Annotated in this window: 43 protein-coding genes and 6 pseudogenes; 18 read left to right on the top strand and 31 right to left on the bottom strand. The window is 43.0% G+C overall.

From position 1 onward, the window contains the following. The 12 genes and pseudogenes from ACU6U9_RS22800 to dksA all read right to left on the bottom strand — a co-directional run. Positions 1-187 (bottom strand): annotated as a pseudogene (locus ACU6U9_RS22800) (HAMP domain-containing methyl-accepting chemotaxis protein); the annotation flags it as partial. Between the two features lie 24 nt (positions 188-211). Continuing rightward, positions 212-395, bottom strand: a pseudogene (locus ACU6U9_RS22795) (methyl-accepting chemotaxis protein); the annotation flags it as partial. A 330-nt stretch (positions 396-725) separates the two neighbouring features. Continuing rightward, positions 726-818: pseudogene (locus tag ACU6U9_RS22790) on the bottom strand (HAMP domain-containing protein); the annotation flags it as partial. Between the two features lie 833 nt (positions 819-1651). Continuing rightward, positions 1652-2032, bottom strand: a complete 381-nt coding sequence (gene panD, locus ACU6U9_RS22785) for an aspartate 1-decarboxylase (protein WP_446733670.1) — start codon at positions 2030-2032, stop codon at positions 1652-1654. Between the two features lie 138 nt (positions 2033-2170). Beyond that, positions 2171-3025 (bottom strand): pantoate--beta-alanine ligase, encoded by an 855-nt coding sequence (gene panC, locus ACU6U9_RS22780; protein WP_446733669.1) that lies wholly within the window; start codon positions 3023-3025, stop codon positions 2171-2173. Further along, positions 3022-3820 (bottom strand): annotated as a pseudogene (panB, locus tag ACU6U9_RS22775) (3-methyl-2-oxobutanoate hydroxymethyltransferase). The gene panC and the pseudogene panB overlap by 4 nt, the downstream one beginning before the upstream one ends. A gap of 55 nt (positions 3821-3875) precedes the next feature. After that, a complete protein-coding gene (gene folK / locus ACU6U9_RS22770; RefSeq protein WP_446733667.1) occupies positions 3876-4370 on the bottom strand; it encodes a 2-amino-4-hydroxy-6-hydroxymethyldihydropteridine diphosphokinase in 495 nt (164 codons plus the stop codon). A gap of 8 nt (positions 4371-4378) precedes the next feature. Continuing rightward, on the bottom strand, positions 4379-5740 hold the full coding sequence (pcnB, locus tag ACU6U9_RS22765; RefSeq protein ID WP_446733666.1) for a polynucleotide adenylyltransferase PcnB: 1362 nt from the start codon (positions 5738-5740) through the stop codon (positions 4379-4381). A gap of 1231 nt (positions 5741-6971) precedes the next feature. Further along, a complete protein-coding gene (locus ACU6U9_RS22760) occupies positions 6972-8357 on the bottom strand; it encodes a sigma-54-dependent transcriptional regulator (protein WP_446733665.1) in 1386 nt (461 codons plus the stop codon). A 13-nt stretch (positions 8358-8370) separates the two neighbouring features. Further along, complete coding sequence (locus tag ACU6U9_RS22755; protein ID WP_446733664.1) at positions 8371-11310, bottom strand: ATP-binding protein; 2940 nt, start codon at positions 11308-11310, stop codon at positions 8371-8373. Positions 11311-11569: 259 nt separating this feature from the next. Beyond that, entirely contained in the window at positions 11570-12448 is an 879-nt protein-coding gene (gene gluQRS, locus ACU6U9_RS22750; protein WP_446733663.1) for a tRNA glutamyl-Q(34) synthetase GluQRS, read from the bottom strand. Positions 12449-12505: 57 nt separating this feature from the next. After that, positions 12506-12943 (bottom strand): RNA polymerase-binding protein DksA, encoded by a 438-nt coding sequence (gene dksA / locus ACU6U9_RS22745; protein ID WP_446733662.1) that lies wholly within the window; start codon positions 12941-12943, stop codon positions 12506-12508. A gap of 265 nt (positions 12944-13208) precedes the next feature. Here dksA and ACU6U9_RS22740 point away from each other — a divergent pair. Beyond that, positions 13209-13559: pseudogene (locus ACU6U9_RS22740) on the top strand (aminotransferase class I/II-fold pyridoxal phosphate-dependent enzyme); the annotation flags it as partial. A 23-nt stretch (positions 13560-13582) separates the two neighbouring features. Here ACU6U9_RS22740 and ACU6U9_RS22735 read toward each other — a convergent pair. Together ACU6U9_RS22735 and ACU6U9_RS22730 are read right to left on the bottom strand one after the other, a co-directional pair. Beyond that, the gene (locus ACU6U9_RS22735) at positions 13583-15658 is read right to left on the bottom strand and encodes a molybdopterin cofactor-binding domain-containing protein (protein WP_446737221.1); all 2076 of its coding nucleotides are present in this window, start codon (positions 15656-15658) and stop codon (positions 13583-13585) included. Between the two features lie 30 nt (positions 15659-15688). Further along, on the bottom strand, positions 15689-16183 hold the full coding sequence (locus tag ACU6U9_RS22730; RefSeq protein WP_446737220.1) for a (2Fe-2S)-binding protein: 495 nt from the start codon (positions 16181-16183) through the stop codon (positions 15689-15691). 169 nt (positions 16184-16352) lie between these two features. Between ACU6U9_RS22730 and ACU6U9_RS22725 the strand changes: the two genes are divergently transcribed. Further along, positions 16353-16847: an asparaginase domain-containing protein gene (locus ACU6U9_RS22725; protein WP_446736724.1), complete on the top strand. Its 495-nt coding sequence runs from the start codon at positions 16353-16355 to the stop codon at positions 16845-16847. Between the two features lie 95 nt (positions 16848-16942). Here ACU6U9_RS22725 and ACU6U9_RS22720 read toward each other — a convergent pair whose 3' ends face one another. The 4 genes from ACU6U9_RS22720 to ACU6U9_RS22705 form a co-directional block, all read right to left on the bottom strand. Next, positions 16943-17977 carry a fatty acid desaturase gene (locus ACU6U9_RS22720; protein ID WP_446736723.1) on the bottom strand — a complete coding sequence of 345 codons (1035 nt, stop codon included), beginning with the start codon at positions 17975-17977 and terminating at the stop codon, positions 16943-16945. Between the two features lie 221 nt (positions 17978-18198). Further along, positions 18199-18789, bottom strand: coding sequence for a Crp/Fnr family transcriptional regulator (locus ACU6U9_RS22715; RefSeq protein WP_446736722.1), 591 nt, complete (start codon positions 18787-18789; stop codon positions 18199-18201). Next, entirely contained in the window at positions 18786-19700 is a 915-nt protein-coding gene (locus tag ACU6U9_RS22710) for a DMT family transporter (RefSeq protein WP_446737208.1), read from the bottom strand. The genes ACU6U9_RS22715 and ACU6U9_RS22710 overlap by 4 nt, the downstream gene beginning before the upstream one ends. 12 nt (positions 19701-19712) lie before the next feature. Then, positions 19713-20537 carry an arylamine N-acetyltransferase family protein gene (locus tag ACU6U9_RS22705; protein ID WP_446736721.1) on the bottom strand — a complete coding sequence of 275 codons (825 nt, stop codon included), beginning with the start codon at positions 20535-20537 and terminating at the stop codon, positions 19713-19715. Between the two features lie 184 nt (positions 20538-20721). Here ACU6U9_RS22705 and ACU6U9_RS22700 point away from each other — a divergent pair, with 184 nt between their 5' ends. From ACU6U9_RS22700 to ACU6U9_RS22675, 6 genes are all read left to right on the top strand, one after another. Continuing rightward, positions 20722-21363, top strand: coding sequence for an NAD(P)-dependent oxidoreductase (locus tag ACU6U9_RS22700; RefSeq protein WP_446736720.1), 642 nt, complete (start codon positions 20722-20724; stop codon positions 21361-21363). A gap of 27 nt (positions 21364-21390) precedes the next feature. Continuing rightward, positions 21391-22152, top strand: coding sequence for a type 1 glutamine amidotransferase domain-containing protein (locus ACU6U9_RS22695; protein WP_446736719.1), 762 nt, complete (start codon positions 21391-21393; stop codon positions 22150-22152). Between the two features lie 202 nt (positions 22153-22354). Beyond that, positions 22355-23485 carry a DUF5610 domain-containing protein gene (locus tag ACU6U9_RS22690; protein ID WP_446736718.1) on the top strand — a complete coding sequence of 377 codons (1131 nt, stop codon included), beginning with the start codon at positions 22355-22357 and terminating at the stop codon, positions 23483-23485. A 122-nt stretch (positions 23486-23607) separates the two neighbouring features. Beyond that, positions 23608-23850: a glutaredoxin family protein gene (locus tag ACU6U9_RS22685; protein WP_446736717.1), complete on the top strand. Its 243-nt coding sequence runs from the start codon at positions 23608-23610 to the stop codon at positions 23848-23850. A 46-nt stretch (positions 23851-23896) separates the two neighbouring features. Continuing rightward, positions 23897-24604 (top strand): hypothetical protein, encoded by a 708-nt coding sequence (locus ACU6U9_RS22680; RefSeq protein ID WP_446736716.1) that lies wholly within the window; start codon positions 23897-23899, stop codon positions 24602-24604. A gap of 117 nt (positions 24605-24721) precedes the next feature. After that, positions 24722-25759: an NADP(H)-dependent aldo-keto reductase gene (locus ACU6U9_RS22675; RefSeq protein ID WP_446736715.1), complete on the top strand. Its 1038-nt coding sequence runs from the start codon at positions 24722-24724 to the stop codon at positions 25757-25759. Between the two features lie 107 nt (positions 25760-25866). On the opposite strand, the gene ACU6U9_RS22670 is transcribed toward ACU6U9_RS22675, so the two are convergent. After that, entirely contained in the window at positions 25867-27075 is a 1209-nt protein-coding gene (locus tag ACU6U9_RS22670) for a cation:proton antiporter (protein WP_446736714.1), read from the bottom strand. 136 nt (positions 27076-27211) lie between these two features. Further along, positions 27212-27715: a MarR family winged helix-turn-helix transcriptional regulator gene (locus ACU6U9_RS22665; protein WP_446736713.1), complete on the bottom strand. Its 504-nt coding sequence runs from the start codon at positions 27713-27715 to the stop codon at positions 27212-27214. A 311-nt stretch (positions 27716-28026) separates the two neighbouring features. On the opposite strand from ACU6U9_RS22665, the gene ACU6U9_RS22660 reads away from it, so the two are divergent. The 3 genes from ACU6U9_RS22660 to ACU6U9_RS22650 all read left to right on the top strand — a co-directional run bounded on the left by ACU6U9_RS22660 (position 28027) and on the right by ACU6U9_RS22650 (position 30963). Beyond that, complete coding sequence (locus ACU6U9_RS22660; RefSeq protein WP_446736712.1) at positions 28027-28914, top strand: hypothetical protein; 888 nt, start codon at positions 28027-28029, stop codon at positions 28912-28914. Positions 28915-29013: 99 nt separating this feature from the next. Next, on the top strand, positions 29014-29859 hold the full coding sequence (locus ACU6U9_RS22655; protein WP_446736711.1) for a hypothetical protein: 846 nt from the start codon (positions 29014-29016) through the stop codon (positions 29857-29859). 168 nt (positions 29860-30027) lie between these two features. Further along, positions 30028-30963: a DUF5692 family protein gene (locus ACU6U9_RS22650; RefSeq protein ID WP_446736710.1), complete on the top strand. Its 936-nt coding sequence runs from the start codon at positions 30028-30030 to the stop codon at positions 30961-30963. Between the two features lie 66 nt (positions 30964-31029). On the opposite strand, the gene ACU6U9_RS22645 is transcribed toward ACU6U9_RS22650, so the two are convergent. The 4 genes from ACU6U9_RS22645 to ACU6U9_RS22630 all read right to left on the bottom strand — a co-directional run bounded on the left by ACU6U9_RS22645 (position 31030) and on the right by ACU6U9_RS22630 (position 34849). Continuing rightward, on the bottom strand, positions 31030-31857 hold the full coding sequence (locus ACU6U9_RS22645) for a tetratricopeptide repeat protein (RefSeq protein ID WP_446736709.1): 828 nt from the start codon (positions 31855-31857) through the stop codon (positions 31030-31032). Between the two features lie 102 nt (positions 31858-31959). Beyond that, on the bottom strand, positions 31960-32811 hold the full coding sequence (locus tag ACU6U9_RS22640) for a transglycosylase domain-containing protein (protein ID WP_446736708.1): 852 nt from the start codon (positions 32809-32811) through the stop codon (positions 31960-31962). Positions 32812-32862: 51 nt separating this feature from the next. Next, positions 32863-33531: a hypothetical protein gene (locus tag ACU6U9_RS22635; RefSeq protein WP_446736707.1), complete on the bottom strand. Its 669-nt coding sequence runs from the start codon at positions 33529-33531 to the stop codon at positions 32863-32865. A gap of 76 nt (positions 33532-33607) precedes the next feature. After that, complete coding sequence (locus tag ACU6U9_RS22630; RefSeq protein ID WP_446737222.1) at positions 33608-34849, bottom strand: MATE family efflux transporter; 1242 nt, start codon at positions 34847-34849, stop codon at positions 33608-33610. A gap of 6 nt (positions 34850-34855) precedes the next feature. Here ACU6U9_RS22630 and ACU6U9_RS22625 point away from each other — a divergent pair. The 4 genes and pseudogenes from ACU6U9_RS22625 to ACU6U9_RS22610 all read left to right on the top strand — a co-directional run. Further along, a pseudogene (locus ACU6U9_RS22625) lies at positions 34856-35068 on the top strand (ATP-dependent Clp protease ATP-binding subunit ClpX); the annotation flags it as partial. 112 nt (positions 35069-35180) lie between these two features. Then, entirely contained in the window at positions 35181-37571 is a 2391-nt protein-coding gene (lon, locus tag ACU6U9_RS22620; protein ID WP_446736086.1) for an endopeptidase La, read from the top strand. 136 nt (positions 37572-37707) lie between these two features. Then, complete coding sequence (locus tag ACU6U9_RS22615; protein WP_446736087.1) at positions 37708-37980, top strand: HU family DNA-binding protein; 273 nt, start codon at positions 37708-37710, stop codon at positions 37978-37980. Positions 37981-38090: 110 nt separating this feature from the next. Then, positions 38091-39929, top strand: coding sequence for a SurA N-terminal domain-containing protein (locus tag ACU6U9_RS22610; RefSeq protein WP_446736088.1), 1839 nt, complete (start codon positions 38091-38093; stop codon positions 39927-39929). A gap of 63 nt (positions 39930-39992) precedes the next feature. On the opposite strand, the gene ACU6U9_RS22605 is transcribed toward ACU6U9_RS22610, so the two are convergent. The 7 genes from ACU6U9_RS22605 to ACU6U9_RS22575 all read right to left on the bottom strand — a co-directional run bounded on the left by ACU6U9_RS22605 (position 39993) and on the right by ACU6U9_RS22575 (position 48320). Continuing rightward, positions 39993-40790, bottom strand: coding sequence for an enoyl-ACP reductase FabI (locus ACU6U9_RS22605; RefSeq protein ID WP_446736089.1), 798 nt, complete (start codon positions 40788-40790; stop codon positions 39993-39995). Beyond that, positions 40778-41788 (bottom strand): ABC transporter ATP-binding protein, encoded by a 1011-nt coding sequence (locus tag ACU6U9_RS22600; protein ID WP_446736090.1) that lies wholly within the window; start codon positions 41786-41788, stop codon positions 40778-40780. Before ACU6U9_RS22600 ends, ACU6U9_RS22605 begins: the two co-directional genes overlap by 13 nt. Before the next feature lies 1 nt (position 41789). Then, positions 41790-42770 (bottom strand): ABC transporter ATP-binding protein, encoded by a 981-nt coding sequence (locus ACU6U9_RS22595; RefSeq protein WP_446736091.1) that lies wholly within the window; start codon positions 42768-42770, stop codon positions 41790-41792. Next, positions 42767-44572, bottom strand: a complete 1806-nt coding sequence (locus ACU6U9_RS22590) for an extracellular solute-binding protein (RefSeq protein ID WP_446737219.1) — start codon at positions 44570-44572, stop codon at positions 42767-42769. Before ACU6U9_RS22590 ends, ACU6U9_RS22595 begins: the two co-directional genes overlap by 4 nt. 10 nt (positions 44573-44582) lie before the next feature. Further along, on the bottom strand, positions 44583-45626 hold the full coding sequence (locus tag ACU6U9_RS22585; RefSeq protein ID WP_446736094.1) for an ABC transporter permease: 1044 nt from the start codon (positions 45624-45626) through the stop codon (positions 44583-44585). Further along, complete coding sequence (locus tag ACU6U9_RS22580) at positions 45626-46654, bottom strand: ABC transporter permease subunit (protein WP_446736095.1); 1029 nt, start codon at positions 46652-46654, stop codon at positions 45626-45628. The genes ACU6U9_RS22585 and ACU6U9_RS22580 overlap by 1 nt, the downstream gene beginning before the upstream one ends. A gap of 67 nt (positions 46655-46721) precedes the next feature. Further along, entirely contained in the window at positions 46722-48320 is a 1599-nt protein-coding gene (locus ACU6U9_RS22575; protein ID WP_446736096.1) for a LysM peptidoglycan-binding domain-containing protein, read from the bottom strand. A 103-nt stretch (positions 48321-48423) separates the two neighbouring features. Between ACU6U9_RS22575 and ACU6U9_RS22570 the strand changes: the two genes are divergently transcribed. The 3 genes from ACU6U9_RS22570 to dnaQ all read left to right on the top strand — a co-directional run. Next, positions 48424-49131, top strand: a complete 708-nt coding sequence (locus ACU6U9_RS22570; protein ID WP_446736097.1) for a class I SAM-dependent methyltransferase — start codon at positions 48424-48426, stop codon at positions 49129-49131. Further along, the gene (rnhA, locus tag ACU6U9_RS22565) at positions 49115-49573 is read left to right on the top strand and encodes a ribonuclease HI (protein ID WP_446736098.1); all 459 of its coding nucleotides are present in this window, start codon (positions 49115-49117) and stop codon (positions 49571-49573) included. Before ACU6U9_RS22570 ends, rnhA begins: the two co-directional genes overlap by 17 nt. Beyond that, positions 49561-50201 (top strand): DNA polymerase III subunit epsilon (dnaQ, locus tag ACU6U9_RS22560; protein WP_446737218.1); only part of this gene is annotated, 641 nt, incomplete at its 3' end. The genes rnhA and dnaQ, both read left to right, overlap by 13 nt.

The following is a 50201-nucleotide window of genomic DNA, read 5'->3' as shown; positions in this document are numbered from 1 at the left end:
TGACTTCTTCTGCTACGCTGCTTTGCTCTTCTGCCGATATAGAAACCAATTCATTCATTTGGTTAATGGTGGCGATGGATTGCAGAATACTATTGAGTGATTCACCTGTATTTTTAGATTGATTAACGGCTTCTTCGGCTTGGTTTTTAGATTGCTCCATCACTTCTACCGCTTGTGATGCATTCACTAATAGACTTCTGAACAATATTACCAATTTCGGAGGTGCTTTCGGCGGTACGTCCCGCCAGTGTTCTGACTTCATCGGCAACGACAGCAAAGCCTCGGCCTTGCTCTCCTGCGCGAGCGGCTTCAATCGCGGCGTTAAGTGCCAATAAATTTGTTTGTTCGGCAATGTTGCCAATGTCTTGAGAGGCAGACGCAATTTTTTCTACCTCATTCGACAATGCTTGAATAACGGTCTGCGCATTATCAATGTTACTGGCAAGTGTACTAATGCCTTCAATATTGTGTTGCACAATTTGCTGGCTAGATTGGGACTCGGCATTGGCTTGCTGTGTGGCTTCGGATGCTTGACCGGCATTGCTGGATACCTCGATTGAGGTTTGTGCCATTTCTGTAATGGCCGTGGCCACTTGGTGGATTTTACCTTGTTGATTTTCGATGCCTTCGCGCGTGTGCTGTGCAATTCTTTGTACGTCTTCAGTACCTTTAGTGACGCCTAATGCTAGATTGGCGAGCACCTTGATCATGAGTTGCAAGTGAGTTGCAAAGGCATTAAAACGATTAACAAGCATACCGATTTCATCTTGTGCAGATGTTTCAAGGCGAACAGTTAAATCCCCTTTACCAGTCGACATACCTTCGAGTTCTTTAATGATTTTATAAAGATTACTGGTGATGCTATTGGCAATAATTAATGAGGCTGTAAGGATAATGCAAAGAATGACAAATGCGATGATCATGCCGGTAGTAAGGGACAACCGGCCTTCTTCTTTCGCATGACCGAGGCGTTCAGCAAAGTCCTTATGAGCTTCAGTACGAAACTCTTTGAGTGAGTTGCTAAAAGCATCATAATCGCGGTTCATATTCTTAGCTTGAGCGCGAATGTCACTTAATGGCATTTCGCCATTAATAATGCCCACCGTCAGGCTGGTGGCTGTTGTCATATAATCAGACAGCTGCTGCTTCAGTGATTGTGCTTTGCTTTTGTATTGAGGTGCGAAGGTTTCAATTTTTTTAAGTAACTCTTCGATTGTTTGTTGATGCTGATTGGCTTTTTTAATGGAGCCCAGTTCACCTTCAGAAATGGCTTCTTGCATGGAGGAGCGTGCCGCAAATAGTTCTAACCAAATAACCCCCACAGTCTCTAGGGCAGGGTAGTTAATTTTTTGAATGCGCTCCAAGCGTTGGTCATTGGTTTGTATGGCCTTGAAGTGATAGGCGATATAACTGGCAAAGCCTAATGCACTAATTAAGGTGATGCTGAGGATTTTATATTTGAGTGAAAATTTAGAGAAGATTGCCATGTGCATCCTTGGCGAAAAATAGTGTGAGATACCTATTTGGTTTAGCCAAAGATGTGACAAGGGGCAAGCGGATGGCCCAATTAAACTAATATTTGATATACGAAAAAGCCCAGTACTCATACAAAAGTCTGGGCTTTAAAGTTTTGGCAATACTTTTTGTTACTTTATGCCACCTGGATAGGGATGGCATTGGATGTGTGGCTAACTTCGTTACCGTCAGCTAAGTATATTAGGCGAGGCTTGTAGGCGTTTAGCTCTTCATCGCTATAGCCTGAGTAAGCGCAAATAATCACACGCTGGCCTACTTCGGCTAGGTGTGCGGCTGCGCCATTTACCGAGATGATACCGCTGCCTTCTTCGCCGCGTATGGCATAAGTGGTGAAGCGCTGGCCATTCTCAATATTATAAATTTGAATTTGTTCGTTTTCGAAAATACCGGCCATATCCAGTAGGTTACCATCAACGGCACACGAACCTTCGTATTCCAAAACGGCGTGAGTAACACGGGCTTGGTGCAGTTTGGCTTTAAGCATAGTGGATTGCATGTGTACAACCTTATTCAAAACGGGTGTGTCTTGACGGGTAAGGTCACTTGTCCTTACCCCCAACAGCCTAGATGGCGGGGCGCAGTATGCCCGAAGCGTTTTTAGGATTCAATCACGCTTAGGGCATGCAAAGGGGTCTTATTTATTTAAGCTGATGCGCAAATTATCGATTAAGCGTGCCTTGCCTAAAATGGCAGCGACCAACACGACCAGTTCAGCATCATCTGATGTGGCTGGGCGTAAACTGTTGGCGTCACGTACTTCGATATAGTCGGGTTTAAAGCCGAGCTTGGTCAATTCTTTTTTTGCAGCCTCACCGAGGGCTTTGAAATTAGAGGCGCCGTCTTGAATCTTATGAGAGATTTCATTAAGAACACGATAAATATGGCCAGCGGTTTTTTTTTCTTGCGCGCTTAAGTAATTATTACGAGAACTCATGGCTAGGCCATTTTCCTCGCGACAAGTAGGGACACCCACCACGTCAAATGGAAGATTCAAATCATTGACCATTTTACGAATAACGGCTAATTGCTGGAAATCTTTTTCACCAAAGAATGCGGCGTCTGGCTGTACCATATGAAACAGTTTACTAACCACTGTTGCAACACCATCAAAGTGACCTGGGCGTGATTTACCACATAAACCTTCGCTCACAACCGGTACGCTGACCGTGGTTTGTGCGTCTTGGCCGTGCGGGTACATCTCATCAACACTTGGGAAGAACAGAAGGTCACAGTCACGGTCACGTAAGTGTTCTTGGTCTGCGGCCAAAGTACGTGGGTAACGACCAAGGTCATCAATGTCATTAAATTGCAGTGGGTTAATAAAAATACTGGCGACAATGAAATCGCATTCTTCAGATGCTTGATCCACTAAAATCATGTGGCCTTCATGCAAGTTACCCATGGTCGGCACAAAACCAATACGCTTGCCCGCATCGCGAGCCGCTTTTACTTCGGCTTGTAACTGTGCAATGGTTTCAACGGTTTTCATGATTTAAATCCATGTTCAGGTGCAGGGAAAACACCTTGCTTAACTTCTTCGTTGTAGGCGGCAAATGCTTCAGAAATTGTGCGCCCTTCAACCATATAATTTTTTACAAACTTAGGGATGTGTCCTGGATTCATACCCAGCATGTCATAACATACCAGTACCTGAGCATCGGTATCACTGCCAGCGCCAATACCAATAACGGGAACGCCAACGCTTTCTGTTAGACGTTTAGCAAGCTCGCTTGGGACACATTCAAGCAGCAATACATCGGCTCCTGCGGCTTCCATGGCTTTGGCATCAAGAATCATTTGCTCGGCGACCGCTTCTTCGCGGCCTTGTACTTTATAACCGCCAAACTTGTGAACGTATTGAGGCGTCAGGCCTAGATGAGCACAGACAGGAATGCCGCGTTCGCTCATGGCTGAAACGGTATCCACAAGCCAAGCACCGCCCTCAAGCTTCACCATTTCGGCACCTGCTTGCATGAGCGCAGCAGCACTGTCGATGGCTTGCTCTGTTGTGGCGTATGTCATGTAAGGCATGTCAGCCATCAGTAATGCGCCCTGATTGCCTTGTTTTACCGCGGCAGTGTGATAACACATGTGCTCTAAGGTAACGGGAACGGTACTGTCTTGGCCTTGTAGTACCATGCCCAGAGAATCACCAACCAGTAACGACATCAATGCCTGCGGCACTGGCCAAGTGTGCAAAGGTTGCATCGTAGGCGGTGACCACGGTGAATTTTTCCTTGTTACGCTTACACTGGTGCAGGGTGTTAATGGTGGTTTTACTCATAAGCAGGCTCACTGTTTTAATATGGTGCGTATAGTCCAGATCTAGACGGAGTAAGTCAAATGCCTTTTTTCACTGGCTCAAGATCAAAGGCGAGTGCTGTTAAGAAATCACTGAAATCTAAGCCACCCTCAAAGCGTAAACTTGGGGATAAATCGGCCAACGGATACAGTACAAAGCCTCTTTCATGCATATGAGCATGAGGGACGATTAGCCGCGGTGTGCGTATTTGAGCGGACCCATACAGTAACAAGTCGAGATCAAGGCTGCGCTCTCCCCAGTGACGAAGGCGTTTGCGTCCATGGCTGTTTTCAATGGATTGTAAAAGGTCTAGCACATCGTGTGGGCCCAGCTGGGTTTGAACGTGTGCCACCGCATTGATAAAGTCAGGCTGATCTTGAGGGCCTACGGGCTTGCTTTGATAAAGGGGGCTAATGCGTGCGTGACGTAGGTGTCGATGCTGAGCAAGTTCATTAAATGCTTGCTCAACATGCTGTAATGGCTGGTCTAGATTGCTGCCTAGACCTATGAAAATATCGACCCAGGCTCTCATGGCGTAACCTATTCAGTTGGGCCGTTGCGACGTCTAGGTCGGCGATCTGATCGAGGTTTACGTTCTCTATCGCGATCACGGCTTCGGTCTAGGTGTTCTTGCTTAGCTTGCGCCATGATGTGAGCATTATCTTTTTGATACTGCGTCCACCACTTGCCAGCCCCCGCTAGTTCCTCGCCTGCTTGCTCTCGCAATAACAAGAAATCATAAGCGGCACGAAACTTCGGATGAACCAAAATACTTTCTAAATGTTTTTTAACGCGACGTTCTAAGCGACGCTGCATATCCCAAATATTACGCACCATATCGGTAAAGCGTCTTGGTATCGCGGTGTGGGATTGCTGATTGCTGAGCACTTGGCTAGTAGCCTGATGATAAGCGGCCGCTGGCGGCATACCTTGTTTCTCAAATGTTTTTTGTGATTCTAAAACACACGGCCACAGGAACACAGACACTAAAAAAGCAGGGGTTAGGGTCTTGCCTTGGGCAACACGTTCATCACTATTGGCTAACGCTTGAATCACTAGACGACGATAAAAGTCGTTTTCTGCGATGCACTGTTGAGAGTGAGGGAATAACTCGGCGAATAAACCGTATTGCTCCAGTAACTCAAAGGTACGCTCGGCGTAGCCAGCCATAAACAACTTGAGAACCTCGTCAAATAAACGAGCGGCAGGCACGTCGGCCATGAGTGGCGCGAGCTCATTAATAGGCGCAGCGGTTGCTGGCTCTATATTGAAGTCGAGCTTGGCGGCAAAACGCACGGCCCGTAACATACGAACCGGGTCTTCGCGGTAGCGTGTTTCAGGGTCACCAATTAAGCGAATGTTTCGACGTTTAAGGTCTTGCATGCCGCCTTCATAGCTGCGCACAGAGAAATCTTTGATGTCGTAATAAAGAGCATTGATTGTAAAGTCACGACGCACCGCATCTTCATCGATGGTGCCATAAACGTTATCGCGCAATAACATGCCGGAATCGCTGGTTTTAGACTGCTGTTTGCCTTGTGCGTTTTCATGATGACCACGCAGGGTCGCCACTTCAATCACATCACGACCATACACCACGTGTACTAAGCGAAAGCGTCGACCGATTAAACGTGAATTACGAAACAGTTTATTAACTTGTTCTGGGCTGGCGTTAGTGGCCACATCGAAATCTTTAGGGTGCATGTCGAGTAATAAGTCGCGCACGCCACCGCCCACCAAGTAGGCTTCAAATCCGGCTTTTTTAAGCCGGTAAAGAACTTTTAATGCATTCTCGCTAATGTTGTCACGGCTAATGTCGTGATCATTGCGTGAGATGACCTGTACTTTCCCATTGGAACGGGTAGCGGATTTCTTTAGTTTTGAAATAAGACGTTTAAGCATGGTCAGATAGGGAGCGTAATTTGTGGAAATGGGATAGCGAAATAATGATAATTTTAAGCCATAAGCTGATTTTAAAGGAGTTGGCAGTGTACAGAAGTTAAACACAAACGCAACCAAAGTAGGGCATTTAGCCTATAGACGGTCGTTTCTTTATAATAGGGTTGAGATAAGGGGAGTAAAAAAATGTCGAGGGCAGCTTTATTATTGTTATTTGTGCTGCCCAGATTCGATTCGAGTGTTTTATTATTTTTATTATTATTGAGTGTCGAATTGTGTTTTGAGTATCTGGTGCGCCCTTGTTGTTATTTTAATAATGGGTCACTACACACTCAGAACACGAATTCTGCTGGCCTGTTATTTTAATTATTTTGGCCCATAACGTTAAAATGACTTTTTTATTTTTATTGATGTCTATTTAACATTACGTGCGAACCCACTTTATTATTTTTGTTTGTGTGGATGTCGCTAGTGATATTAATAAAGCATTTGCCGTGCCAATTTTCTAAAACCCTTTGTATTCAATGGCTTACAGGTATTTTTTGGTTTTCTATTCGCAACCTGCCAGAGGTTTGTTACCTAAGGTCACCTTTTTTAGGCGCAAAATGGGCACTTGGGTAACGCAGGTAACAACTTGTCGCACATTTACTAAACAATATGGGAATTTTTTGCTAGTAGGATTGTCTGGCACAAGGAGCTTATACATTTATTGTTAATATAATCAGTAATTTAGCGATAACTAATGTAATAGATGAAAAATGAGTCAGGGTGTTGTCGATAACTTGGAGTGTTAAAGCAATAAGCGGTGTTATGGCTTAAATAAATCAAGCAAATTGCTTTAGGTTCGTCCCGCTTGTGGCGCTAAAACCCAAAGCAATCAGCTTCAGATGCCTATTATTATTTTTATTAATGGCCCGATGCCTAGGTGACGATTGTTATTTTTATTATGACCACTTAAACACCAATCATAGCTGCTTTGTTATTTTTATCCGTGCAGCAATGTGACTTGTTGTGTCTATTGCACGGGATGTGCCAGTTGTAATAAGTTTAAATAAAACAATAGGTTACGATTATTTTTTGATTGCAATGCCTGTTGCGACAACATAACTGTTACTTTATTTGACGCTTTAGGGCTTAGTCTTGGGGCGACAGGTAACATTTTGACGCTAGGTAACACGCCCACAAAAAAGCCGCGCGGATGGCGGCTTGCTGTTTGGTTTAATGGTATTGACGATTATTTGGCTTTTTTACGTGGAATCCCTAAGCGCTGGCGACGCTCCCACAAACTCTTGCGGCTAATGCCGAGTTTTTGCGCCAGTTCGGTCTCGGTCATTTTGTCTTCATTTTCGAGTACAAAGTGTTGGAAGTAATCATCAAGGGAAAGCTCGGATGGGTTCACATCAAACGTCTCTGCTGCCGTGTTGTTCCTTTGCAATGATGCCATCATAGAGGCGGGCACTTTGTCGTCATTGGTGATTTCAATGGCCATGGCTTCAGCGGTAATGGCTTCACCGTCGTTTAATATGACGGAACGCTCTACTGCGTTCTCTAGTTCTCGCACATTACCAGGCCAAGAATACGAGCCGATGTCACGTTTACATTGATTAGAAAATTCCAGTAGCGGGCGATTTAATTTTGTACAGGCTCGTTCCAGTAGTTTGTGTGCCAGTTCGAGCACATCGTCACCACGATCACGTAATGGCGGCAGTTTTAGCTCGACGACATTAAGGCGGTAATATAAATCTTCACGGAACTCGCCTTTTTTGGCCAGCTCTTTTAGGTTGCGGTGTGTGGCGGCCACAAGACGGACATTTACTTTTTTGCTTTGCACACTGCCGACGCGGCGAATCTCACTTTCTTGCAATACGCGTAACAAACGAGCTTGTGCTTCAAGTGGCAGTTCTCCAATTTCATCTAAAAATAAGGTACCGCCATCCGCCGCCTCTACTAAGCCTTGACGCACAGATGTGGCACCAGTAAACGCGCCTTTTTCATGACCAAATAATTCAGATTCAATTAATGTTTCAGGGATAGCTGCGCAGTTCACACTAATCAGGGGGGCGTCACAGCGTGGGCTTTGGTCGTGAATAGCACGGGCTACGAGTTCTTTACCGGTACCCGATTCGCCTAAAATTAAGACGGTTGCATCGGTTGGGCTGACTTTGCCGATTTTTTTAAACAGGTCCAACATAGGCGGGCAGCTGCCAATGATGCCGTTGGTTGGGTGCACTTTTTGAATTTCTTGTTTAAGCACATGATTTTGCCGAGCGAGGCTGCGTTCTTTTAGTATGCGCTGTACGGCGATGAGCATTTCATCGTGATCAAAGGGTTTTGCGATGTAATCAACGGCCCCCATTTTCATCGCATCAACCGCGCTTTTTAGGCTGGCATAGCTGGTCATAATGAGTACCGGTGTGTTTTTGGCAAGCTCGATCAACTCTGTGCCGTGGCCACCAGGTAAACGTAGATCACTGATGATTAAGTCAAATTGGTCTAGGTCAAACTCTTTTGCGTCGGTGAGCGTCGGGGCTTCTTCAACGCTGTATTCGTTGCGTTCTAACAAGCGACGCAAGGCGCTACGAATGACTTTTTCGTCTTCTACAATGAGAATTTGGGTCATTGAATTTCCTTGTTTATACGTTCGATTCGCCTTGGAATCGAGGTAAGCTAATCACCACACACGTCCCCGAGCCTTTAATTTCATCGGCAGGGCTGTGTATGTTTATGTGTCCGTAATGCTCTTCAATAATGCTGTACACCAAAGAAAGGCCGAGGCCGGTGCCTTTGCCAACTTCTTTGGTGGTGAAGAACGGTTCAAAAATTTGTTCGATGGTGTCGGCATCAATGCCTGAGCCTTGGTCGATGACTTTGATGGTAATGGAGTGTTTTTCTATTTCGCTTTCGATGCGGATGACGGTACCAGCTGGGCTTGCGTCCCGCGCGTTGCTCAATAAGTTGACGAACACTTGCTGTAAGCGTTGTTCGTCGCCCAGCACGATGCAGTGATCGTCACAGTTATTTTCAAAGCGGATGTCATGGGTGCGGTCACTTAGTAGCAATAAGTCGATGGCATCTTGACTGCATTCTTTCATGTCCACTGGGCCTTGCTCTTTGTGCTGCAAGTGATTGCCTGTGTGAGAAAAATTGACCAGAGATTGCACGATGCGTGTCACCCGATGGGTCTGCTCTAGAATTTGCTCGCCAATTTCGAGTAAGTGCGGGTTGTTTGTTTCGTATTTTATATCTTGCGCAAGACAGGCGATTCCCGTGATTGGGTTGCCGATTTCATGGGCAACACCTGCGGCCAATCGGCCGATTGATGCGAGGCGCTCGCTGTGGATAAGTTCTTCTTCTAGCAACTGTGTATCGGTTTGATCTTCTAGCAAGATAACTAGGCCACCGTATTCGTGATTTTCTGGATTTTCTAAAATCCCTTTGTGTAGGTTGATCCAGCGTGGGCGACCGCTCACTTCGATGGTCTTTTTATGTAGATGACTGTTGGAATCATTAATAAAATCTAATAACAAGCTACGTAAAGGCTCTCTTAAATTGCTGAGCTTGCTGCCTACTACATCATCGGCTGGGATTTGAGTTTGCTCAACAAGGGCGCTGTTCCACATCAGTATTTCGCCGTCACTGCCTAGGCTACACGCTCCCATTGGTAATGATTCTAGAGTTTGGCGGTGGAAACGGCGCAAGCTATCAAGCTCAGCCGCTAAGCCGGTTAGACGTGAGTGGTAGGCCTCTAAGCCTTTTTCAATAAAATGAATATCATGGCTGGCTTGCAGTTCACTTGAATATTTATAGGGCAACCATTGATTGACCAGACTATGGGCAACGGATGGACCCATTAGGCCCGATAGGTTGACTTCAATTCGCCCGCGCAATCGACGTAATTGATAGGGGCGATTTTCTGAAAGTTTGAGGCTTAAATCTTCCAGCGCTTGCTGAACTTCGCGTTTGGCAGCTTGTTCACCTAAAGGCTCACTTAGGGAGGCAATAAATTCGTCAGCGTTGTTATGAACTAATTCTTTACGCTGAGGTGCACTGAGCGTGTCAATTGAGCACGCCTCTGCAGCGCTGGATTCAATTGGGCGTGTTGGGCTAATTAATGAGACAAATACAAAAACAACTGCGTTGACCAGTACCGAAGAGGTGGCCGCCAAATACCAATTCTCATGAGACGTTGGCGGTAAAAACGGCTGTAACCAGTCTAGCGTTTGATAGTTCAGTAGCGGCAGTAGCATGGACCAAAGCCATACCAGCATGCCGCACACTAAGCCACTTACAAAGCCTTGGCGATTAGCAGAGGGCCAATACAATACGGCCAGCACGCCAGGCAAGAACTGCAATGTGGCCACAAACGCAATAATTCCCAGCTCGGCTAAATCTTTGCCCTGAGCAAAAAAACGGTAAAAGCCATAACTGGCTGCAAATAGCGCCACAATGAGCCAGCGGCGTACCCATAGCAGCCAAGCGTACATGTCTTTTTTGGGGTTAGGTTGAAAGGCGGGCAAGACAATATGGTTTAACGTCATGGCGGCCATCGCAATGGTCGTCACAATCATGATGCCAGATGCAGCAGCCAAACCACCGGTGAACGCGATAGCCGCTAGCCACGGGTTTTCGAGTTTTAAGCCGATGCCCACTGCGAAGTATTCGGCTGGCGTGTCCACCTCTAAATAAATACCGGCCCACAAAATAGGCGGCACCATAATGGCCATGACCAATAAAAATAATGGTAAGCCCCAGCTTGCAAAACCTAAGGCGCGCGTTGATGAGTTTTCAGTAAACGCCATGTGAAACATGTGCGGCATTACTAATGCCGCAGCAAAGAACACCAACAACAGTGTGCGCCACGGGCCTTCTTGAATCGAATGTTGCATGTTTGTTAGCTTGTTATGATTGCTTTGCAGCCATGTGTCCATGCCGCCAGGGCCATCAAATACAAAATACATGGCTGCTATGCCCAGTATGCAAATGGCCACAAGCTTAATTAATGACTCGATAGCGATAGCGAATACCAAGCTTTCATGTTTTTCTCTGGGGCTAACGTGCCGTGCGCCAAATAAAATGGCAAAGGCGGTCATGACTGCGCAGTAGCCTAGGGCAATATCGATGCGGCCAAATTCGTTGTTGAGCAAGCTAAAGGTGTCGGTAACGGCTGTGATTTGCAGAGTAATGAGCGGCAGTACCGCTGCGAGCATAACCAGTGTGCTGATGGTGCCTGCCGCACGTGAGCGAAAGCGAAACGCGAATAAATCGGCAAGGGATGTCAGCTGATAATCTTTGGTAATGCGCAGTATGGGTTTTAGTAAAACAGGCGCGAGGACAAATGCGCCACTGATGCCCAAATAGTAAGTGAGGTAACCATAGCCATAATCTTGTGCCAAGCCGACACTGCCATAAAAGGCCCAAGCGCTGGCATAAACCCCCAGCGAAAGCACATAGATGGCAGGATGGCGGACCCATTTCATGGGTATCCAATTTTTTTCCACCATGTAAGCGGTAAAGAATAGGGTAAACAAATACGCCAAGATCATGCTGATCAAAGCGCCCACGCTAAAGATCATAGCTTGTCCTTCTCTTGCCAGTATTGAAGCCAAACAGAAAAGCCAATTAAGATCAGCCAGAGGGCAAATGGACGATACCAAGCGCCTTTAGGTTCTAGCCACCAGTCAATCACAACGGGTGAAAATAAAAACGCGGCAAAGACGAAAATTAAGATCAGTCTATGTACGTACATGGCTGACTCAGTATGAAAATAGGTCAGTGATGTTACTGGGGGTAACAGTTTCAGGCAAGCTTTAAGGTCGAAATGGCCATTAAGGGCTAAATTAAGCCAGCATGGTTAGGTTGAATGCGACTGGGTTGCCAGTTCTCAATGGCTTGTTTGAGCGCATCATCAATAGAATAAGTGCGCATAGCGGATGTGACATCTTGCTGTAAAAAGCTCAGCGCAGTCAGTACATTGTTTTTTGCGTCCTTGCCTTCAATTGCCGTTGCATGGTTTTGTTTGCTCAGCTTTTGGCCTTGATTGTTTATGGCTAAAGGCACATGCAGGTACTGGGGCACCTCATAATCAAGGCATTGCATGAGATAGAGCTGACGCGGGGTATTATCTAAAAGATCAACCCCCCGGACCACATGGGTAATGTTCGATGTATGGTCATCGGCTACGACGGCCAACTGGTAGGCGTAAAGTCCGTCTTTGCGTTTGAGTACTTGATCGCCTACATCGTGTCTAAGAGATTGTTGGTAATGGCCAAATACACGGTCATGTATGCCAAATACGGTATCAGGAACCTGTAAACGAGTGGCGCTGGGCGTATCGAGGCGTTGTGCTGAGCAGATACCTTGGTGTAGACCTTGGTTATGAAATAATTGCTTACGAGAGCACTGGCAGGGGAACGTAAACCCAGACCGTGAAAGCTGTGCTAATACGTGCTCATAGTGCTCATAGTGCTGGCTTTGGAATTGAATATCGTCATCCCAGTGTAAACCGTGTTGACTTAACTGTTCTGGGATACGGCTACTGGCAGCAGGGTCTTCCCGTGGAGGGTCGAGGTCCTCAATACGAAGCAACCAAGTGCCTTGGTGGGCTTTAGCGTCTAAATAACTGGCTAAGGCTGTCACAAGAGAGCCAAAGTGCAGTGGACCGGTAGGGGTCGGCGCAAAGCGACCAATGTAAGGCGTTTGAATGTTATTCATATGAAAACAAATAAGCACCTCGTAAGGTGCTTATTATCGTGGCCATGTCCTCTAGCATTAACCGCCGATTTGACGCTCTTTAATTTCGGCAAGGGTTTTACAGTCGATGCATAGATCTGCAGTTGGGCGTGCTTCTAAACGACGAACACCGATTTCGATACCACAGGTATCACAATAGCCGTAGTCATCTTTTTCGATTAATTCGACGGTTTTCTCAATCTTTTTGATTAACTTACGCTCACGGTCACGTGTGCGCAGCTCAAGACTGAATTCTTCTTCTTGGCTAGCGCGGTCGTTAGGGTCAGCGTAATTCTCCGCGTCAGTCTGCATGTGCATTTTGGTGCGGTCTGCTTCTTCCATTAACTCCTGTTTCCAGTTGTTAAGGATCATTTTGAAGTGGGTCTTCATTTCAGAACCCATGTACTCTTCGCCCTTCTTCTCTTTGTAGGGTTCGAAGTTAGACAATGCAAATGATTTATCTTCTGTTACTGGCATAAGTTTCTGCCTCACCTTGTCAGGCCAAAGGCCAATCTTGTTTCCATTTCAGGTTCATATCAAGCATGAACCGTGTCTTTTTGGCGGCGAAAAGCTATCAGATAACGATACAGTGCGCCACTTTATTATTTAAAAATGCAGATCTTTGCTCAAAAATCAGGAGAATACTGCAAAAAGCTAACGGAAAGTACCATGAAAATAGCCAATCGGCTTAATCAAATTGAGCCATTTCACGTAATGGACCTCTTAGCCAAAGGCTAAATCCATGCAAAATGACGGCAAAGATGTCATCCATTTGGAGGTGGGAGAGCCTGATTTTCACACCCCTAGTGGGGTCATAAAAGCAGGTATTGATGCACTTGAAAAGGGCCTCACTCATTACACAGCTGCCACCGGTTTACCGGAGTTAAAGCAGGCCATCGCGGACTTCTATTTATCGCGCTATGACGAACTAATTAAACCTGAGCGAATCGTTATTACACCCGGTGCATCAGGGGCATTGCAGTTATTGGCGTCTTTGCTCACTAACCCAGGTGAAACATTGCTATTAACGGACCCTGGTTATCCATGTAATCGTCATTTTTTAGCGAATGTGAATGCGGATGGCATTTTAGTGCCCACAAGGCCTGAGGATGGTTTTCACCTTATTCCGGAACAAGTGGATGCGTATTGGCAAGATAGTACGGTGGGCGCATTAGTGGCGACGCCGTCTTTTAAGGTGATTTCACCATGCAGTGCAGCGGTTAAACCAAATATAATACCACCTTCCATTTGCGCTTTGATTACGTCGGGGTTAACTGCCGTACCGCAATCGACCACACAGGTCACTTTGTGCACGCTAATCTGATTGTCTTTGACGGATATCTCCGCAACTTCAGCCACGAATGAGCCAAATGATGAATGGGTGGCCACGCCGTGAAAACGGCCCTTGGCAAGGGGCTTTCCCCAGCCTGATTCTTCGGCGGCCAATTTTAAAACATGAGCAAGGCGTGGATTATGTTTTAAATGCTTTAATCGATAGGTCACCGCATCTTGTTTTTGATCCGCGGCCACTTCGTCCATCATGGATTCTTTAAAAAACCCGCTATAGCTGTGGCCAACACTGCGCCAAAAACCCAAGGGTAAACCAGGGTCAATTGTAATGTGGTCAACGTGTTTATTTGGGCTGTCGTAATCTTCAAATAAACCTTCGATGCTTGATGGGTCTACAACCCAGCCATCGAACAACCCATAGCCGCGTTTACTTAGCCAATCGACCATGGCATTGGGCATAAATCCGGGTGCCATAGCATCAACGGCTTCATCCATCATGTAAGGCATAACATTGGGGCCGACGCGCTTTACATGCCAGCTTTTTATGGTGCCGTCTGCGTTTAGACCAATATTAAATTTTGCTAAAGAGGCCGGACGATATAAATCGTGTTGGGTATCATCTTCTCGGCTCCACGTTAACTGCACAGGCAGTTTTGTCGCCTTTGCGATGGCTGTTGTTTCAGCGACAAAATCAGATGCGCTGCGCCGACCAAAACCACCCCCTAAAAAGGTACTGTGAACAGTGACATCATCTTTAGATACATCAGCAAACAGCGCCGCAATGTTATTGGCCATGCCGGGGCTTTGGCTGCCGACCCAAACATCGACTTTACTGTTTTCAATTTTTACCGTGCAATTCATGGGTTCCATGGTGGCGTGTGCTAAATAAGGGGCCCAATATTGTGCGCTGATAACTTTTTTAGCGTTGCTGATGGCGTTAGCATCGCCTTCAGTGTGGCCGTTGTCGCCATCTTGTTTTAATGCATTTTCAAATAACCCCATGCCATTATTTGAATCTAAAGAGTGAGTTGAAAATGCGCTGAGTGTTTCTGGTAATTCCCACTGTACATCCACGTTGGCCAGCGCGTTTTTGGCTTGGTAGTAATGATCAGCGACAACGGCGACACCATTATGAATAGCAACGATGGCTTTGACACCTGCCATGTTTTTTGCGCTGCTGTCATCAAATGATTTTACTGTGCCGCCGTAAACAGGGCAGTGTTTAATCGCCGCTTTTTTTAACCCGTCGAAATCTACATCTAAACCAAACTGTGCCGTGCCAGTACTTTTTGCTGCGGCATCTAAACGCTGATTATATTGACCAATGTATTTGAAATCACTTGCGGGTTTTAGAGGGGTATTTTCTGGGAAATCAAGCGTACTGGCTACGTCAACAAATTCACCATAGGCAAAGGTTTTGCCTTGAATAAAAATTTGGCCATCTTGAGTTTGAATGGTATCCAGCGGTTTATTTAATTGTTTAGCCGCGGCTTGCCTAATAACAAGGCGAGTATTGGCAGCGAGCTGGCGGATAGGTAAAAAATGTCCTTTTATACTGGTACTGCCGCCTGTGACTTGCACACCCATTTCAGGGTTAACATAATCATCATTTTGGCCAGTTTGATGCACAGTGATGTTAGCTGGTGATATATCTAAGTCTTCAGCCAGTAGTGTGGTGAGGCCTGTGTATACGCCTTGTCCCATTTCACTGCGTGGTAAATAAAAGTGTACGGTGTTATTCGGTGTTATTTGTAAAATAGCATTTGGCGTTAAGGTTTGTTGAGTTGCGGCACTTGTGCTGTTTGATAAACCCAACAGTGGAATGCCCACAATTAAACCGCCACCCGCGAGTGTTGTGTGTTTTAAAAAATCACGACGCGATGTATTAATGGTTGTGCTCATAATGAAGCCTCCTTCGCAGATATCACGGGTTCAAAATGCTTGCACTGTTTGTAATTTTCCTTGGCCAGACTGTATGTTTTTTGCGGCTTGTTTGATGGCCGCTTTAATTCGAGGGTAGGTGCCACAGCGACAAATGTTACCACTCATGGCGTTATCAATATCTTTATCGGACGGGCTAGGGTTATTGGTTAATAGGGCGGTGGCACTGATAATTTGACCGCTTTGGCAATAGCCGCATTGTGGTACGCTGTGATCGATCCAAGCTTGTTGCACTGTAGAGGTGAACGCTTGATTACCAAGCCCTTCGATAGTGGTGACGCGTTTATTTGCAACCGCAGCCACAGGCAAAATGCAGGTGCGCGTGGACTGACCATCAACCAGCATGCTGCAGGCACCACATAAACCCATGCCGCAACCAAATTTACTGCCCTTGAGCTTGAGATGGTCCCGAATAACCCACAACAAGGGCGTGTCCGTTGGAATGTCGACTTCTATAGGTTGGCCATTTAAGGTAAAGCGCAGCATGCTTCTCTCCAAGCGGTAGCGTCGTTTTTGTTTAGGGTTAGAGTATAGACTCTAAAAATGGATTTCAATACCGCTTTGCATAATTACAGTGTGTTGTCTGGGGTTTGGAATGGGTTTTGTTTATAATGGACGGGTTATTTAGCCCGTTCCATTTTCTTGAGTTTCAATTATGAAAAAGCTATTAGTACTGACCACTGGCGGCACCCTTGATAAAGTCTATTTTGATGCCCTTAGTGAGTTTCAAGTAGGCGCTCCTGTTGCGGGTGATATTTTAGAGCGCATGAATGTAGCACTGGATGTGGAGTTGGTTGAAGTCTGTCGCAAAGACAGTTTAGAGCTTACCGATGAAGACCGTGAAAATCTTAAAACAATCATTGAGTCGTCAACTGCCGATCGGATATTAATCACCCATGGCACGGATACCATGGTAAACAGCGCTAACACAATCGGCGAGCAAGTTGGTAAAGTGATTGTATTTACCGGTGCCATGCAGCCGGCGGCGTTTACGAATACTGACGCGATTTTCAATATTGGCACCGCAGTCGGTGCATTAATGTCACCCAATACACCAGATGGTTGTTACCTTGCTATGAGTGGTCAAGTGTATGCGGCTGATGAAGTAAAAAAGAACTACGACAGTAAGCGTTTTGAAGGCACTAAATAATAACGTGTGATAAATGCTGAATAATAAAAAGCCCGCTTAAGAATGTGATGACTTAAGCGGGCTTTTTTGTGTTTACTTGTTTTGTTTAGTGGGGTTTAGCCTTGAGTCACGAATTGCCCTTCTGGGCTTTTAGCAAAACGATTGGCTCTTAAAATACTACCAAAGTCATTGAAGCGAACCCCGTTTTCTTTCATGACAGGGTAAACCTTATGTGCCACCATTTGGCGTAAATAAAATGGTTGGCTTACGACAAAATGATGCATGGCATGGGTTGCGCCAAAGTTAAAACAAAATAATTGAGCAGGTAATAAGCTCCAGTGATTCATCACTTGGCATTGTTTAATGAGAGAATCCACATCGCCATAATAGTGCAAGGCTGCCGTCATATTATGTAAACAAAACGCGCGCAATAAATTAGGCAAGATCCAAACGACCATTGCAATAGACAGAATATCCATGGCGTTTAAAAATTGTACTGAATAGCTCAGGCCCAAGGCGGTATTAAGGTTTAAAAAATCATAAAGCATAAAGGCTAAAAAGCCATATAAGCCGATGACATACAAATGGCCTAATGGAGCGCCTTTAAAAGCAAAGCTTAAGTAGTGGTAGCCCTTCATATCACGCAGCTCTTTGATACGTAATGTGATAGATAAAAAACCGTCGAGTGAAATAATGATGCGCTTTAATCCGAATGCCATGCCATTACCTAATACACGCTCTTCAATATCATCTTGCGTGCCTGATACTTTGTGATGACTAAAATGCAGGTTGCGGCGGAACCAAGGGTTAACCGTGTTAGGGCGCATTAACCAGACAATGGCCATCATCGTATTTTGTACGGCTAATTTTTTACGGAAATATAAGCGATGAATCAGATCGTGTTCGAGCTCATGGCTGACGGATGCAAAGAACGCCGATATCACGACGCATGCCCAAGCAGGAATCAAACCCGCGATGTAGGCATAGCCAGATAATACCATGCCGACCAAAGCGACCAAGCAAATGGTTAAACCAATGGCATTTTGGTGTAGAACAATAGGGTACTGCTGTTTGAGTTCGGCATCGGCTTGGCGAATGGCCTGCTGAATATTTTTAATCGCCGTTGCATTTTGGTTCTTTGGGCTGTTCATGACATCACATTATTTTTTATTGTTATTTATGGTTACAAATATTAACAATCTGATGGGCAGGTGTCTTTCATTATTAGTGGTACAAATCTACTTCTTTAATCTCAATTGCTTGATTGTCTTACAGTCTGCGTATTGGTAGGTAAGGGGATTTGATGGTGCCATGACGAGGCCTATTGATATGATCAAAAACGCATCAAATATAAAGATATGGTTCTTGGTTTTTATTTCAATTTCTTACGAATTCGACTGAGTGCTATCGGTGTAATACCAATATGAGAAGCAATCATTTTAAGCGGTAATTTATCCCGCAGCTGACAATTCTCTGCTAAAAAGTTTAAATATCGCTGTTCGGCTGTTTGCTGAACAAAAGCATACTCCCGTTCTTCTTTCTTAATAAATAAGTTTTCTAATAGCGAATTGTAAGCCATTAAAAAACCTGGTTTGTCTTTCATTGTTTCAAATAAAACGTGCCAATCAAATTCAAGGCATAGCACATCATCTAAGGCTTCAATACTAAATAGTGACTTTGTTTGTTGGCTCATTGCCCGAGTTGAGCCTGCAATTCCTGGGGAACTGGCGAATGACTGTGTGAATTCTTTACCATCCTCTGACAAGCTCAAATAACGGACATAGCCTTTCATTAAAAAGTAGATGTTTGGTGCAAGCTGGCCTTGGTTAATAATAAACTGCCCCGCCTTATAATGTCTGAGCTCACCCTTGAGGCCAAATTTAGAAAAGTCATCTGCGTCTATAGTGATATTATTGCCACTAAAGTAGGCGGTAAAGTCTTGAAGTTGGTTTTGTATGTTCACGATATTATTTTCTGCTCTTTAGAGATTAGATAAAGTGCTATAAGGGTGATGAATATACCAGATACGCTATCCATTAGTTGCGATATCGCTGCCCAGCCTTGTGGAATGACAACCAGTATCGGTATTAAATAAGTAAAGGCCAGTAAGTGATTGGGTCCAACTTTTTTTATCAAATATTGTTGCAAAAAGAAAGTGGCTATTGTTGTGAATACGGTTAAATAAATAAGTGTTTCCCAAAATTTACTTGAATGCCAAGCGCTTTCATTAATTTCCCCAAAACATATTATTAAGGGTACTAACATTAAACTGCCTAAAAGCATAATGTAAAAAGATCCTTGTATTGGCGGAACATCAGATCCCCATTTTTTAATTAATACCACATGAATGGATAAGCTCAGGCAGGCTAATAAAAAAATCCCATCACCTATATGCCATGTAAATATATTAGCATCGTTTCTATTAACGGTTAGTAATACCAAAACTGCACCGACTGTCCCTAATACAAAACCGGATAACTTGGTTTTTGATGTTTTTAGGTTTAGATAGAAATACGTGAGGAGAATGCTCAGCAATGGTACTAATGTGTAAATCACAGAGGTGCGTATTGCGGTGGTGGTCTTTAACGCTTCAAATAACCCAACAAAAAATAGCACTAAAAATAAGCTAATAAAACTGTAGTGTAAATAGACTATTTTATTTATCTTAAATTGAGCGCTGTTTTTTTGATTATGAATGAGGATAATAGGAGTCATTATAATGCTAGCCAATATGAACCGTAACCCTGTGCTTGTAATCGAATTTGCATAAGGTATTAAATCCTCTGAAATCACAAAAGAAGAGGCCATGAGGCTAACCCAAAGTAGTAATAGAGAATTATTGAAAAGTAATGTATTTGAGCGTAAAAAAGTCATTTTCATATCAATCTAAGTGAGATCTTTTGAAATGAACTTTGAAAATAAAAACTCTGCAATGGCAAAATCTAAATTCAGCTCGAAATCACTCATAAGAATTTGATGTAAATGCTTGGCGCTCGTTATAATAGTGGAGATAGTTTCATTATTACTGATACGAAAAAAATCATTATTCCTAAGCGACAAAGTATCATTATAAAATTTACGACAAACAACCATATTATTCACAAACGCAGCATCGGGGCTTTTATGTGAGTAAAAATGGGCTGGTAAGCATTCCGCTTCGCTATAGTCATATAAATTAAATGTGTAAAGGGTAAAGAAGGTGTTATCTTTCAATACTTGATAGCAATAATCACCTTTATTATTTTTGACGATTCGATAAATCGCATCCCCTTGGTCTTGTTCTAATTCAAGTTCTAGCTTAACAGGAAGACGAGCGCCAAAGTGACCAAATCCCGCATCAATAATATAATCATCTCCGGCTAAATTGAGGAGTGTTATGCGGTGGGTTCTTGCTACATCGATATCCCGATTATAAACCACCTTAGCCATTAAAAGCTTTACGTCGAAATTAAGCTCTGATAGTACATTGAATACGAGTTTGTTGTGTTCAAAGCAATAGCCACCACGTTTTTTTTCTACAATTTTTTCAAATATATCTTCTATTTCTAAAGAGATATGTTGACCCAAAACAACGGCCAAACTATTAAAACTATAACGAGCAATATGTTTACTTTGTAATTCATGTAGGAACTTAATATCTGTTGAAAATGTTAAGTCTAAATCGGTTAAATACGCATTGGTTATTGCTTGAAGTGATAGGTTAGTCGTCATTCTTATTTACCAATAATTGTTTTATGTTGCTTACTATAGCCGAACAGTTTCCTGCTGTAATAAACCTAGGTTTATTCCGACGAATAAATTATTTATACAAAATAAACATGGGTTAATTCTTTGAATTGCCCCGTGGTATAAACTTTAACCCTGATACATTAAATTGATACATAGGATAAAGAATATGCGTATTACTGTATTTGGTGCGGCTGGTAGCGCCGGTAGTCGAATAGTGGCTGAGGCCCTATCTAGAGGACATAAGGTGACAGCAGTGGTAAGAAATAAATCACGCTTTGAACAGTTACCAGGCGAAGCTGAAAAACGACAAGGCGATGCCAGTCAAATAGAAGATATTATTGCGCTAAGTAAAGACCAAGATTTAATCATTAGTGCTACCCGTCCGCCCGAAGGGCAAGAAAAAGAACTCATAACGATTAGCCAAGCCCTATTGGCTGGGTTAGCTCAAAGTAAGGTTCGTTTGATTGCGTTAGGAGGGGCTGGAAGCCTAAATGTTGCAGATAAACATAACACGCTAGTAGTCGATGATACTCGCTATGTTTTACCTGCTTGGCGTGAAATTGCACTGGCTTGCGTAGAGCAATATGACGTTTATAAAGCGGATACGCAAACCCATTGGACGTATTTAAGCCCGCCAGCCACTTTGTTGCCAGGTGAAAGAACAGGCAAATTTCGCTTAGGAAAAGACGAATTACTTGTTGATCAGCAAGGGCAGTCACAAGTGTCGATTGAAGATCTTGCTGTCGCACTGATCAATGAAGCCGAAGAAAATAATTTTCCTCAACAGCGCTTTACTCTTGCTTATTAAAAACGAATTAAACATTGGAGACATAACATGAAAACATTTATAACCTTAATATCCATTATCGTAACGTTGCTGATAACAAACATGAGTTATGCCGCAACTCACACAAATAACAAAGAAAGAATATTAATTGTTTTGACCAGTCACACCGAATTAGGCGACACAGGTAAAAAAACAGGGTTTTGGTTGCCTGAATTAACCCATCCCTATTATGAATTTATTCAAGCAGGTTATACCGTCGATATCGCTAGCATAGAGGGCGGTATGGCCCCATTAGATAGCAAAGCTTTCGAAGAAGATGATGAATATCATCAGGTTTTCTTAAATGACGCTAAGCTCATGGCAAAAGTTATGCGAAGTATCCCAATGGCAGACGTAAACCCAGATGATTATGCCGCTGTATTATATTCAGGCGGTTCAGGCCCAATGTGGGACTTTCCTGATAATCAAGATATTAACCGTATTACAGCTTCGATCTACGAAAACAACGGTATTGTATCCGCTGTATGTCATGGTAATGCTGCACTGATCAACGTCACTCTTTCTAATGGCCGTTTATTAATTGCTAATAAACGTCTTGCTGCGTTCACCAATGAAGAAGAAATGTCCCTAGGTACAACAGAGGTTGTGCCCTTTTTATTGCAGGATAAGCTTGTAGAGCAAGGGGCTATTCACGTGAGTGGAAAAGCATGGCAGGAGAATGTAATAGTCGAAGGGCGCTTAATTACGGGGCAAAATCCTGCGTCAGCAAAGAAAGTGGCACAGAGTGTTATCAAGCAACTACAGCGCTAGCCATAATATAAGCCCTCTTAAATATAAGAGGGCTATTTTAGTCAATCTACCTCGCTTAAAAATATGGTTATATCAAACGCCTCTTTTAGATGCTATTCGTCTTATACAATGAGGTGCTTATCCTAAAGTAAAGCCTCTTCAAGTCGATAAGCTGGGTATCACTTATTTAACAAAGCCAAGGCTGGCTACCTAGAGGTGTGCCATGTTGTCGTTTAACTCAGCGTTATTTAACAAGTCTAATTTATACTCACAACCTGTTCAGCCTCGTGTTATGGCTGAAGAAAACCTAGATCAAGATAAATTTGCGCACCAGCGATTGGGCCAAGCGTTAAAAGATAATCTAGGGGTTGATTTACCGCCTGAAAAATCCGTTAACGAAACCAAAAGCCTGTTTGATGTAGACGCGGTGATTAACACCGTCATGGAGCACATTGGTAAACGTATTGACCAAGCACGTGCTAATGGTGCAAGCGATGACGACCTACAGTCGATGTTTAATGCGGCGCGTAGCGGTGTTGAAACAGGTTTTACCCAAGCCCGTGAACAAATTGATGCACTAAATAAGCTGAATGAACCTTTGGCTGAAAGAATTAACTCAGCAGAGCAGGGCATTAATGACGGCATTGATAAGCTCGAAGAGAGTGCTTTTAACCCTCAAGCAGAAATTATAAAAGCAAATACGGTTGAGTATGCGAAAACGTATGAGCGCACCAGTAATAGCTTTGAATTTGAGCTAACCACACAAGAAGGGGATGTGGTTAAAATTCAAGCCATGAGCAATTATGAATCTTATCAAGAAGCACTAAAAGCTAAGGGTAATGGCAGTGAGCTATACGCCAGTTATAGTGAGCAAAACAATAGCTCAGGTTTTAACCTTTTAGTTGAGGGTGATTTAAACGATGAAGAGATGGCTGCCATTGAATCATTAATGTCACAAGTGAATGATCTAGCCAATGAGTTTTATACGGGTGATTTAGGCACAGCGTTTGATATGGCGATGAACCTAACCAGTGATGCGGATCAAATTGCCGAGTTCAGTTTAGATTTAAAGCAAACTCAATTAAATTCTTATGAGTATGGAGCAATGAAAGGCGATGCTCTTGGTAATGCTGGTAAAGGTTATGAAACCGCTAAATTACCAAGTGGCTTGGCTGACCCACTAGCGAATTTTGCACAGGGCGTAAAAGAGGCTTATGAAGAGGCCAATCAATTTGCAAACTCGCGCAGTTTACTAGAAAACTTATTTGACCAAATGGATCAAACAACTCAAATGCTGGGTAAAAGCCAACTACCTGATCTATTGAAACCTATGCTGGATGCGTTAAGCGCATAATTCGCTAGGTAACCGCTTTATGACGGGAAGTACACTTCGCTGTGCTTTCCGTTTTTTTATGGCATTTTTTATTGTTTCATACCGTGGTATTCTGCGCTCATCGCAAAGCATTAGGACTCATTGTGCAGTTAGCGTTATTAGGCACCACGGGTTGCCATTTGTGTGACATAGCAGAGCGCATGGTACGTCGAATTGCCCCAGCATTGGGGTTCAGCTTGGTTTATGTTGATATTGCTGATGATGACATATTGGTCGATCAATACGGCATGCAGATTCCAATATTAAGAACACAAAATGGTCATGAACTCGGTTGGCCATTTACAGAAGACGAATTGATTCACTGGCTAGAAGCGCTAAACGTTTAGCAGTGAAATCAACTACAATAAATAAAAGTAATTAAGGAGCGGTAACGTGTTTCAACGTTTAACTTTAGTAATGTGTGTATTGGCGTTAAGCGCCTGTAGTGGAGTCTCTCGTACAGCGGATGAGCAAGCGATTAGCTATGCATTGGTTGAAGATGTCACCGTACGTAAGTTGACGGATCAATGTAGTGATTTAAGTGTCACGGCAAAACAGGCCGCATGGCGCGGTTATCGCAGCTGGTGGAAGCGTAATGGCAGTTTAGTAGAAGCGGCTGACTATGGTTTAACCTATAACCTTGTGACTTTGACGGATACTCGCCAAGAAACCGGTGCTCGCTATGCCATGGGCTTAACGTTTGACATCGTTGCCGAAGCTGAGCAGCGTGTGACTGAACTACTAAAAAGCGGTGATAAAACGGCCACTTGTTTAGATGTTATGGCTGAATATCGTGATGGTTCAATGGATCTACGTGAAGATTCAAAAATGTACCCGTTATTGGTTAAATTGCAGCAAAAACGCGATGCTCAAGGTGAAGACTTTTACCTTAAGATGAGTCAGATGGAAGGTAAATCAAACAAGAAATTTTCTCGCAGTGCCTACGCAGTTGAGCGTATGGCTAAGCGCGAAGGTTGTGTTAATCCAAAAGTCCGTACACTTAAGTCCGATGGTCCTAATGAAGTGTTAGAAGCCAGTTGTGCCGATGACTCTTACTTCTTGGTACGCTGTGAGTGGCGTAACTGTAAAATTCAAAATTAATTTAGTGGATTACTGGAACGATTTATTCCAGCTTAACGGCTAAGCAAATATTGAGACTCAACACTGAAACCGATAGGGTAAGCCTTATCGGTTTTTGTTGTATTTAAAGGGTTAATGATGAAGTTTAAAAAATTAGGTAATACCAATATTGATGTGAGCTTAATTAGCTTAGGCACCATGACATGGGGCGAGCAGAATACAGAGCAAGAAGCCCATGAACAGCTCGATTACGTCCTCACGCAGGGCATTAACTTCATAGATACGGCAGAGATGTACCCTGTGCCACCTAAGCCAGAAACCCAAGGCTTAACGGAGCAGTATATTGGTACTTGGCTGGCTAAACGCGGACAGCGCGATGATGTTGTTTTAGCCACCAAAGTAGCAGGCCCAGGTAATGGCTTGACCTATCTTAGAGATGGTCCGCGTTTAACAAAAGCGCATATACACCAAGCAATCGAAACAAGCTTACAACGTTTGCAGACTGACTATGTTGATTTGTACCAATTGCACTGGCCGGATCGCAACACAAATTTCTTTGGCCAGCTTGGGTATCAAGCCAAGAGTGAAGAAGAAATAACGCCGTTGTTTGACACTATTAGCGCCATTAATGAGCTAGTTCAGCAAGGTAAGATTCGTCATTGGGGCTTTAGCAATGAAACGCCTTGGGGTGTGATGAAAGCATTAAGCATTTGTGAAGAGCACGGTTTTACTAAACCAGTGTCGATACAAAACCCATACAACTTATTGAATCGTACCTACGAAGTGGGCTTGGCTGAAGTGAGTCACCGCGAAAACATAGGCTTGCTGGCGTATAGCCCGATGGCATTTGGTGCGTTAAGCGGTAAATATTTAGGGGATGATAAACCTGAAAAAGGGCGCTTAACACTTTACGAGCGTTTTACCCGTTATAATAATGAACAAGCGGTTAAAGCCATAAATGCCTATGTGAATATCGCTCAATACTTTAACTTAACCCCAGCTCAAATGAGTCTTGCGTTTGTAAATCAGCAATCGTTTGTGACCAGTAATATTATTGGCGCGACCACGATGGCGCAATTAAAAGAAAACATTGCATCAATTGACGTGAGTTTAAGTGACGATGTTTTAAATGAGATTGCCAAGGTGCATATGATTCAGCCTAATCCTGCGCCGTAATCTAGGTTACTATTTAATGCACACAAAAAAAGCGGATGTCATAGCATCCGCTTTTTTTATGTGAAACCAATCTGCATGTCACCACACTAAAATTTAATCAGAGCGCCTTAGCTTTCTAATTTATCGCCTTTGTATTTATAGTATAACTTGATCCAAAATGGAGAAAGCACCGTTGTATAAACGATCACCATAACCAAGGCGGTATAAACTTCATCACTGAAAACAGCGGCTGAAGCGCCTAAGCCAGTAAAAATTAATCCAACCTCTCCTCTGGGCACCATGCTCATGCCAATCACAACTTTTCGCTCCCACGGCTCTTTAATTAACATGGCTCCCGTGAATTTAGTCACAATTGCAACCACAAGTAATGCTAATGAGAAGTACCAGAAGAAACTGGATTGCCAATCAATTTGGCCAAGATCCAGTGACAGACCCACTGATACAAAAAATATTGGCGTAAACAATTGAACAATGGGTCTAATCTGCACTTCAATTTTCTGAGCGAATTCTTTTTCATTATGAAGCGCTGCTCCAAAGGGTAGAAAAAACCGTCTAGAAAGGGCGATCCCCGCTGCAAATCCACCCAGTAATTCAGGTGCGCCAAAAAAGTGAGCTAGCCATGCAAAAAATAATACCAATGCAACAACCGTGGTGGGTTTTAATCCTGGGTAATTGACCCGTGAATCTAACTTCTGAATTTGGCGTGCAAATATTTTAGCGATGATAGGAGCGATCAAAAAGAAAATACTAACAAACGCTAAAATGGTCAGTGTATTTAGCCAGTCGATCTGTCCTTTTGTTGAAAAATCAAAAAGTACGGCTAATAATATGACCCCTAATATATCGTCTAAGACTGCGGCACCTAAAGTAATCTGACCTTCGGTACTGTTTAGGCGATTCATGTCACCCAAGACCCTAATCGTGATACCAATACTAGTAGCGGTTAACGCACCACCCACAAAAAGAGCGCTCAATAACGGCAGCTCAAACCACCAATAAGATAAGGCAAAACCCAAAGCGAAGGGTGCAAAAAAACCGCCTATGGCCACCACCACGGATTTAATACCCGTTTTTGCCAGTTTTTGTAAATCGGTTTCCAATCCCACATCAAACAAAAGCAGAATAACGCCAATTTCACCCATTATCTTAATAACGGCATTCATCTCGACCCAGCCAAATATTGATGGGCCGATAACAATACCTGCCACTAACTCTCCGATCACGGGAGGGGCGCCAAAGTAAGCTAATATTTCACCAAACACCCGAGCAAAGACCAAAATGATCAGCAGCTGAAATATTACACTTGAGGCATCCATATAAAAATTATCTCTTGTCGTATTAGGGGGATTTCCATTCAATAAATATTCTATGAATGCTCGTCTTGATTCAGGTTATTAGCGTCAGGTTTAGAGTATTATCAAAACAAAAAAGTGGCCATGCGAATGTGTTCGATTAAATTTCGCCTTCTAGAAATTTGATCGATTTTCCAAGTAGTTGAATCAATTTATCAGTTTCATTTTTTGTTAATGCCCCCTCTAACCACTGTTCTTGAAGTTGGTGCACAGCCTGTATGGTTTTTTCAACCAAGCTTTTTCCTTTTGATGTTAGATTGACATATTTCACACGCTTATCCTGCTCATTAGTCGAGCGACTCACCAAGCCTTTCTCTTCCAATTGATACAGTATTTTAGTTAAGCCACCAGAGGTAATCAGCATTGAACGTTGCAGCTCCGTTGGTGTAGCTTGATGTGGAGGCGCGGATCTTCGAAGCGTCGTCAAGGCATCAAACTCTGCGGTGCTTAATCCTGTTTTTTCTACTGCGGGCATCACTTTTTGTAGACTCAGCTCCCGAGCTTTTAGCAAATAAATACCAAACTGACCTGTCTGTCCATAAGCTTCCGACCAATATTTTCGATAAAACTCTAACTCTTGCTCTGTGTCATATCGTTCTGCCACCCCGTATTTCTCCTTTATTGTAAAAATTTGTCGCTAAGCCCCGCTGAACTTAGAAAATAAAAAAACTTATATTTTAGCAACTAACAGTAAGTAGCGGCTTTCACTGAGTCCTATAGTTTGTATGAAACATGACCAGGGTCAAGGGAAGTGAGTATAGAACTTAGACGATAAGTAAATATCTTGCAAGAAAGATAGTCAGTAATATACTTATCTTTCTAGATAAATATCTAAAGGGATGTCGCTACACATAGTTTGAAAAGTAACTCAAATGTTGTAACGAACTTCCTTTCAACTACTGGAGTCATGCGCAAATGAATATACCAATTTGGCACTATGCCTTGTCGATGGCTGGGTACATCGCTTTTCTGCTGCTGCTCATTGATATCATGAGAAAACACCCAAGAATAGCCTTTGCACTCTGGATGGCAGCACTGCTCAGTTTTCCCTTATGGGATCAGGTGGAAGGTTGGTTTCGCTGGTCAAAAATCATCAGCGTATTGGTGCCAACGGCCATTATCGTCGGCGGTGCTCGCATAGCTTGGTATTACCGAGGCAACACTCACCCTTTAATGCGAACGTTCCGTGGTAGCTGGGTTCTATATGTTCTATATGGTGTGCTGTTCCTGAATATCGCAGAGGCGACGCTTAAGGACTTAACCACGGGCAACTACTTTAATGCCATCTGTGGCATGATTCTATGCGCCACCATTCCGCTGCCGCTTTACAAAAACAAAATTCAACAATATTGGGTAATTTCTAAAGACAGACCGAACGAATTACTTTTTTACTCCACGGCATCGTGGAACTTCCTTTATACCACTTGGAACATGTGCTTCGTATATGGCGAAAGCCCAGCCTTCTTTGCTAGCTCTTTTTGTATATTAATGGCAGCCGAGTTATACCCAGTACTAAAAAAACGTCCAGAACTTTACATGATTGCCCGTGTTTATTCTTTGGCTCTACATGTTCTTGTGCGTGGCATACACGATGTTTTCACCCCCGTCATGAACTCAGAGCCTTGGTTTAATGAAAACACATTGATGATATGGGGCGGGATTAATTTGGCACTCCATATTCCATTCGCTATTTGGTATTTACGAAAACAACATAAAACCAAAACACCTCCTTATGGTGTAAACCCACCGCCTCATCGTGCCGATTGCGTAAATGAGTTCGATCAAAAAAACGAGCAAATATAAGCACTTTAATTTCGAAATGAGTTTTGAGCTTGCATGTTCATCTCAATATTCGATCAATTGTGGCAGTGAATGAACTGCCAATCAAAAAGAGTACATAAAATGATTAAGCACTTATTAATAATTATGGTTTGTAGCGCCTTTACAGCGAATTATGTCATTGCTGATGAGGGTATCGATATGTCTAGCCCAACCGAAGCGTATACCGCTTTGGGCACGGGTATTGGTAACAAAGGTATGAACCTTAAAGCCATGTACATGTTGTCCGACCCAGGAGCGACTCGTAAAACTGGCTTTATTTTAGAGATGAATGACATAACTGATGAGGAAGGGGGCGATCCTAAATTTGCAGGCTCTGCATCTGGCATGAGCGACGAAGTAACAAATACAAATTATCGTTTTCGTTATGGCTCATTGAATACAGATAACGGTTTGGGTTGGACGCTGGATGCGGTTTTTAAAGATCATCCATTCTTTGGACAAATGTCTGTGATACAGGCAGGGCCTTTGGCCACACTTCCTGTTAACAAAAACACCTTCCTTTGGCCTGTGTTGTTAATTGGTGGTGTCATCACTGAGGATAATAGTCATAAATTGGCAGAGGCTAAAGCGCAAGCGGATACAACTGGCGCTACGCAGCAAAGCCTAAACACATCGAGCAATGGTGTAGATATAGCGTCTCTTATCACATCATTTAAAATGTATGGACGTTATAAATTTAGTGACGACTGGTGGTTTCTGGGGGCTTACACCTGCACCCAATCAATACTGGGTAAGTCATGGTCTGATGATGTGGCTGATGGTGGTTTAGGCATTCGCGATGATCAAATTGAATTAACCCTAGGCTACCAAGTTACTCAAACACAAAACTTACGTTTCAATTTTCACCGTTTATCTGAGAACGAAAGTGATGACAAAATTTGGGTAGAATACCTTTACGCGTTTTAAGTTTAAGGCTTGGTTATAGTATTAAGCTGGATCATAAAAACGCTTTATATAGTGTATAAGGCGTTTTATCAAAGATAATACTGTTGATAACAGATGTTAATATCCACTTAATTTTAAACAATTTATGAGTCAAATGATTTTATAATGAGTCGTGCTAAGGAATAATTTATGGGATTTTTATATGTAATGCCGAATATCGAAGGCTGGGGGATTGCTCTTATTACGCTCTTCGCTTTGATGGCGCTGAATGAGTTTGGACGAACAACAAGATGGGGAGGTATCGCCCTTTTTTTAGTACTTCCTATCGTGCTGACTATTTTTGTTTGGCCAACTACCGCCGCGCCTGGTAATGAATACGGCACAGGAAACTGGTTTAACTGGGTTAAAACTTATTCGGCACTCGCCGGAGCACTTGGTTTTATGGCTATTCGCTTTATTCCAGGCCTTGCTAAAAATAAGTATGTACTCATTTTCCCAGCCGCTATTCTTGCACTTAATATTTTGGAAGCGTGTATTCGTGATTTTCAAGTGTACTCATTTGGCGCATGGGATGGTGCAACCATCGACAACCTTTGGGTGATGTCTGGGCCATGGAATATCATGAACGGAGTTGCTGGCTTACTTAATATTGTCGCGATCTGTGGTTGGGCTGGTATTATTATTTCTAAAGACAAATCAAAAGATATGATCTGGCCTGATATGATTTGGCCTTGGATCCTAGCGTATGATTTCTGGAACTTTGCTTATACTTACAACTGCATTTCAGACCACTCTTTCTACGCTGGAGTTGTATTGTTATGCTCCTGTACCATTCCTGCCTTCTTCATCAAAAAAGGTGCATGGCTACAGCATAGAGCATCAACGCTCGCGATCTGGATTATGTTTGTAATGTCGGTTCCTTCGTTTGTGGATCGCATTGCACCTGTTCCGACTACCCATGACCCAAAAGCATTTTTTATGGTGAGTTTGATTGCGCTATTAGCAAATATTGCTTTAGTGATATATCAGTTTAAAAAGATTCATAAGCAGAAATTAAATCCATTAAAAGATGAGCTATACACAGACTCTTCAGATTACAAACTTGTGATTAAAGAAAATACTTGATCTAGTTTGGTTTCAGGACGGGAGATAGACAATAAAAAAGCCTTATATATAAGGCTTTTTTATTGTCTAGTTTTTATTAATCAACGGGCCATTGTTTTGATTAATGAGCTTACTCAGCTTATGTTCTGCTTTTTTACTGATATCTTGTTTAGGGAATTCATCCATTATTTTGCGGAAAAAGTAACTGGATTTTTTAATGCTCTTATCTGGGTTCTGTTCGCTCATGTAAATTAACCCTAATTGATACAGTGATTTAGCTTTGATGCTGTCACTGGAGCCAGGGTTTTGATAAACGGTTAAATAGACACCGTTAGCATCGTCTAAACGGTTTTCGCGAATGGCGCGCTCACTCATAGGCGTTAGATCAGGGTCAAAAGTTGAGACAGGTTTGCTTAATAAGTGCTCCCTATCAACATGGGCCAATAACTGCTCAGGAGTCATTTGGATGGTTTCTTTTTTACGAGCTTCAATTTCGGCTAAGTGCTCATGCACTCGATCTTGTAAAATACTGTATGGAAACTCGATTAGGTGGCGGTGGAAATAAGCTTTGGCTTTTTCGTCATCACGGTCTTTGTTATAACGGTTCATGTAAATTAAAGCGATTTGATAAATGGCAATGCTTTTCATATCTTGGCTGTAATCATTTTTGCCATAACCTAATAGATAAGTGCTGATCACATCGTTGCTGTTATTTTCGACAATACCATTTAAAGAGTAGGTAATAAGATCGGGCTCTTCATCTAATGCGGCGGCGGCTTTCAAGCGAACATCGGTTTTGTGTTTTAAATACTCGTGATTACCACCGGCACCCAGCACTAGCGGGGTTGTGGCGGCACAGCCGCCTAAAGCGGTAATAATGTATAAAACAATAAATAGTTTAATAGATGGCAGCATAATGATTTCCTATCAATGATGGGCGCAGTTTACTGTGCCTATAGGTTGCTGCAAGTACTTACATCAAGTTTTTAAGACGATGGCGTGTTTTGCCTGCCTCAACTAAAAGAATGACCATTTCATGTATTTATTGTATTGCACTGGGCTTATGTATTCTTTAAAGCGCATGTCTTGCAAAATTCTGCGGTATTTACGCTTGTGCCGTTTGGCAAGGTATTGGTTTTGATAAATCGTGAAATGATATTTACGCGGGCTTGGCATTAATATGGCTAAAAACGCACCTTGTGCGGCATTCAGCTGACTGGGTTTCGCATTGAAGTAATAATGTGATGCCGCTGAAATACCATAAATATCAGGGCCAAATTCAATAATATTTAAGTACAGCTCTAAAATTTCATTTTTAGTAAGGGCTTTTTCGATGCGTTTAGTCACCAGTAATTCTTTTACTTTTCGATAGAGGGTTTTGCTGTTTTCGAAATAAATATTCTTTACGGTTTGTTGTGTGATAGTACTGGCACCATAGCTCCACTCGCGGCGTTTGATGTTTTCACCTAGGGCGCTTACGAGTGCATCGTAATCAATGCCCTGATGGCTAAAAAAGTCACCGTCTTCACTCATGACAATGGCATACAGTAGTTCGCGGTTAATATTGTCGATGCTCACCCATTTATACTGTTTGAGAGCCTTGGGCGATTGTGCATTATTAACGCTGACAATAGCCGTTTGCTTGGCTTGCTCAAAACTGTCTTTTTCAAAGTGAGGTAAGCTTTCGAGTAGTGTAAACGTTGAAATGAGTACAACCATTGCCAGCAGCCAAAATATGGCACCGGTGATCATGAAAATGGATTTCATTAAATGGTAGGGGCTTATGGCTACGCGAATAATACGATTGCGTAGCCGTTTCCAAGGATTGGTTTCTAGGTCGTTTAAGTATTCTTCCTTGATGCGAAACATTCAGTGCCCTTAATAAACGCTGTGCCTAACAATAATGCTCTACAGCTTACATTAGGATGAATGCTTGGCCAAATGAGCCATTGCAGCTAGCGCGTCAGGGTCTTTGGATTTAATTTTATTGGCAATGGTATGCTGAAAAAAGTAATGAAAATCTTTGCGATGCTGCACGCTAAACAAGCAATCATCACCCGTGAGAACCGGAGTGCTGTGTACATTATCTTCTTCAATGCACATGGATAAAATACTGCCATCACTGTACAGGCGCCAACTGTGAATTTCTTGAATGTTGAAGCTATCAAATTGATCATGGCTGAACACCGCGTGAGAGCCAATTAAATCCGGAATTTCTTGTGCAATGCTCACAGAGCCAGATGGCACAATTGGGTAGAATTGCGCGCTTTGTTTGAGAAACTCAGACTTATAAGCAGGAGGGTCAAACAAAATTTGCCCGGTATGGGTGTCCATGAATCCTTCCCAGTGACCATTGAGTGGGTCATCTAGGCTGCGGCAGGCCACTAACCGATTCAGCCAAGGCACCATGGCATCAATGTGACCATCACTCCATATGGCCCAGCAAAGTACTTTAAGGCTAAAAATTTGGTCGGAGGAATCATTGGTATACAGCATCTCAATGCCATCTAACTCGGGCAAAAGACGCTGTATATTCGGTAGATTTCGTTTGTGTTGCCTAAAATCAATAACATCGGCTTGTTTGGCCATATTTACTCCAAGGCTTAATTGCGACTGCTTCCTGCATTTAACTTCAGTATAGGTGCAAAAAAACCAAGGAGTACGATCAGTTTTGAATAACCGCGTGCGGTGTAATATCTTGTTGATTGATCGTTTTGCGACTGACAAATTGCAGTCTAGCCATCAGCAATACTGCATTGACACTCAAGCCCACAATTAGGCCAACCCAGAAGCCGGCCGCGCCCATGGGGGCCGCTTGTGACAGGCCTAAGTAATAGCCTAATGGTAAGCCCACCAGCCAAAACGAAATAATGCTGATCACCAATGTCACCATGGTATCTTTATAGCCACGTAAGGCTCCAGCGGCGCCCACTTGAATGCTGTCACTAATTTGGAAGACAGCCGCGTGCACTAGCAGTAATACCGTCAGTGATAGTACCTGATTGTCTTGGCTATAAAGAGTAGCGAGCGATCCGCCTAAAAAGTAGAGAATACTGGCATTAAACAGAGCAAAAATTAAGTTGATTTGAATGCCGTTTTTCCAAGCTTGCTTGGCACCAAGGGTATTATTACGGCCTAGTTCGTGGCCCACTCGCACGGTGAGTGCGGTTGCCAAGCTCAGCGGCACCATGAATGTCACCGTTGTGATATTCAGTGTGATCTGGTGTGCAGCCACGACAACAGGGCCTAGCTGGGCAATAAACAAAGCAATGATACAAAACAGACTGACCTCAGCAAAAATAGCCAAACCAATCGGCAGGCCAATGGCACTAATCGTGGCAATGGTTTTTGGTTTTGGCCGGGTAAAGTTTTGCAACGGTTTCACCTTTTGGTGATGTTTACTGAACGAGGTAAACAACCAAATAGCGATGGTCATGAGGTAAAACACGATTAAGCTAGCCAGGCCGCAGCCTGGGCCGCCCATGGCTTCAACGGGCCCCCAGCCAAAAACAAACAGCAGATTAAGCGGAATATTCAGTAATAAACCAATAAACGCAATGAGAGTAACGGGTTTGGTTAAATGTACGGCTTCATTATAGGAGCGAAACGCTTGATGAATCGCCACGGCAGGCAAAGCCAAAGCAATATAAAATAGGTAGTCGACGGTAATATTTTGAATGTCATCACTTATGCTCATTAACTGCATCAATGGCCGAGTGCCAAATAACATAATGACCATGGCACACAGACCGATAATCAAACCAAGATAAATACCTTGTTGTAAATAATGGGCTGACTGCGCTTTGTTTTTAGCGCCTTTAGCGTGGGCCACTAGGGGGCTTAGGGCAACCATGATGCCGGCTTCAAACAGCACAAGAGGCAGCCAAATACTGCTACCAACCGCAATAGAGGCACTGTTGCAAATAAAGCAATGGAGCGTAAAACAGGTGCTCGTGGTTTGAGGTCTATCATGGAAGGCATTTTGTTGGATAGCATGTACAAAATTCCATCAGAAGATCATGTTTCAAAAGTCGTCATTGATGATGCTGTAATTAATGGTGATAACGAGCCATTGTTTATTTATGAATCAACAGAGAGCGCAAAAGTTGCCCCTGATGATGCATAACGTTAACTAAGGGGCCAATTGGCCCCTTTTTTTATGTTTTGGCCTTGTATTCTATTTGTTTTATCCCCATCTTAAACCTATGTTCAGTGCACCGCTAAGCACAAGGTAATTTATGACAACAGAAACTCTTCCAGTACTGCCTCTTCGTGATGTAGTTGTTTACCCTCATATGGTCATTCCTTTATTTGTTGGCCGCGATAAGTCTATTAAGGCTTTAGAGTCAGCAATGGAGGGAAGTAAAAAAATTCTCTTAGTTGCACAAAAAAATGCAACGACAGACGAGCCTGAAGCTGCAGATATATATAATGTAGGAACCGTGGCGACTGTTTTGCAACTTTTGAAGTTACCAGATGGCACCGTTAAAGTTTTAGTTGAAGGTTTACATCGCTGTGAAGTAACCGACTTTAAAGAAATCGATGATTTTTATCAGGCTGATTCATCACACCTTGAAATTGAAGCGATTGCAGAGCGTGAAGAATCTGTTTTAGTAAAAGCCGTGATTCAGCAATTTGATCAGTTTGTTCAAATGAGCAAAAAGGTGCCGAGTGAAGTATTGGCGTCGATTGAAAGCATAGAAGAAGCTGGTCGCCTAGCTGATACCATTACAGCCCACTTGGCATTAAAGTTAGATGAGAAACAAGCTATTTTAGAAATGGTTTCTGAGCGTGATCGTTTAGAGCATTTAATGGCGTTGATTGAATCAGAAGTTGATTTGCTTGATATAGAGAAACGCATTCGCGGTCGCGTTAAAAAGCAGATGGAAAAAAGTCAGCGCGAATATTATTTGAATGAGCAAATGAAAGCCATTCAAAAAGAATTAGGCGACATGGATGACGTGCCTAATGAGCTTGAAGATTTGCAAAATAAAATTACTGAATCGGGCATGCCAAAAGATGCAAAAGACAAAGCCGATTCAGAATTAAATAAATTAAAAATGATGTCACCAATGTCAGCCGAAGCCTCAGTGGTTCGCGGATATTTAGATTGGATGATTGGCGTCCCTTGGAAAAACAAAAGTAAAACACGCAGTAATATTGAACTAGCTGATGAAATTTTAAACGAAGATCACTTTGGTTTAGATGAAGTTAAAGAACGTATCCTTGAATATTTAGCGGTTCAAAAGCGTGTTAAAAAGTCTACCGGTAATATTCTGTGTTTAGTTGGGCCACCGGGTGTGGGTAAGACATCCCTTGGTCGTTCTATTGCTAAAGCGACGAATCGTAAATATGTGCGCATGGCATTGGGCGGTGTTCGCGATGAAGCTGAAATTCGTGGTCATCGTCGTACCTATATTGGTTCTATGCCGGGTAAGCTAATTCAAAAAATTAACAAAGTAGGGGTGAAGAATCCTCTTTTCTTGTTAGATGAAATAGATAAAATGGGTATGGATCATCGTGGTGATCCTGCTAGTGCATTATTAGAGGTGCTGGACCCAGAGCAAAACAGTACATTCAGTGATCATTACCTTGAGGTTGATTTCGATTTATCCGAAGTAATGTTTGTGTGTACCGCTAATAGTATGAATATTCCTGCCCCACTATTGGATCGTATGGAAATCATTCGAATTCCAGGTTATACCGAAGACGAAAAAGTTAGTATCTGTGAGCGCTATTTATTGCCTAAGCAAATGAAAAGCAATGGCGTGAAAGAATCTGAATTGACGTTATCACAAGAGAGTTTGCGCCATGTTGTGCGTCATTACACCAAAGAAGCTGGTGTGCGTGGACTTGAGCGTCAAATGGCCAAAATATGCCGTAAAGTTGTCAAAGAAAATGTGATGGCAAAAGGTAAAGAGCTGAATAGTGAAATAAAGCCTGAGCAAATCGAAGATTATCTTGGTGTGCAAAAATTCCGTTATGGTTTAGCAGAAGAAGATCACCAAGTTGGTCAAGTAACAGGTTTGGCTTGGACTTCTGTAGGTGGTGAAATTTTAACCATTGAGTCGGCTATTTCAATGGGTAAGGGGCGCGTTGTAAAAACTGGCTCCTTGGGTGATGTCATGCAAGAGTCTATACAAGCGGCTTTAACCGTTGTGAAGAGTCGCTCTGAAGGCCTTGGGCTTCCAATAGACTTCTTTGAAACTCATGACCTTCACATTCACGTCCCAGAGGGCGCTACACCAAAAGACGGCCCGAGTGCTGGAGTTGGTATGGTAACGGCTCTAATGTCTGTTATAACGAACACAGAAGTGCGTTCTGATGTGGCTATGACAGGTGAAGTGACTTTGCGTGGTAAAGTACTCGCAATTGGTGGCTTAAAAGAGAAATTACTCGCGGCACACCGCGGTGGAATTAAAACGGTTTTAATTCCAGAAGAAAATGAGCGAGACTTAAAAGAAATTCCTGACAATATCAAACAAGAGCTAGAAATCATCCCTGTTAAGTGGGTTGACGAAGTGCTTGATGTTGCATTAACGGGCAATCTTGAAAAAAATGTTGCTTCAGTTATTGAAAAGGAAGCCGCAACCCAGCAAAATCAGCAGGGTCGATTGAGTACTCATTAATATAAAAAACTAACTAAGCGGTTGACACTCGGCTTAGCGCTGGTATACCTTTCAGCGTTCTATCTAGGTCTATGCTACAGCGCTTAGCGATACCAGTTTACATCTATAATAACCAATTTTGGTAAAGGGGATACGTGTGAATAAATCTGAATTAATTGATGCAATTGCTGCTTCAGCAGACATTCCAAAAGCAGCCGCAGGCCGCGCTTTGGATGCAACTGTTGATGCAATTACAAATGCATTAAAAGAAGGCGATCAAGTGGTTCTTGTTGGTTTTGGTACTTTTGCGGTTAAAGAACGTGCTGCTCGTACCGGCCGTAACCCACAAACAGGTGAGCCAATTCAAATTGCGGCTGCTAAAGTGCCAGGCTTCAAGCCAGGTAAAGCATTGAAAGATGCCGTAAACTAAGATATCCAATAATAACGCAAGTTGTTATGTGAATATGATAAAAGGCGCATCTCCTTGGTGCGCTTTTTTGTTATCTAGTAAGAAGAATTCTAAGAAAGGTTGATTGTTCCATGCTGCAGGCTATTCGTGATGGTTCAAAAGGTGTTGCTGCTAAAATTATAGTAGGTTTAATAATTTTAACGTTTGCGCTATTTGGTATTGAAAGTATTGTTGCTTTAGGTGGTGGCGAAGATGCACCGGCTGAAGTAAATGGTGAAGAAATTACTGAGTATCAGGTCCAGCAAATGGTTGAGATGCAGAAACGTCGCTTTCAGGCACAATTTGGTGAAAACTTTGATCCATCTATGATCAAAGATGAAATGTTGAGAGAGTCAGCGGTTGAGAGCTTGATTAACGAAACATTATTCAAGCAAGCGGCGACTAAATCTGGAGTGTACTTCTCAGATGCGGCAATCGACCAAATCATCCTACAATCGCCTGAGTTTCAAGTTGGCGGTCAGTTTAATCGAGATAGCTACGATTTAGCATTACGCAGTGCAGGTTTCACTCGTAGCACGTACCGTGAATTACTACGTACCTCTTTATCGACTCAGCAAGCGCAGAATGCTTGGCAGGGTACCAGTTTTGCAACACCATTTGAGGCGAAGTTAGCCGCTAAACTTGAGTCACAAGAGCGTAATTTCTCTTATGTTGAATTCTTGTTGGCTGATGCAAAAAAATCAATCCAAGTTTCTGATGACGATATTGCGAAGCACTATGAAGAGAATACCGCTCAGTTTATGACGCAAGATAAGGTCAGCATTAATTATGTCGAATTGAAGCGCGATAGCTTAGCTAAGAATGTTTCGATTGATGAAGATGAAGTTGCAGAGCGTTATAGTGAAATGGAAGCTCAAGCAGCAAGCAAAAAAGAATTCAGAGCAGCGCACATCTTATTGTTATCAAATGATGAAGCGGCTCAAAAAATCATGACAGAAATTAAGGGCAAGTTAGCTTCTGGGCAATCATTCGAAGAATTGGCTAAAGAATATTCAGAAGATGATACGTCTAAATTTGCTGGTGGTGATTTAGGGTTTGCAACTGATGAAATTTATGAAGATGCTTTTGCACAAACCCTTACAAGTCTTGAAAAAGAACAAGTATCTGAAGTAGTTGAAACACGTGATGGTTTGCATTTAATAAAACTATTAGACGTGCGCCAACCTGAAGTTGCGTCTTTTGCTGAGCTTAAAGATTCAATTGCAACAAGTCTTCGTCAAGAAGCGGTACAGGTTGAATATTTAGAAGCACTTGAAACACTAAAAGACGAAGCGTTCTCGTCTAACAGTATCGATGCACCAGCTCAGTCATTGGGTCTTACGGTTAAGTCTGAAGGTCCATTCTCAGAAGCGGGTGGCAAAGGTGTTGCTGCAAATCGTGAAGTCGTTATGGCGGCATTCTCAGATGTTGTTTTAAACGAAGGCACCAACAGTGAAGTGATTGAATTAAATGATGGCCATGCTGTTGTTGTTCATTTAAATGAATTCATAGAATCAACGGCTAAGCCTTTAGCTGACGTAAGCGCACAAATTAAGGAGCAGCTCACAAACCGTAAAGCAACTGAACAAGTTGAAGAGCAAGCCAAGCAAGCGTTAGCCAATGCAAATGCTGGTGAGTTCACAGGGTCTTGGGTATCAGTTAACAATAAAACTCGTCAGTTTACGGGTGTGGATGCGAAGGTTGTTACAGCAGCGTTTGCTTTGCCATTCAATGAAGACAAGCCGTCATTTGAACTCGTTAGCACCAGTGGCGGTAATCAGGTTTTACTTCGTTTAGATAGCATTAAGCGTGATGTTGAAGTGGCACAAAGTGATGATGAGCTTCAAAAAGTAAGTCGTGCTAAGTCATACAATGAATACAAAGCGTTTTACCAGTATCAGCTTGATAGTGCTGATATTGATAAAAACTAATTAGTGATTCTGCACTCATAAAAAAAGGGCCTCTAGGCCCTTTTTTTATGAGTGCTATTTTGATTATTCTTGCTCAAGCATTTCTGCTGATGATATAGCGCAGGTATTAAACCCTGCATCTACGTACATAATCTCACCTGTGATGCCGCTTGATAAGTCTGACGCTAAAAACATGGCAGTATTGCCCACTTCATCAATGGTGACATTACGGCGTAAAGGTGCACGTTGTGCATTGTCTTTGAGCATTTTCCTAAAGCTTTTGATCCCTGAGGCAGCAAGCGTTCGAATAGGGCCAGCACTGATCGCATTTACGCGAATGCCGCTAGGGCCCAAGTTACTTGCTAAGTAGCGTACTCCGGCTTCAAGGCTCGCTTTAGCCATACCCATGACATTGTAGTTAGGCAGTGTTTGAGTTGAGCCGTGATAAGTTAGCGTTAAAACCGATGCTGTTTCACTGAGTGTGTCTTTGAATGCAGACGTTAACGCAATGAAGCTATAACTGCTGATGTCATGGGCAATTTTAAAGCCCTCCCGTGTGGACACATCGACCATATCGCCTTCTAGTTCGTGCCCAGGGGCATAACCAACAGAATGAACGAGTACATCTAATGTTGACCAGTGTTGGCACACGCTTGTTTTTAAATCGTTTATTTCGACATCGCTAGCGACATCACATGGAAAAACAAGGCTGCTGCCAAATTCTTCAGCGAAACCTTCGACGCGGCTTTTTAACTTTTCGTTTTGATAAGTGAAGGCCAATTGCGCACCTTGCTCATGAAAACTTTTTGCTATGCCATAGGCGATGGATTTTTTACTGGCAATACCGACAATTAATGCGGTTTTTCCACTTAGTAGTCCCATGGTGACTCCCAATTTTCAAAAGATTGCTGATGATAGTGGCAAGCCACTTGGTGGTCTTGACTGTCTGTAACGATTAATTGTGGTCTTGTATTGTGGCAGTCTGATTTCACCTCTGGGCAGCGAGTATTAAAGTGGCAGCCTGGTGGTGGTGAAACGGGGGAGGGAAGCTCCCCTGAAATTCTTCTCTTTTTTCTTTTTGAATTAGGGTCCGGTGTGGGAATGGCATCTAGCAAAAATTGCGTATAAGGATGTCGCGGTGCTTTAAAAAGCGTTTCGCTGTCTGCAGATTCAACAATGGAGCCTAAGTACATGACGCTAATTCGATCCGATATATGCTTAACTACGGCTAAATCGTGAGCAATAAATAAAATAGCCAAATTCATTTCACGCTGTAGGTCGATTAACAGGTTTATAATCTGTGATTGAACCGACACATCAAGTGCAGACACCGGCTCATCACAAATTAACAGTTCGGGTTCGAGTGCAATTGCACGAGCGATGCCGATGCGCTGACGTTGTCCACCAGAAAATTCATGGGGGTATTTATTTATAGCGTGCTCAGGCATGCCCACACGTGCAAGTAACAGCTTTACTTTTTCGGCTCGCTCTTGAGCGTTTAGTTTTGTGTGAATAACAAATGGTTCTTCCAGCGTGCTACCAATGGTATGTCTTGGGTTTAATGACTCATAAGGGTCTTGAAAAACATATTGGACTTTGGGGCGAAGTGGGCGAAGTTGTCTTTGGCTTAACTCGGTTAGATTGGTTTGCTTGAAATGTATTTCACCTGTGGTTGGTTCATACAATCGAGCAATGGTTTTTGCCAGTGTGCTTTTTCCGCAGCCAGACTCGCCAACAATCCCAAGTGTCTCCCCTGGTTTGATGTATAAGTCTACATTATCAACGGCACGTAATTGCTGTTTAGGCTTAAACCAATTCGATTTGCCTGTTGGGAAAAATTTAGATAAACCTTTAACGGTTAATACATGCTCTTGTGGCATATTAAATCTCTTGCCAGTGAAGGCAGTTTACAAATGTGTCGCCTTGCTGATGAATAAATGAGTGGTCGAGTGTTTTGCAGTTATCTTGTTTATATTGGCATCGATTATAAAAGCGACAACCTTGTGGCATGTTTTGCAGAGTTGGTACTTGGCCTTCTATTGTGTTGAGTCGGCTTTTACTGGGTTGATCGAGTTTGGGAATCGAGTTCAAAAGTCCTTTTGTGTAAGGATGTTTAGGGTTTTTGAATAATTCTTTGACGCTGCATTTTTCTGCAACACGTCCAGCGTACATCACCACCACATCATCACAGAGTTCAGCAATCACTCCAAGATCATGGGTAATAAATAGAATGCCCATGCCATACTCTTGTTGCAGTGATTGCATTAAATCTAATATTTGCGCTTGAATGGTTACGTCTAAGGCTGTGGTAGGTTCGTCAGCAATTAATAAGTCAGGTTTGCAGGCAAGCGCCATTGCAATCATGACACGCTGACGCATACCCCCTGATAATTGGTGAGGGTATTCCGTGATGCGTTTGCTTGCGTCAGGAATGCCGACCTTATCAAGCACCTCAATCGTTTCTTGTAGCATTTGTTTTTTGCTTAAATCAGGCCGGTGTAGCTCAAATACTTCTAATATTTGCTTGCCAATGGCTTTAACAGGGTTGAGGGCTGTCATCGGTTCCTGAAAAATCATAGCAATCCGATTGCCACGAATTTTTTGTAATGCTTTAGGGGCTAAATCTGACAGTGATTGTTCTTTAAAAGAAATGTGCCCTGATCGAATGCGGCCTGCTGGCTGAGGCAGTAATTTCATAATAGCAAGTGATGTAACACTCTTGCCGCACCCGGACTCACCCACCAATCCCAATGTTTTACCTTGATGGACGTCAAAGCTCACATGATCCAATACATTGAGTGTACCTTGTTCCGTTTCAAACTCGACACAAAGATTATCAACACTTAATAATGGCTTGTTCATGGTGTGCTAGCTCGATATTGCTCGAACATTTTATTGACAACCGGGTATTGTGTTTTACTTTTACGGGCGGTTTTGGTTTCTATTTTAATTGCGCTATCAATCCAGAAAAGCCCGCCGTTTGAAAACGCAGAGTAGAGCGTGTCACTTGTTTTAGTGCCAGGAATTTTAGGGAATTTAATCCAGCGCCAGTGTGCGCCTCGTGTATAGGGTACTTTAAAGTCCGGGATAAATGCGGCTGAATCATGAATCATTTGCTGAATATTTTGAGCCAGTTTCATACGGCTATTTTTGTTTGTTTCACTGCGGTATTGCATGATTTTTTCATCAAGCTCGGGTGAATCCATATTGGTGACGTTGTTTGTTTGTGGCTTGTGGGCGTTCTCGCTGTGAAAATGCTGCCAATATGCAGGGCGGAAACTTGTGCTCCAAGCTAAAGAGGTTATTTGATGTTGCTTTTGCATGATGGTCTTATAATGCGACGAGGAATCTTGCAGGACCAAATTTAATTCAATGCCCGCCTTAAGTGCGTCTTGTTTTAAAATCGACCAACGCTCACTGTGCTCTTTGCGCCCATAAGATAAATCAAGACTTAACCGCTGGCCGTTATTGATTCGGATGCCATCGCCACCGCGTGCTTGCCATTCACTGCTGTCCAAAAGCTCATTGGCTTTATCTAAGTTAAACTTACGCGCTTTGATTGTATTATTAGAATATTCACCGTAACCCGTATGAAATGCTTGTAAGCGTTCATAGTCACCGCGCAATACAGTGTTGATGACTTTGTCAAAATTAAGAGCGTAATTAAGGGCTAAACGAATGGTTTTATCTTTTAATATTGGGTGATCTTGATTTAGAAAAAAACCAGAGCTTGAGCGTGGGGCATCATTGAAGAAAAAATATTTTTCAAGAAACCCTTTGTCATACAGCATTCCTTTGGCCTTGTTGTGCCAAAATTCAGGTTGAATGAGTGCGAATGTATCTAAATTACCTTTTTCAAAGTGGCTATAAGCAATGTTTACATCGCGTATAACTTTTATTACAACTTTGTCGACATTGAAGCGGCCTAGATTAAATCGATAATCTTTTGCCCACCAGTTTTGCTTGCGAGTAAATTCGACTTCTTTGCCTTTTTTCATCTTGCTGATTTGATAGGGGCCAGTATTAGGTACGATTTTCCAATTATGATCTTTGACCCATGTTTCATTGATGGCTTTATAAAAATGCTTGGGTGTAGGGCCGATAGCGTAATAGTAGTGAAGATCTTCTTGAGGGTGTGCAACAGCGCCCGTGATGGATATGGTGTGATTGTCGTATTTTTTCACATCAATAATTTCTTTGGTGTAATAATTGTTATACCAAGGTGCGTTGATGTGAGGTGAGCGCATAAATTCTAATGTGAATAAAAAATCATCGGCCGTAACGGGTTGGCCGTCACTCCATTTTGCTGCAGGGTCTAGCTTGTAGAAAACCGTCTTACCATCGCTGCCATAGGCCCATGATTGAGCCAGTTGAGGAATGATTTCCTGCGTGTTTGGGTGCATCCCAACAAGCCCTAATTGGTTGGCGTTAATGTGGTTACGAAATCCGCTGTTTGAATCAGGCCCGACGGTTCTAAGTGTGGGGGGAAAGGAGAGCATAAATGTTGTAAATACACCGCCTTTTAATGCTTTAGGTTCAGCCCATGGCGCAGAAGTATCGTTTATGAGCCACTTTAAGTCAGTGGGCAGTGTGTTACTTTGTGCGAATAAATGATGGCTTGCCAGTAAGCAGCAAAGAATGAAAACGCTTTTTATTATTTTCATGATTTGTTTCTCAACTAAAGTAGGAATATTTTTTAGGATCAAAGGCTTCTCTAACGGCCTCACCAACAAATGTAACCAGTGTTAATACAATGGTAAGGGCAATGACTGCAGAAGCCGCAATCCATTGGTAATCTAAATTATTAGTGCCTTGTTGGAGTAATTCTCCCCAACTTGGAGTAGGTGCTGGCAAGCCAAAGCCAAGATAATCTAAGCTGGTAAGTGCCGTGATGCCACCAACAACTGAAAAAGGAAAAAACGTAATTAAAATTGAAACGGAATTAGGCAAAATGTGCTTAAACATGACGCGCCAGTTCGAAGCGCCAATTGATCGTGCAGCCAATACATATTCGCGTGTATTTTCTCGATAGGTTTCTGTGCGCATATACCAAGTCAAACCCATCCAGCTGAACGCGCCTAGCATAAGAGCAAGTGTCCAGAAACTGGGAGTAATAATCGACGCGACAATCATGATGATGTATAGAATAGGGACATTGGATAAAATTTCTATTACCCGCTGAAAAACAAGATCAAAGGCGCCGCCTAAAAATCCCATGAGCGCGCCGATAAAAATGCCAATTAAATAAGTAATAACCAGTAGAAACAGCGAAAATAAAATGGCAATTCTAAAGCCATAAACAATGCGCGATAAAATATCACGACCAGCCATGTCTGTGCCTAGGTAATGTTTGTGTTCAGCTGAGGGTGAATAAGGCGGGTACTCGCCTTCAATAAAATGATTCTCAAACGGATTGTACGGAACAAGGGCGTTTACCATCCAGTTTCCAGCGTCGGGGTTTTCGGTGAAATGCTGGTTAAGTTCTCGATAATTGGTTTCCCAACTGTAATCAAGGCCAAATGTGCTGCCTGGTAGTATGTCTCCATAGCTTGGAAAGTAGAGTGTGTCGTTGTAGTGAATAATGACAGGGCGATTATTAACCCAAATCTCAGCAAATAAACTGGCAACGATTAATATGCAAATCACTATAAAAGAGTAATAGCCGCGTTTTATGGATTTAAAGCGTTGCCATCTGCGTTTAGCTTGAGGAGAAAACATTATTTACTCTCCCCGAAACGAATTCTAGGGTCTGCCCATGCCACACATATATCACTGAGTATATTGCCAATTAAATACAGTACCGCTGATATGACCAGAATTCCCATTACCACAGGGTAATCTCTTTCGACTAATGCTTCATAGCCAAGCAGGCCAATGCCATCAATGTTAAATATTTTCTCAATTAAAAATGATCCGCCCAATATCACACCAATGTTTTGGCCAAAGTGTGTGGCCAAGGGAATCAAGCTGTTTCTTAATGCGTGGCGTTTCACTGCTTGTTTAAAGCTAAAGCCTTTTGCAGTGGCTGTGCGCACATAATCGGCGGCTAGGTTTTCCATTAATGCGTTTTTCATCATAAATGTCATGACAGCAAGTGATCCCATCATGTAGGCAACAAGCGGTAATGCGGCGTGATTGAAAACGTCTTTCATTTGTTCCCAGGTGGATAAATATTCAAATTCGTCGCTGACAAATCCACCCAGTGGAAACCATTCAAGATGAACCGCAAAATAAGCAATACACGCAATGCCAATCACATAACCGGGCACGGCATAACTGATAAATATAAATGCAGATGAAACATGGTCAAAGGGTGTGCCGTGTTTGATGGCTTTTAGAATACCTAAAGGAATGCATATCAAATAGGTGAGTATCATGGTGGTCACACCATAAAAAATCGAAATAGGCAGGCGATCTTTAATGCTATCCCAAACGGGTTCGCCGTATCGTGTGGACTCACCTAAATCAAGCGTAAGGATTTTCCAGAGCCAGTCAAAATAGCTCGTGATTATGGGTTTATCGAAACCATAATACGCTTTAAGTTGATCGAGTTGGTCTTCACTGAGGCTTTGGGAGCCGAAGCCATTCGCACTTGATGAAGTTGCAGAATTTGAAAATTGAGCTTCGGCAAGCATGCGCTCTATTGGCCCGCCTGGTACTAGGCGAGTTAACGTAAATACTAATAATGTAATCCCGATAAAGGTCGGAATAATTAGCAACAACCGCTGTAAAAAGTAGCTTTGCATGCTCGATTCTTATTGTTATGAGTAAGGATAAGTTAACAGATCCCTTGTACTAAGACAAAGACGCAAATTAGCCAGACTGTGTGACATCAACATATAAAATCAGTTCATCGCCCGGTTGCAGATATTTTCTGTTTTTAATCTGATTCCAGCGCTGTATGTCTTTTACATTTACATTAAATTTATTGGCAATCCTATGCAGGCTGTCACCATTGCGTACTCGATAGCGCACTTTACGAATGATTTCTCGGTTTTGCTTGCCCCAACCATTTTCTGTTTTAGACCAGATGATTAATTTCTGGCCAGGCATTAGCGGATCTTTAGGGGCCATGCCATTCCATTTTGCAATACTTCTCACTGGCACTTTGTGTTGCTTTGATAAGCTCCAAAAGCTATCGCCGTTTTGAACGCGATGGCTAATTTTAGATGTCCCTTTTGGGCCCCTCGCTTTATTCTGTTTTACATTTTTACGATTTTTAGCGCTATAAGTGTAGCTGGATAAATTATTAAAGGCTGTGGGTATGAGCAACATATCGCCAATATGCAGTAAGCTACCTTGAATTGGGTTTACTTGTTTTAGCGCATCAGGTGTTGTGTGGTATTTTTTTGCGATGGAAATTAAAGAATCACCACTGGCAACTTTATAGCGCTGCCACTTAATGCGTTGGTGAGGTTTTATTTCGGCTAATTGTTGTTCGATTTGTTCTTTATTTTCAACAGGAACGAGTATTTCATGGGGCCCATTTGGGCTGGTAGCCCATTGATTATATTGTGGATTTAATTTGTAAATCTCTTCAAGTTCGACGCCCGCCATAATCGCGGCTTGGCTTAAATCCATTTGGCTGCCCGTATTTACAACGGCGAAGTACGGTTTATTCTCGATAAAGGGCAGGGTGATTCCGTGTTTTTCAGGCTCGGCGATTAATTTTGCTAAAGCGATTAGCTTAGGAACGTAATCACGGGTTTCTTTTGGCAGTGAAAGCGACCAAAAGTCAGTAGGGAGGCCTTTGCGCTTGTTTTTACGTATGGCTTTTCTGACGGTACCGGCACCTGAGTTGTAGGCGGCTAATGCCAGCATCCAATCCCCTTTGAATTCACGAGACAGACCTTTTAAAAACGTAAGCGCGCCAATAGTTGATCGACGAATATCACGACGGCCATCGTACCACCAGCTTTGGTTTAAACCATATACATGGCCGGTACTGGGAATAAACTGCCAAACGCCCGCTGCGCGCCCATGGCTGTACGCAAATGGGTCAAATGCGCTTTCAACAACGGGTAAAAGGGCAATCTCACCAGGCATATCACGGACATCAATTTGCTCCATGATGAAGAAAAGATAGCGCTCGGCTCGTAGTGATATTCTGTTTATATAAGATTGATGCTTTTTGAACCAATTTAACTGCGCCGTAATGGGGGCGTTTTCAAGCTCGCTGTCTAATTGGTATTGGTTTCGTACCCTTTGCCATAAATCTAAGTTATCTTGTTCTGTAGCCACTTCTTCGGGCGCGTTATCAGCTGCATTGTCATTGTTTAGAATGTATTCAGATTGCTCAATTAATAAGCTAGGCGCTTGGTAATCTGAGGTTTCGCTGGAATTTGGCTTGATTAAATTACAGGCGCTTAGTATTAAAGAGCCGCCTAATATTAAAATGATACGTGAAAACAATTGGAAATACCGATATGAAAATGAGCGGGCAGTGTATGAATACCACGGTATTGGGTCAAGCTGGGTTTTGTTTAAATGGGTAAGCTGTCTCATGGATTTGAATATGGAAAGTGACTGGCAAGACACAAAAGTGGCCCAGAATCTTTGGGCATTAGAGGTTGAAGCAATCGAGCGAATGATGCCTGACTTGTACGGTCACTATTTATTGCAGCTTAGTGCGTTTAATCAATCCGTCGTGAAATCAACCTCGCTACGCCACCACTTTTTTGCGTCTCATCGTCAAAATAACCAGCTAGTGGTTGATTATGAGGCGCTCCCGTTTAGGGACAATAGCGTCGACTGCGTAGTGGCTCACCATATCTTTGACCGTGGAGCGGCTGCTCACCAGTGCCTGCGTGAAGCTTCGCGAATTGTTGTACCTAATGGCTATTTAGTTATTGTAGGGTTTAACCCATACAGTACTTGGGGGCTCAGTAGGCTTTTATCTCGTTATAGCTTGGCACCAAAAGGCAGTTACATTTCACAATCACGTCTCTTAGATTGGATGACATTACTCGGATTTAGAGTCGAGCAAGTATCTGAGCTTCAATACTTCCCGCCTGTGGTTTTGAGATATTTTCCGAAGGTATCTAAACAGATAGACCGTCTTTTACGCTACATTGGCCTACCAGGGGCTGGTGTGTATGTGCTGCTGGCACGTAAACTGGTTGCAGGAAGAACCCCAATTCGGCCACAATGGCGGGCTTTGGGCGGCCGGCGTATTCCGGTCGCAACCCCGAGTACAAGAGGTATAAGTGTCTCAAGTCGTTGAAATATACACAGATGGTGCCTGTAAAGGGAATCCTGGTCCTGGTGGTTGGGGTGCATGGCTGCGGTTTGGCAGCAAAGAGAAGGAGTTATTCGGTGGTGAATTTGATACCACGAATAACCGTATGGAGCTCATGGCGGCTATCGCGAGTCTAGAGCTTCTAACGCGCCCATGTCAGGTTGAGCTCACCACAGATAGTGAATACCTAAGAAAAGGCGTGCTCGAATGGATGACAAACTGGAAAAAAAGAGGCTGGAAGACGGCCGCTAAACAGCCAGTAAAAAACCAAGATTTATGGATGCGCTTAGATAAGGCCATCGCCACTCATACCATTAATTGGCATTGGGTTAAGGGGCATTCAGGGCATGAAGGAAATGAGCGAGCTGATCAATTAGCCAACAAAGGCGTTGAACAGTTACTAAAAGGTGCATCATGCGACAAATAGTTTTAGATACTGAAACGACGGGCATCGGCGAAGGCCATAAGATCATCGAAATTGGTTGCGTCGAGATAATCAATCGCAAATTCACGGGTAGACACTATCACCAGTATGTTAACCCCCAGCGCTTAGTTGACCCCGAGGCAATGGAAGTTCACGGTATTACCGATGAATTTTTAGTGGATAAGCCTCTTTTTTCAGAAATAGCGGACGATTTTATATCGTTCATTAAAGGTGCACAGCTTGTTATACATAATGCGCCATTTGACGTGGGGTTCATGGATCGTGAATTTGGAAATTTAAGCGGTTATCCAAAGACGATTGATATTTGCACGGTTTTGGATACGCTAAAGCTTGCAAGGCAGATGCACCCTGGTCAACGTAATAGCTTAGATGCACTATGTCGTCGTTACGGAATTGATAATAGCCATCGTGAATTACACGGCGCATTACTCGATTCTGAAATCCTAGCGGACGTCTATTTGTTAATGACCGGTGGTCAAACCGCTTTGACATTAGACAGCCAGGAGGATAAAAATGATCAGCCTTCAGAACAAGAAATTCTGAAGAGCTTGGTGGTCGATCCTTCAATTGCAGCTAATTTGCCAATTTATGGCACAAGCGCTGATGAACT

Source organism: Pseudomonas sp. HK3 (assembly GCF_052920985.1).
The sequence above is the reverse complement of the archived record's forward strand: the minus strand, read 5'-3'. Positions and strand labels throughout refer to the sequence as shown.

Coding starts and splice junctions, on each gene's coding strand:
- ACU6U9_RS22610 (WP_446736088.1), top strand. CDS start 38,091: ATGCTGCAGGCTATTCGTGATGGTTCAAAAGGTGTTGCTGCTAAAATT.
- ACU6U9_RS22635 (WP_446736707.1), bottom strand. CDS start 33,531: ATGGCCAAACAAGCCGATGTTATTGATTTTAGGCAACACAAACGAAAT.
- ACU6U9_RS22720 (WP_446736723.1), bottom strand. CDS start 17,977: ATGAACAGCCCAAAGAACCAAAATGCAACGGCGATTAAAAATATTCAG.
- lon (WP_446736086.1), top strand. CDS start 35,181: ATGACAACAGAAACTCTTCCAGTACTGCCTCTTCGTGATGTAGTTGTT.
- ACU6U9_RS22580 (WP_446736095.1), bottom strand. CDS start 46,654: ATGCAAAGCTACTTTTTACAGCGGTTGTTGCTAATTATTCCGACCTTT.
- ACU6U9_RS22690 (WP_446736718.1), top strand. CDS start 22,355: ATGTTGTCGTTTAACTCAGCGTTATTTAACAAGTCTAATTTATACTCA.
- ACU6U9_RS22705 (WP_446736721.1), bottom strand. CDS start 20,537: ATGACGACTAACCTATCACTTCAAGCAATAACCAATGCGTATTTAACC.
- panD (WP_446733670.1), bottom strand. CDS start 2,032: ATGCAATCCACTATGCTTAAAGCCAAACTGCACCAAGCCCGTGTTACT.
- ACU6U9_RS22650 (WP_446736710.1), top strand. CDS start 30,028: ATGGGATTTTTATATGTAATGCCGAATATCGAAGGCTGGGGGATTGCT.
- ACU6U9_RS22700 (WP_446736720.1), top strand. CDS start 20,722: ATGCGTATTACTGTATTTGGTGCGGCTGGTAGCGCCGGTAGTCGAATA.
- ACU6U9_RS22605 (WP_446736089.1), bottom strand. CDS start 40,790: ATGGGACTACTAAGTGGAAAAACCGCATTAATTGTCGGTATTGCCAGT.
- ACU6U9_RS22585 (WP_446736094.1), bottom strand. CDS start 45,626: ATGTTTTCTCCTCAAGCTAAACGCAGATGGCAACGCTTTAAATCCATA.
- pcnB (WP_446733666.1), bottom strand. CDS start 5,740: ATGCTTAAACGTCTTATTTCAAAACTAAAGAAATCCGCTACCCGTTCC.
- ACU6U9_RS22600 (WP_446736090.1), bottom strand. CDS start 41,788: ATGCCACAAGAGCATGTATTAACCGTTAAAGGTTTATCTAAATTTTTC.
- ACU6U9_RS22695 (WP_446736719.1), top strand. CDS start 21,391: ATGAAAACATTTATAACCTTAATATCCATTATCGTAACGTTGCTGATA.
- ACU6U9_RS22590 (WP_446737219.1), bottom strand. CDS start 44,572: ATGAAAATAATAAAAAGCGTTTTCATTCTTTGCTGCTTACTGGCAAGC.
- ACU6U9_RS22760 (WP_446733665.1), bottom strand. CDS start 8,357: ATGACCCAAATTCTCATTGTAGAAGACGAAAAAGTCATTCGTAGCGCC.
- ACU6U9_RS22595 (WP_446736091.1), bottom strand. CDS start 42,770: ATGAACAAGCCATTATTAAGTGTTGATAATCTTTGTGTCGAGTTTGAA.
- folK (WP_446733667.1), bottom strand. CDS start 4,370: ATGAGAGCCTGGGTCGATATTTTCATAGGTCTAGGCAGCAATCTAGAC.
- ACU6U9_RS22660 (WP_446736712.1), top strand. CDS start 28,027: ATGAATATACCAATTTGGCACTATGCCTTGTCGATGGCTGGGTACATC.
- ACU6U9_RS22725 (WP_446736724.1), top strand. CDS start 16,353: ATGAAAAAGCTATTAGTACTGACCACTGGCGGCACCCTTGATAAAGTC.
- ACU6U9_RS22655 (WP_446736711.1), top strand. CDS start 29,014: ATGATTAAGCACTTATTAATAATTATGGTTTGTAGCGCCTTTACAGCG.
- ACU6U9_RS22675 (WP_446736715.1), top strand. CDS start 24,722: ATGAAGTTTAAAAAATTAGGTAATACCAATATTGATGTGAGCTTAATT.
- ACU6U9_RS22645 (WP_446736709.1), bottom strand. CDS start 31,857: ATGCTGCCATCTATTAAACTATTTATTGTTTTATACATTATTACCGCT.
- ACU6U9_RS22640 (WP_446736708.1), bottom strand. CDS start 32,811: ATGTTTCGCATCAAGGAAGAATACTTAAACGACCTAGAAACCAATCCT.
- ACU6U9_RS22755 (WP_446733664.1), bottom strand. CDS start 11,310: ATGATCTTTAGCGTGGGCGCTTTGATCAGCATGATCTTGGCGTATTTG.
- ACU6U9_RS22570 (WP_446736097.1), top strand. CDS start 48,424: ATGGAAAGTGACTGGCAAGACACAAAAGTGGCCCAGAATCTTTGGGCA.
- ACU6U9_RS22730 (WP_446737220.1), bottom strand. CDS start 16,183: ATGCTGCGCTTTACCTTAAATGGCCAACCTATAGAAGTCGACATTCCA.
- panC (WP_446733669.1), bottom strand. CDS start 3,025: ATGAAAACCGTTGAAACCATTGCACAGTTACAAGCCGAAGTAAAAGCG.
- dksA (WP_446733662.1), bottom strand. CDS start 12,943: ATGCCAGTAACAGAAGATAAATCATTTGCATTGTCTAACTTCGAACCC.
- gluQRS (WP_446733663.1), bottom strand. CDS start 12,448: ATGAATAACATTCAAACGCCTTACATTGGTCGCTTTGCGCCGACCCCT.
- ACU6U9_RS22735 (WP_446737221.1), bottom strand. CDS start 15,658: ATGAGCACAACCATTAATACATCGCGTCGTGATTTTTTAAAACACACA.
- ACU6U9_RS22670 (WP_446736714.1), bottom strand. CDS start 27,075: ATGGATGCCTCAAGTGTAATATTTCAGCTGCTGATCATTTTGGTCTTT.
- ACU6U9_RS22710 (WP_446737208.1), bottom strand. CDS start 19,700: ATGACTTTTTTACGCTCAAATACATTACTTTTCAATAATTCTCTATTA.